52 protein-coding genes, 1 tRNA gene and 1 pseudogene are annotated in these 54,535 nt (G+C 67.0%); 33 read left to right on the forward strand and 21 right to left on the reverse strand.

What is annotated here, in order from left to right; translation table 11 throughout:
• The 10 genes from P0D62_RS16785 to P0D62_RS16830 form a co-directional block, all read left to right on the forward strand.
• The coding region (locus tag P0D62_RS16785) for an ABC transporter substrate-binding protein (protein ID WP_275703698.1) at positions 1–925 on the forward strand (925 nt) is incomplete at its 5' end.
• A gap of 101 nt (positions 926–1,026) precedes the next feature.
• Entirely contained in the window at positions 1,027–2,004 is a 978-nt protein-coding gene (locus P0D62_RS16790; protein WP_275703699.1) for an ABC transporter permease, read from the forward strand.
• A gap of 13 nt (positions 2,005–2,017) precedes the next feature.
• Positions 2,018–3,934 carry a dipeptide/oligopeptide/nickel ABC transporter permease/ATP-binding protein gene (locus tag P0D62_RS16795; RefSeq protein ID WP_275703700.1) on the forward strand — a complete coding sequence of 639 codons (1,917 nt, stop codon included), beginning with the start codon at positions 2,018–2,020 and terminating at the stop codon, positions 3,932–3,934.
• On the forward strand, positions 3,931–4,983 hold the full coding sequence (locus tag P0D62_RS16800; protein WP_275703701.1) for an ATP-binding cassette domain-containing protein: 1,053 nt from the start codon (positions 3,931–3,933) through the stop codon (positions 4,981–4,983). The genes P0D62_RS16795 and P0D62_RS16800 overlap by 4 nt, the downstream gene beginning before the upstream one ends.
• 122 nt (positions 4,984–5,105) lie before the next feature.
• Positions 5,106–7,505, forward strand: coding sequence for a glycoside hydrolase family 31 protein (locus P0D62_RS16805; protein ID WP_275703702.1), 2,400 nt, complete (start codon positions 5,106–5,108; stop codon positions 7,503–7,505).
• Positions 7,506–7,677: 172 nt separating this feature from the next.
• Positions 7,678–8,046, forward strand: a complete 369-nt coding sequence (locus P0D62_RS16810) for a GntR family transcriptional regulator (protein ID WP_275703703.1) — start codon at positions 7,678–7,680, stop codon at positions 8,044–8,046.
• Positions 8,043–8,759, forward strand: coding sequence for an ABC transporter ATP-binding protein (locus tag P0D62_RS16815; RefSeq protein WP_275703704.1), 717 nt, complete (start codon positions 8,043–8,045; stop codon positions 8,757–8,759). Before P0D62_RS16810 ends, P0D62_RS16815 begins: the two co-directional genes overlap by 4 nt.
• Entirely contained in the window at positions 8,744–9,622 is an 879-nt protein-coding gene (locus P0D62_RS16820) for a hypothetical protein (RefSeq protein ID WP_275703705.1), read from the forward strand. Before P0D62_RS16815 ends, P0D62_RS16820 begins: the two co-directional genes overlap by 16 nt.
• A 68-nt stretch (positions 9,623–9,690) precedes the next feature.
• On the forward strand, positions 9,691–10,527 hold the full coding sequence (locus P0D62_RS16825; protein ID WP_275703742.1) for a DUF3097 domain-containing protein: 837 nt from the start codon (positions 9,691–9,693) through the stop codon (positions 10,525–10,527).
• Between the two features lie 111 nt (positions 10,528–10,638).
• A complete protein-coding gene (locus tag P0D62_RS16830) occupies positions 10,639–11,433 on the forward strand; it encodes an inositol monophosphatase family protein (RefSeq protein WP_275703706.1) in 795 nt (264 codons plus the stop codon).
• A 1-nt stretch (position 11,434) separates the two neighbouring features.
• Here P0D62_RS16830 and P0D62_RS16835 read toward each other — a convergent pair whose 3' ends face one another.
• On the reverse strand, positions 11,435–12,247 hold the full coding sequence (locus P0D62_RS16835) for an MBL fold metallo-hydrolase (RefSeq protein ID WP_275703707.1): 813 nt from the start codon (positions 12,245–12,247) through the stop codon (positions 11,435–11,437).
• A gap of 210 nt (positions 12,248–12,457) precedes the next feature.
• Here P0D62_RS16835 and dapB point away from each other — a divergent pair, with 210 nt between their 5' ends.
• A complete protein-coding gene (gene dapB / locus P0D62_RS16840) occupies positions 12,458–13,204 on the forward strand; it encodes a 4-hydroxy-tetrahydrodipicolinate reductase (RefSeq protein WP_275703708.1) in 747 nt (248 codons plus the stop codon).
• A 13-nt stretch (positions 13,205–13,217) separates the two neighbouring features.
• Here dapB and P0D62_RS16845 read toward each other — a convergent pair whose 3' ends face one another.
• Complete coding sequence (locus P0D62_RS16845) at positions 13,218–13,742, reverse strand: GNAT family N-acetyltransferase (RefSeq protein WP_275703709.1); 525 nt, start codon at positions 13,740–13,742, stop codon at positions 13,218–13,220.
• A gap of 48 nt (positions 13,743–13,790) precedes the next feature.
• On the opposite strand from P0D62_RS16845, the gene P0D62_RS16850 reads away from it, so the two are divergent.
• Positions 13,791–15,467, forward strand: a complete 1,677-nt coding sequence (locus P0D62_RS16850; protein ID WP_275703710.1) for a ribonuclease J — start codon at positions 13,791–13,793, stop codon at positions 15,465–15,467.
• Positions 15,464–16,450 (forward strand): GNAT family N-acetyltransferase, encoded by a 987-nt coding sequence (locus P0D62_RS16855; RefSeq protein ID WP_275703711.1) that lies wholly within the window; start codon positions 15,464–15,466, stop codon positions 16,448–16,450. Before P0D62_RS16850 ends, P0D62_RS16855 begins: the two co-directional genes overlap by 4 nt.
• Before the next feature lie 145 nt (positions 16,451–16,595).
• On the opposite strand, the gene P0D62_RS16860 is transcribed toward P0D62_RS16855, so the two are convergent.
• Both P0D62_RS16860 and serC read right to left on the reverse strand, forming a co-directional pair.
• The gene (locus P0D62_RS16860; RefSeq protein ID WP_275703712.1) at positions 16,596–17,762 is read right to left on the reverse strand and encodes a phosphoglycerate dehydrogenase; all 1,167 of its coding nucleotides are present in this window, start codon (positions 17,760–17,762) and stop codon (positions 16,596–16,598) included.
• A gap of 5 nt (positions 17,763–17,767) precedes the next feature.
• Positions 17,768–18,850: a 3-phosphoserine/phosphohydroxythreonine transaminase gene (gene serC, locus P0D62_RS16865; RefSeq protein WP_275703713.1), complete on the reverse strand. Its 1,083-nt coding sequence runs from the start codon at positions 18,848–18,850 to the stop codon at positions 17,768–17,770.
• Positions 18,851–19,023: 173 nt separating this feature from the next.
• Here serC and rplU point away from each other — a divergent pair, with 173 nt between their 5' ends.
• From rplU to P0D62_RS16920, 11 genes are all read left to right on the forward strand, one after another.
• Entirely contained in the window at positions 19,024–19,332 is a 309-nt protein-coding gene (gene rplU, locus P0D62_RS16870; protein WP_275703714.1) for a 50S ribosomal protein L21, read from the forward strand.
• 12 nt (positions 19,333–19,344) lie between these two features.
• Complete coding sequence (gene rpmA / locus P0D62_RS16875; RefSeq protein ID WP_275703715.1) at positions 19,345–19,596, forward strand: 50S ribosomal protein L27; 252 nt, start codon at positions 19,345–19,347, stop codon at positions 19,594–19,596.
• Positions 19,597–19,675: 79 nt separating this feature from the next.
• Positions 19,676–21,136, forward strand: a complete 1,461-nt coding sequence (obgE, locus tag P0D62_RS16880; protein ID WP_406708271.1) for a GTPase ObgE — start codon at positions 19,676–19,678, stop codon at positions 21,134–21,136.
• The gene (proB, locus tag P0D62_RS16885) at positions 21,126–22,226 is read left to right on the forward strand and encodes a glutamate 5-kinase (RefSeq protein WP_275703716.1); all 1,101 of its coding nucleotides are present in this window, start codon (positions 21,126–21,128) and stop codon (positions 22,224–22,226) included. Before obgE ends, proB begins: the two co-directional genes overlap by 11 nt.
• Positions 22,227–22,296: 70 nt before the next feature.
• Positions 22,297–22,905, forward strand: a complete 609-nt coding sequence (locus tag P0D62_RS16890) for a SemiSWEET family sugar transporter (protein ID WP_275703717.1) — start codon at positions 22,297–22,299, stop codon at positions 22,903–22,905.
• 28 nt (positions 22,906–22,933) lie between these two features.
• Entirely contained in the window at positions 22,934–24,175 is a 1,242-nt protein-coding gene (locus P0D62_RS16895) for a glutamate-5-semialdehyde dehydrogenase (RefSeq protein WP_275703718.1), read from the forward strand.
• A gap of 36 nt (positions 24,176–24,211) precedes the next feature.
• The gene (locus P0D62_RS16900; protein ID WP_275703719.1) at positions 24,212–24,343 is read left to right on the forward strand and encodes a hypothetical protein; all 132 of its coding nucleotides are present in this window, start codon (positions 24,212–24,214) and stop codon (positions 24,341–24,343) included.
• Positions 24,340–24,990, forward strand: coding sequence for a nicotinate-nucleotide adenylyltransferase (gene nadD, locus P0D62_RS16905; RefSeq protein ID WP_275703720.1), 651 nt, complete (start codon positions 24,340–24,342; stop codon positions 24,988–24,990). The genes P0D62_RS16900 and nadD overlap by 4 nt, the downstream gene beginning before the upstream one ends.
• Before the next feature lie 2 nt (positions 24,991–24,992).
• Positions 24,993–25,370 (forward strand): ribosome silencing factor, encoded by a 378-nt coding sequence (gene rsfS / locus P0D62_RS16910; protein WP_406708272.1) that lies wholly within the window; start codon positions 24,993–24,995, stop codon positions 25,368–25,370.
• 32 nt (positions 25,371–25,402) lie between these two features.
• Positions 25,403–27,496, forward strand: coding sequence for an ABC1 kinase family protein (locus P0D62_RS16915; protein WP_275703721.1), 2,094 nt, complete (start codon positions 25,403–25,405; stop codon positions 27,494–27,496).
• Between the two features lie 326 nt (positions 27,497–27,822).
• Entirely contained in the window at positions 27,823–28,866 is a 1,044-nt protein-coding gene (locus P0D62_RS16920; RefSeq protein WP_275703722.1) for an NUDIX domain-containing protein, read from the forward strand.
• Between the two features lie 36 nt (positions 28,867–28,902).
• Here P0D62_RS16920 and P0D62_RS16925 read toward each other — a convergent pair whose 3' ends face one another.
• The 5 genes from P0D62_RS16925 to P0D62_RS16945 all read right to left on the reverse strand — a co-directional run bounded on the left by P0D62_RS16925 (position 28,903) and on the right by P0D62_RS16945 (position 32,766).
• Positions 28,903–29,325 (reverse strand): PIN domain-containing protein, encoded by a 423-nt coding sequence (locus P0D62_RS16925; protein WP_275703723.1) that lies wholly within the window; start codon positions 29,323–29,325, stop codon positions 28,903–28,905.
• Positions 29,322–29,582 carry an AbrB/MazE/SpoVT family DNA-binding domain-containing protein gene (locus tag P0D62_RS16930; protein ID WP_275703724.1) on the reverse strand — a complete coding sequence of 87 codons (261 nt, stop codon included), beginning with the start codon at positions 29,580–29,582 and terminating at the stop codon, positions 29,322–29,324. Before P0D62_RS16930 ends, P0D62_RS16925 begins: the two co-directional genes overlap by 4 nt.
• Positions 29,583–29,722: 140 nt before the next feature.
• The gene (hemQ, locus tag P0D62_RS16935) at positions 29,723–30,439 is read right to left on the reverse strand and encodes a hydrogen peroxide-dependent heme synthase (RefSeq protein ID WP_275703725.1); all 717 of its coding nucleotides are present in this window, start codon (positions 30,437–30,439) and stop codon (positions 29,723–29,725) included.
• An 18-nt stretch (positions 30,440–30,457) separates the two neighbouring features.
• The gene (locus tag P0D62_RS16940; RefSeq protein WP_275703726.1) at positions 30,458–31,492 is read right to left on the reverse strand and encodes a ferrochelatase; all 1,035 of its coding nucleotides are present in this window, start codon (positions 31,490–31,492) and stop codon (positions 30,458–30,460) included.
• Positions 31,489–32,766 carry a glutamyl-tRNA reductase gene (locus tag P0D62_RS16945; RefSeq protein ID WP_275703727.1) on the reverse strand — a complete coding sequence of 426 codons (1,278 nt, stop codon included), beginning with the start codon at positions 32,764–32,766 and terminating at the stop codon, positions 31,489–31,491. Before P0D62_RS16945 ends, P0D62_RS16940 begins: the two co-directional genes overlap by 4 nt.
• A 49-nt stretch (positions 32,767–32,815) precedes the next feature.
• Between P0D62_RS16945 and hemE the strand changes: the two genes are divergently transcribed.
• The 8 genes from hemE (at position 32,816) to P0D62_RS16990 (ending at position 41,123) form a co-directional block, all read left to right on the forward strand.
• On the forward strand, positions 32,816–33,838 hold the full coding sequence (hemE, locus tag P0D62_RS16950; RefSeq protein ID WP_275703728.1) for a uroporphyrinogen decarboxylase: 1,023 nt from the start codon (positions 32,816–32,818) through the stop codon (positions 33,836–33,838).
• Entirely contained in the window at positions 33,835–35,118 is a 1,284-nt protein-coding gene (locus P0D62_RS16955) for a protoporphyrinogen/coproporphyrinogen oxidase (RefSeq protein WP_275703729.1), read from the forward strand. Before hemE ends, P0D62_RS16955 begins: the two co-directional genes overlap by 4 nt.
• Positions 35,115–36,743 carry a hydroxymethylbilane synthase gene (gene hemC, locus P0D62_RS19270; RefSeq protein ID WP_455153260.1) on the forward strand — a complete coding sequence of 543 codons (1,629 nt, stop codon included), beginning with the start codon at positions 35,115–35,117 and terminating at the stop codon, positions 36,741–36,743. The genes P0D62_RS16955 and hemC (P0D62_RS19270) overlap by 4 nt, the downstream gene beginning before the upstream one ends.
• Positions 36,740–37,702, forward strand: a complete 963-nt coding sequence (gene hemB / locus P0D62_RS16970) for a porphobilinogen synthase (protein WP_275703730.1) — start codon at positions 36,740–36,742, stop codon at positions 37,700–37,702. The genes hemC (P0D62_RS19270) and hemB overlap by 4 nt, the downstream gene beginning before the upstream one ends.
• Positions 37,699–38,997 carry a glutamate-1-semialdehyde 2,1-aminomutase gene (gene hemL, locus P0D62_RS16975; RefSeq protein WP_275703731.1) on the forward strand — a complete coding sequence of 433 codons (1,299 nt, stop codon included), beginning with the start codon at positions 37,699–37,701 and terminating at the stop codon, positions 38,995–38,997. Before hemB ends, hemL begins: the two co-directional genes overlap by 4 nt.
• A gap of 16 nt (positions 38,998–39,013) precedes the next feature.
• Positions 39,014–40,693: a hydroxymethylbilane synthase gene (hemC, locus tag P0D62_RS16980; protein ID WP_275703732.1), complete on the forward strand. Its 1,680-nt coding sequence runs from the start codon at positions 39,014–39,016 to the stop codon at positions 40,691–40,693.
• A gap of 131 nt (positions 40,694–40,824) precedes the next feature.
• A tRNA-Ala gene (locus P0D62_RS16985) sits at positions 40,825–40,897 on the forward strand.
• A gap of 22 nt (positions 40,898–40,919) precedes the next feature.
• Positions 40,920–41,123, forward strand: a complete 204-nt coding sequence (locus tag P0D62_RS16990; protein WP_275703733.1) for a hypothetical protein — start codon at positions 40,920–40,922, stop codon at positions 41,121–41,123.
• A 375-nt stretch (positions 41,124–41,498) separates the two neighbouring features.
• On the opposite strand, the pseudogene P0D62_RS19210 reads toward P0D62_RS16990, so the two are convergent.
• The 11 genes and pseudogenes from P0D62_RS19210 to P0D62_RS17045 form a co-directional block, all read right to left on the reverse strand.
• Positions 41,499–42,581: pseudogene (locus P0D62_RS19210) on the reverse strand (recombinase family protein); the annotation flags it as partial.
• A gap of 144 nt (positions 42,582–42,725) precedes the next feature.
• Complete coding sequence (locus P0D62_RS17000; protein ID WP_275703735.1) at positions 42,726–42,923, reverse strand: hypothetical protein; 198 nt, start codon at positions 42,921–42,923, stop codon at positions 42,726–42,728.
• 2 nt (positions 42,924–42,925) lie between these two features.
• Positions 42,926–43,546 carry a hypothetical protein gene (locus tag P0D62_RS17005; RefSeq protein WP_275703736.1) on the reverse strand — a complete coding sequence of 207 codons (621 nt, stop codon included), beginning with the start codon at positions 43,544–43,546 and terminating at the stop codon, positions 42,926–42,928.
• A gap of 17 nt (positions 43,547–43,563) precedes the next feature.
• Positions 43,564–44,013: a single-stranded DNA-binding protein gene (locus P0D62_RS17010; RefSeq protein ID WP_193128425.1), complete on the reverse strand. Its 450-nt coding sequence runs from the start codon at positions 44,011–44,013 to the stop codon at positions 43,564–43,566.
• Between the two features lie 84 nt (positions 44,014–44,097).
• Positions 44,098–45,879, reverse strand: coding sequence for a type IV secretory system conjugative DNA transfer family protein (locus P0D62_RS17015; protein ID WP_275703737.1), 1,782 nt, complete (start codon positions 45,877–45,879; stop codon positions 44,098–44,100).
• Positions 45,876–46,424, reverse strand: coding sequence for a hypothetical protein (locus P0D62_RS17020; protein WP_275703738.1), 549 nt, complete (start codon positions 46,422–46,424; stop codon positions 45,876–45,878). The genes P0D62_RS17015 and P0D62_RS17020 overlap by 4 nt, the downstream gene beginning before the upstream one ends.
• Positions 46,424–47,908 (reverse strand): ATP-binding protein, encoded by a 1,485-nt coding sequence (locus P0D62_RS17025; RefSeq protein WP_275703739.1) that lies wholly within the window; start codon positions 47,906–47,908, stop codon positions 46,424–46,426. The genes P0D62_RS17020 and P0D62_RS17025 overlap by 1 nt, the downstream gene beginning before the upstream one ends.
• A complete protein-coding gene (locus P0D62_RS17030) occupies positions 47,905–48,693 on the reverse strand; it encodes a hypothetical protein (RefSeq protein ID WP_048684653.1) in 789 nt (262 codons plus the stop codon). Before P0D62_RS17030 ends, P0D62_RS17025 begins: the two co-directional genes overlap by 4 nt.
• An 868-nt stretch (positions 48,694–49,561) precedes the next feature.
• Positions 49,562–51,049, reverse strand: coding sequence for an SCO6880 family protein (locus P0D62_RS17035; protein WP_275703740.1), 1,488 nt, complete (start codon positions 51,047–51,049; stop codon positions 49,562–49,564).
• Positions 51,046–52,566, reverse strand: a complete 1,521-nt coding sequence (locus P0D62_RS17040) for a conjugal transfer protein TrbL (RefSeq protein ID WP_275703741.1) — start codon at positions 52,564–52,566, stop codon at positions 51,046–51,048. Before P0D62_RS17040 ends, P0D62_RS17035 begins: the two co-directional genes overlap by 4 nt.
• A 45-nt stretch (positions 52,567–52,611) precedes the next feature.
• Entirely contained in the window at positions 52,612–52,923 is a 312-nt protein-coding gene (locus P0D62_RS17045) for a DUF6112 family protein (protein ID WP_034375318.1), read from the reverse strand.
• 161 nt (positions 52,924–53,084) lie between these two features.
• Here P0D62_RS17045 and P0D62_RS17050 point away from each other — a divergent pair, with 161 nt between their 5' ends.
• Positions 53,085–54,110, forward strand: a complete 1,026-nt coding sequence (locus P0D62_RS17050) for a hypothetical protein (protein ID WP_048684709.1) — start codon at positions 53,085–53,087, stop codon at positions 54,108–54,110.
• An 18-nt stretch (positions 54,111–54,128) separates the two neighbouring features.
• Here P0D62_RS17050 and P0D62_RS17055 read toward each other — a convergent pair whose 3' ends face one another.
• Positions 54,129–54,395, reverse strand: coding sequence for a DUF6112 family protein (locus tag P0D62_RS17055; RefSeq protein ID WP_048684663.1), 267 nt, complete (start codon positions 54,393–54,395; stop codon positions 54,129–54,131).
• Between the last annotated feature and the right edge of the window lie 140 nt (positions 54,396–54,535).

A 54,535-nucleotide genomic window follows, 5' to 3' on the forward strand; every position in this document is an offset into this window, starting at 1 on the left:
TGATCAGCCTCCACCGACTCACTGGCGCCACCAACATCGCCAAAGCCCTCAGATACACCGCCAGAGATCCCGACCGGGCCCTCAAACTACTCCTGACAACCTAAAACACGACTTTGACGGCACCCTGCGGGCGCCCTACGACGATCCAGAGGTTCGCAAGGCTCTGAGCATGTCGATCGACCGCGATGCGATCACCGAGATCGCCATGAACAACTACACCCACCCTGCGGACTGCACCGGCCTGAGCGACGCTTACAACTCGTGGCGCGACGAGGCCTTGGTGGCTAGTTGCGTGTGGACCAAGCGTGACATCGAAGCGGCAAAGGCCAAGTTCGACGAACTGGGCTTCAAGGCAGGGGTCGATGGCACGCGCACTCTGCCCGATGGGTCTCCGTGGAACGTCGAGATTTCGGTGATGTCGTCTTCCTCTGACTGGGTGTCCGCCACCAACATCATCGTCCAGAACCTCGCTGAAGTGGGCGTGAAAGCCACCGTCAACTCCATCGATGCTGGAGCCATCATCGCGGCGTTTGAGAATGGCGATTTCGACACGGGCATCGTGTGGAGCAGTGGGGGTCCGACTCCTTACCAGTTCTACCGGGGCGCGATGAGCGAGGAAACGGTTTCGGGGACGAAGTATGAGAACTATCACCTCTTCGGCTCGCCGGAAGCCACCGAACTGCTGAGCCAGTTCGCCGCCAGCTCGGATGAGGCTCAGCAGAAGGAGATCGTGAACAAGCTGCAGGCGTTGTTCAACGAGCTGGCTCCTGTGGTGCCGCTGTATCCCGGGCCTGAGTGGGGCTCCTACTCGACCGAACGCTTCACGGGGTGGCCGTCTGCTGACAACCCCTACGCGACCCTCAGCTACCGGGCTGGCACCACGGTGCTGGTTCTGACCTCGCTCGAGCCGGTAGCGGCGGAGTGACCTCGGTCTCTCGTCTCGTGTGAGCATGCCGCGGCCCGTCTTGGCACTCTCCGGTCGGGCCGCGGCCGCACCGCCACACCCTCCAATGAAGGAGTCTTTTCATGCAGTACATCCTGCGACGTGTGTTCTTCTATCTGATCGCTTTCTGGGTGTCGATCACCCTCAACTTCCTTCTCCCACGGCTGATGCCCGGAGACCCTATCTCGCGCATGTTCGCCCGAACCGGGGGCGAGATGACCGAGGAGCAGCTGGTGCAGCTTCGAGGCTTGCTCGGTTTGTCCGACGATCCGATGTGGCGCCAGTACATCGACTACATCGCATCGATCTTCAAGGGTGAGATGGGGGTATCCATCTCGCGCTTCCCGACCCCTGTCACCGATGTGATCGCCAGCCAGCTCGTCTGGACCCTCCTGCTGGGCGGTATCGCATTGATCATCGCCTTCGTCGTCGGCAACCTTCTCGGTATCGTCGCCACCTTCCGCCGGGGCGGCGCGCTCGACAACTTCCTGCCCCCGCTGCTCATCTTCATCGGATCGTTCCCCTACTTCTGGTTGGCGATGGGTGCTCTGTTCGTGTTCGGCGTCACCCTGGGCTGGTTCCCGCTGACTCATGCCTTCACGCCAGGCATCAACATCGGCTGGAACGCGACCTTCATCGCGGACGTCGCTTTGCACCTGGTGCTGCCTGCCTTCACCATCGTCGTCGTGTCTGTGGGCGGCTGGATGCTGGGCATGCGCAACACGATGATCATGACCCTCTCCGAGGACTACATCACCATGGCGCAGGCGAAGGGCCTCTCCACCCGACGGGTGATGTTCCGCTACGCCGCCCGCAACTCGATGCTGCCAGCGATCACCGGCCTGGGAATGTCTCTGGGTTTCGTCGTCGGCGGCGCGCTGCTGACGGAGACCGTCTTCGCCTATCCCGGCATCGGGTTCCAGCTCATGGCAGCGGTACAAGGCCTCGATTACCCGCTGATGCAAGGCATCTTCCTGACCATCACGGCCGCGGTGCTGGTGATGAACTTCCTCGTCGACCTTGCCTATGTCCGTCTCGACCCGCGCGTTCGCACGAGCTGAAAGGGAGCCGATCATGTCAACTTCCAGTGCACCCGCACTCTCTCCGACTCTGCCTGACAACAGGCAGCCGAAACCCAAGAAGCAGGGGACCGGAACCTGGGTCAGCGTGCTGCGCAATCCCAAGTCCGTCGTCGCCACGGTGATCATCCTGTCGTTTGTGCTGTTGGCGCTTCTCGCGCCGGTCCTGGCTCCCGGTGATCCGTCGATCATCCAGGCCGGCGGGGCGCAGCCGCCGTCTGCCGAGCATTTGCTCGGCACGACGCCGAAAGGACAGGACGTCTTTGCGCTCACCATCTGGGGCGCTCGTTCCTCGCTCTTCGTCGGGTTCGTCGTCGGCATCGCCTCAACGATCATCGGTGTGGCCGTCGGCCTGGGCGCTGCGTACTTCGGGCGTGGCGTCGACGATGTGCTGTCGCTGCTGACCAACGTGTTCATCCTCCTCCCGGGCCTTCCCTTGCTGGTCATCCTCGCGGCCTTCCTGCCTCCGGGCGTCGGAACCGTGATCGTGGTCCTGATCATCACCGGTTGGGCCGGCGCGGCGCGCGGACTGCGGTCGCAAGCGCTCTCGATCCGCGGCAAGGACTTCGTGGCCGCGGCCCAAGTCACTGGCGAACGTGCCCCGCGCATCATCGTTCAGGAGATCCTTCCCAACATGGCCTCGATGGTGATGGGCACGCTGCTCGGCGGAATCATCGGTGCCATCGGCGGGCAGGCCGGACTGGAGTTCCTCGGGCTCGGTGATCCCACCAACATCAGTTGGGGCACCAACCTCTACTGGGCCAACACCGACGGCACGCTCACCCTCGGCTACTGGTGGGCCTTCATCCCGTCCGGCCTGTGTATCGCGCTGGTCGCGTTCGCCTTCGCGTTGTACAACTACGCGCTCGACGAGGTCACCAACCCACGCCTGCGCAAGCCGAAGAACCGCAAGGTCCGCTCCGCCGGGGCTACCGCCATCGCGCCCGCCGTCAGGAAAGCCGCCACGGAGCGTCGAGCAGCCGGTAAGGAACAGCCTGCGGGCGGCGACACCCCGGTTCTCGAGGTCACCGATCTCAGTGTCGTCTACCAAGGCGACAAGCGCACGGTCACCGCCGTCGATCGAGTGAGCTTCTCCATCGCTCCTGGGGAGATCTTCGGGCTTGCCGGCGAGTCCGGCTGTGGCAAGTCGACCATCGCCAACGCGATCATGCGACTGCTGAAGGATCCTGCGGTCATCTCGACGGGCAGCATCAAGTTCTGCGGCAAAGAGGTGTTCGCTTTGTCGGACCAGGAGCTGAGCGAGTTCCGCTGGCGGGACGTGGCGATGGTGTTCCAGTCGGCCATGAACTCTCTCAATCCCGTGATGACGATCGGCGATCAGATCGCTGACATCTTCATCAGACATGAGGGGCTCTCCCAAAGGGACGCGCTCAAAAGGGCGGCCACGGTGCTGGACATGGTCCAGATCGACCATGGCAGGCTCAAGGCGTACCCGCACCAGTTGTCAGGCGGTATGCGGCAGCGAGTCGTGATCGCGATGGCTGCCGCATTGCGTCCGAAGCTGCTCATCATGGACGAGCCGACCACGGCGCTCGACGTCGTGGTGCAGCAGGAGATCCTGGCGCAGATCGGGGATCTTCAGGAGGAGTTCGGTTTCTCGATCCTGTTCATCACCCACGACATGTCGCTGATGATCGAACTATCCGACCGGATCGGTGTCATGTATTCGGGGCGGCTGGTCGAGCTGGCTCCTGCGAAGGAGCTCAAGGACAAGCCCCTCCACGAGTACACCCACGCCTTGATGAACGCTTTCCCGCCCATCACCGGTCCGCGCGAAGACCTGGCGGGACTCGGCGACGGAGTGAAGTTCACCGACATCGGTGACCTCGTCGAAGCCGAACCCGGGCACTTCGTAGCCCCAGCCACAAGACTGGAAGGAGCGGTCGTATGACCGACAACGCCACCACTCACGACGCCGGTACTCAGAAGCCGGGACAAGACCAGCCGATCCTCGAGCTGCGCGACCTCGTCAAGGACTTCAAGGTGGGAACCTTCCTGAGCCGGGACACGGTTCGGGCGCTCGCCGGAGTGAACGTCGAACTGCGCAAGGGAGAGATCCTGGCGGTTGTGGGGGAGTCCGGCAGCGGCAAGTCCACCATCGCCAGATGCATCGCCCGCCTCGAGCAGCCCACCTCGGGAGAGATCCTTCTGAACGGCACCGACATCCTCAAAGCCGAGCCGAAAGCCGCGTCACGCTCCTATCGGTCTCAGGTGCAGATGGTGTTCCAGGATCCGTTCGGATCGCTGAACCCAGTTCACTCGATCCAGTACTTCCTCGCGCGCCCCTTGGAGATCTTCGGCAACGTGCCCCGAGGGAAGCTCCGGGAGCGATGCGCGGAACTGCTCGCCCAGGTAGAACTCCCAGAGGACTTCCTCGACGCCTACCCTCACGAGCTGTCCGGAGGTCAACGGCAGCGGATCGCCATCGCAAGAGCGCTCGCGGTGGATCCTTCCGTGATCCTCGCCGACGAACCGACATCGATGCTGGATGTCTCCGTGCGCATCGGCATCCTGAACCTGATGCGGCGCCTGCGAGACGAAAAGGGCATCTCGATGCTGTACATCACTCATGACCTTGCCTCCGCTCGCTACGTGGCGGACCGCACGATGGTGATGTTCGCCGGCGAGCTGGTGGAAGCCGGCGATTCGATGGAACTGATGGCCGAACCTGCTCATCCCTACACCCAACTGCTGCTCTCCGCGGTGCCGGACCCCGAGCGGACTGGCACCTACGATCCTGTCGAACGCGCCAGACTGCGCAGGCTTGTCCTCGCGTCGCCGAGTTGCCCCTACAACGAGGGGTGCAGCAGCACCACACCCACTCGCCACCAGGTGGGCGCGAACCACTGGGTGCGGTGTCATCTGAATCGCCCGCAGGCGGCCATCGCAGAGAGACTTCTCGGTAGTCTCAATGCTGCCGACGAGGCCAAGGCAGGCTAGGCGAGGTTGCGAGGTGCGTGCTGGGGTCGTCCCTCCATCCGGACGATCCCAGCACGTGTTGTCGGGGCCTGCGCGATGACCTCTATTCTTTAAATTCGACCAAAGGAGTAACAGTGATTTCCATGTCGGATGGGCGCCCGGCGCTCGCGCACCCCGATGCCATCGTCGCCGGTGACACCTACCGGTTCACGGTGCTGAGTCCGCGGCTGATCCGCATGGAATGGCACGAGCGCGGTGAGTTCGTCGATCAGCGGACGCAGCTGGTCGTCTCGCGCGACTTCGACCTGCCGGAGTTCACCGTCGTTCAGCTGCCGGATGGTGCGCTGGAGATTCTCACGGAGTACCTTCAGGTGCGCTACGACGGCAAGGAGTTCTCCGAGGCGGGCCTCACCGTCACCCTGCTGAAGGGCGCGACCGATCCGCACTACTCGTCATGGCGCTACGGCTTCCGCTACCCGCAGCAGCCTCCTTTCCGGGGCAATCTGCTGGGCACCGCGCGCACCTTGGACGAGGTGGACGGCGCCACCGAGCTGGAGTTCGGCATCCTCGCCACCTATGGCTTCGCGGCCCTCGACGACTCCACCAGCGCTCTGCTCTCGGAGGATGGCTGGATCGCGCCCAGGCCCGACGCTGGGCCGCGGGGCCGCAAGGACATCTACCTCTTCGCCCACGGCCGCGACTTCCACGCCGCGCTCGCCGACTTCCATCGCCTCACTGGCCCCAACCCACTGGTGCCCCGCTACACGCTCGGCAACTGGTGGAGTCGCTACTGGCCCTACTCAGAGGACGAGTATCTCGCGCTGATGGATCGCTTCGAGAAGGAGCGGATCCCGTTGTCGGTGTCGGTGATCGACATGGACTGGCACCTGGTGAACATCGATCCCGAGATCGGCACCGGCTGGACGGGCTATACCTGGAACTCGGAACTTTTCCCAGACCCCAAGCGCTTCCTCGACGAGCTGCACCAGCGGGGCTTGGCCGTCACCTTGAACGTGCATCCCGCCGACGGCGTCCGCCGGCACGAGGAGGCCTACCCCCAGATGGCCGAGGCCGTGGGCATCGACCCGGCCAGCGGGCTTCCGGTGGCCTTCGACGTGACGTCGCGCGAGTTCGTCGACGCCTACTTGCGTTACCTGCATCATCCGCTGGAGGAGCAGGGGGTCGACTTCTGGTGGCTCGACTGGCAGTCGGGCGGCGCCACCAACGTGCCCGGGCTGGACCCGCTGTGGATGCTCAACCACATCCATTTCCACGACTCCGGCCGCGACGGCAAGCGCCCGCTCACGTTCTCGCGCTACGCGGGCGTCGGCTCGCACCGCTACCCGGTGGGCTTCTCGGGCGACACGATCATCACCTGGGACTCGCTGGACTTCCAGCCCTATTTCACCAACACCGCCGCCAACGTCGGATACACCTGGTGGTCGCACGACATTGGCGGTCACATGTTCGGCGCCCGCGATGTCGAGCTCACCGTGCGCTGGTTCCAGTACGGCGTGTTCTCGCCGATCAACCGCCTGCACTCGTCCAACAGCAACTTCACGACGAAGGAGCCGTGGGCCTTCGGGGCACAGGCCTTCGACATCATGGCGCGCTTCATGCGACTGCGCCACCGGCTGATTCCTTCGCTGTACACGGCGGCGTGGCGCGCGCACACCGACGCGGTCGCCGTCGTGCGGCCGATGTATCACGACGCCCCGACGGTGGGCGAGGCGTACAGAGTGCCGAACCAGTCCATGTTCGGCGAGCACCTTCTCGTCGCACCCATCACCGCGCCGGAGCACGACGAGGCCAAGCTGGGCGTCGTTAACGCGTGGCTTCCGGAGGGCGGGTGGTTCGACATCTTCACGGGCCAGCACTACCGGGGTGGCAGCCAGTTGGCGCTGCATCGCGGACTCGAGCAGCTGCCCGTGCTCGCTCGCGCCGGCGCCGTGCTGCCGCTGGCGGATGCCATGGAGCCGGTCACGGATGCGCCGGCCGCATTGATGCTGCGAGTGTTCCCCGGCGACGGGATCTCGCACCTGATCGAGGACCACGGCGAGGGCGTTCCCTCGGCGGAAGACCGCAACGTCACCCGCTTCGTGCAGAACCTTTGGCGTTGGGACGACGGCCGAGCCGAGCTGCGCCTGGTGATCGAGCCGACAACGGGCCCCGATCCTCGACGTGAGCGGGATCTGGTGATCGAGGTGGTCGGTGCGGTCGCCGTCGACGGCTTCGACGGCGCGCAGGTGGTCTCCGACGAGACGCTGTCCCCGGCGCTGCGCATCGACCTGGGGCGCGTCGATCTCTCCGCAGGCGTGGATCTGCGCCTGCGCGGCTTGGTCGCAGCCGAGGCAGATGTGGTGAAGGAAGCCTTCGACCTCCTGGATGCTGCCGAGATCGCCTTCGTCACGAAGGAGAAGGCCTGGGCCGCGGTCAGGCGGCTCGATGGTCTCGCCCTCGCCCAAGAGCTGGCGACCATCGACCTTCCGGAGGTCTTGCGAGGCGCGATCCTGGAGCGCGCCTCGGCCACCAAGCCCTGGTAGTCGCGACAACGACGACAAACGCACACTCGACGCCCCCAGAGGCCGATCTCTGGCCTCTGGGGGCGTCGAGTGTGCGTTTGTCATCATATCGAACTGTATTACTGCCTTGACACAGTACTGTGACCCGCGTACTGTATTACTTATCTAATACAGCGAGACAAGGGGGTGTGGGGTGAAATTCGACACCGAGCGGCCGATCTGGCTGCAACTGGTCGCCGAGTTCGAACGCAGGATCCTCGTCGGTCAGTGGTCGCCGGGGGACAAGATCCCGGGCGTTCGCGACCTGGCGGTGGAACTCGGGGTGAACCCGAACACCGTGCAACGCGCGTTCGCCGAACTCGAGCGACGGGAACTGGCACGCACCGAGCGCACCGCCGGCCGTTTCGTCACGGACAAGATCGAACGCGTCGAGCAGCTGCGCGCCACCGGAGCCACCGGTGCCGCCGACGACTACGTGCGCGAGGCGAAGCGATACGGCATGAGCAAGCAGGCAGCGATCGATCTGATCGCGGACCGCTGGGCGAATAAGGAAGGGACATGATGGATACCACGACGGTCCTCGAGGTCAAGGGCCTGACCAAGTACTACGGCAAACTCAAGGCGCTCGACTCACTGACCATGGCGCTGCCGAGCGGCCGCGTGATCGGACTGCTGGGCGAGAACGGCTGCGGCAAGACCACGCTGTTCAAGGTGCTCGCGGGCGTCACGTCCAACTATGAGGGCGAGGTGCGGATCGCCGGCCGTCCGGTGGGACCGGAGTCGAAGGCGGTGGTCTCCTTCCTTCCCGACGTGAGCTTCCTCACCGACTCCTGGCGGATCAGCTACTGCGGCCGGATGTATGCCGACTTCTTCGCCGACTTCCAGGCGGCCAAGTTCGACGAGCTCATCAGCTTCTTCCAGCTCGACCCCAACGCGAAGCTGAACGAACTGAGCAAGGGCATGCGGGAGAAGGTGCAGGTGGCGCTGGCCATGTCGCGCAACGCCCAGGTGTTCCTGCTCGACGAGCCGATCTCCGGCGTCGATCCGGCCGCCCGCGACGTGATCCTGCAGGCCATCGTCCGCGACCTGCATCCGGAGTCGCTGGTGCTGATCTCCACCCACCTCATTCACGATCTGGAGCCGATCCTCGACGGCGCCGTCTTCATGCGGCACGGTCGCGTCCTGCTCGCAGGGGATGTCGACGACCTGCGCGCCCAGCATGGCAAGAGCGTCGACGAACTATTCAGGGAGGTTTACCGATGGTCACCACGTTGATCAAGCACGACTTCATACGGACTCGGGCGCTGCTGTTCACCGCAACCGGCATCGCGCTCATCATGGGAGCGGTGCTGGCGCTCAGTACGCACCTGCTGATCACCCTCGGCGGCGGGGCCAGTTCGGGTAGCAGCGCGAACGCCGGCCCGGGTCTTGCGACGGTCACCTGGGTCTTCGGCCTAGTGCTCACCTTCGGGTTTCTCCCGCTCGTGCAGCTCTGGTTGGGCGTCGATCTGTACCGCTCATCGTTCTCCCGACGTGGCTACTTCGTGCAGACCTTGCCCATGACGGGATCGGCGGTCCTGAGCGCCAAGTATCTGTGGGCGCTGATCGTCACGGCGTTCGCACTGGTGGTCGCACTGCTCCTCGGAGCGATGACGATGCTCGGTACCACGGCGATCTACGGCTGGACCTTCGCCAACATATGGGAGATCGTCTTGGATCTGATCGGCACGGCCAACTTCTCCGCCGGCGCGTGGCTGATCCTGATCGTGTTCGCTGTGACCTACCTGCTGCAGGGCGTGATTCAGTACTACTTCTGCGTCACCTTCGGCAGCGAGGCCTGGATCAACAAGCTGGGCGCGGCCGGACCGATCCTGGTGTGGGTGGGGCTGTACGTCGTCATGCAGCTGCTCGGCCTGCTCTCGCTGGTCATTCCCGGCGCACTGATCATCGGCGACGGGCAGACGGAGTTCGCGTGGGTCAGCTTCTTCGGCCAGGCCTTCGCGGACCATCCCACCCCGAACTCGGCGGAAGGGATTCCTGTGCTGCCGGTGGCGATCATCGGCGTGATGCTGTTGGCCTTCGTGGTGATGATCTGGCGCAGCTATGTTTCCGCGGGGCGAAAGGTCGACCTTCGCTGACCAGGTAACTCCTCTGGAGAAGGGCCCGGGTGTCTCACCCAGGCCCTTCTTCTGTGCCGGTAGGGTTCCTGACCGTGGATCGATACTCGCGCGACGTGCTGGCACCCGGGTGGCAGCGTTCACACCTGAAGCAGACCAAGGATGTGCCCGTCGAACTGGACATGGTGGTCGAGTGCGGCGACTTCTGCGGCGCCGTCGTCGGCTGGGAGAACGGCGTGATCCTGCTGGAAGACCGCAAGGGCAAGCGGCGGGGCTTCCCGTTCGGTCCCGGCTTCCTGCTCGACGGCGCCCCCGTCGCCCTGAAGCCTCCGCTGCGCGGCGGTGCGACGCGGCCGACCTACACGGCCTCCGGTTCCCGCGCCTCCGCGTCGCCCGAGCCCGCGAAGGTGGCGCTGCCCAGCCGGATCTACGTCGAGGGCCGGCACGACGCGGAGCTGGTGGAGCGCGTCTGGGGCGCGGATCTGCGGCACGTGGGCGTCGTCGTCGAGTACCTGGGCGGTATCGATGACCTGCCGGCCATCGTCGCCGAGTTCGCACCCCAGCCCGGCCGCCGGCTCGGCGTGCTGGTGGATCATCTGGTGCCGGGGAGCAAGGAGTCGCGGATCGCGAAGCAGGTCTACCAGGCCGGCTATCGCGACACCGTGCTGATCGCCGGTCACGAGTTCATCGACGTGTGGCAGGCCGTCAAGCCCGAGCGGATCGGGCGCAAGGCGTGGCCGCAGGTGCCGATGGACGTCGACTTCAAGAAGGGCACCCTCGCGGCGCTGGGCCTCCCGCACGAGACCCAGACCGAGGTTGCCCGCGGTTGGCAGGCCATCTTGAAGCGAGTGCGCAACTACCGGGATCTGGACGCAGGCTTCAACCGCACCATCGAGACCCTGATCGACTTCGTCACCCAAGACTGACCCACCCGCTCTCCTCGAGGCTCGGCCGCGGGCGGCCTTGCACCTCGAAGAACGTCATCTGTGCTCGCACCTCGAGAGCGTGGGTGAGCATCGCGCCACGCCGGTGTCGGCATGAGTAGGGTGGAGCCTGTGGAGAGCGAGCAGATTCTCGAATTGCTGAAGGAGACCGCCTCAGAGGTCATCACGCCACGGTTCCGGGCGTTGGCCGAGGGGGACATCGACGAGAAGTCGCCCGGCGACTACGTCACCGTCGCAGACCGCGAGGCCGAGGCCTATCTCACCAGGCTGCTCCAGCAGGTCTATCCGTCGGCCGTGGTGGTGGGGGAGGAGACGGCCTTCGTCGAGCCCGACACGCTGCGCCGCGTCCCGAACGCCGAGCATGCGTTCGTGATCGACCCCATCGACGGCACCGGCAACTTCGTGCGCGGCAAGGACGAGCACGGCGTCATCCTCGCCGAGCTCCGCGGGGGAGTGACGACGCGCGGCTGGATCTGGCAGCCTCAGACCGGTCGCGGCTACGTCGCCGAGCGCGGCGCGGGCGTGCGGATGAACGGCGAAGAGATCGTGCGCAAGCGCACCAATAGGCTGCCGCTGGGGGCCTCGTCGAAGAAGAGGCTTCTTGGCTTCACCGCCGACGGTCGGCTGAGCCCCGTGGTGCCCAGTTACTACGCCGCCTGTTTCGACTATCCCGCACTCCTGGCCGGCGACATCGACTTCATGTACTACCAGTCCTGCTGGCCCTGGGATCACCTGGCCGGCGGCCTGATGGTGACGGAGCACGGCGGGATGTGCCGCACTCTGGACGGAGTGGCCTACAGCATCCTGTCGCCCAACCAGGGCCTGCTCGTCGCCGGCGACCCGATCAGCTGGATGACCGCCCAGCTCACCTGGCCCGTCAAGGACTGAGTCAGAGCCCCGCGGGGCCGTTGAACCCGCCGCCGAAGATGGGCAGCTGGGTGCGGGGCTTGATGCCCTTGGCCGCGAGCGCGTCGTAGACCAGCGGCAGGGCGGTTTCCAGGGTCTCGCGGGAGAAGGGCCATTCGGTTTTGTCGTAGGCATCGGCCACGGCGACGCCCTGCTGCACGAACATCTCCGCGGTGGAGTAGATCATCGAGATCTCGGCGCGCTGCCGGAAGGCGAAGTCACGGTCGACCGGCTCGCCGTGGCCGGGTACGAAGACGGTGTCCTGGTTACTCACGCCCAAGGCGCCATCGAGCACGGTGGGCCAGTTCTGCACCGAGGAGGTCTCGTCGAACTGCGGATCGCCCGACGACTCCAGCAGATCACCGGCGAAGATCACGTTCTCGCCGTCGACGATGACCGTCACGTCGCTCTTCGTGTGGGCCTCGCCCAGGTGCAGTAGCTCAAGGCGCACGCCGCCCAGGTCGATGGCTTCGGCCAGGTAGAAGGTGCGCGTGGGCGCCGGGCCGGGCAGGTCCAGCAGCGACGCGTGCCCGTACGACTCGACGCCCCGCATGCCGGTCAGGCCCGCCCAATGGTCGTCGTGATGATGGGTGATCACGACGTGCACCACCGGCACGCCGGCCTGCTGCCAGGCCGAGGCCAGCAGGGAGGCGCCCTGGTCAGCGTCGTTGCCCGCATCGATCAGTGCCGCGCTCTCGTCGCCGACGACCAGGCCGACGTTCACCCCATGCGGATCGACGGCTGTGACGAAGACGCGGGGAGAGAGCTGACGCCAGACGTGCGCAGAATCGGACATGACGGGCAGCCTACCTGACGGCTGAATCCCGGAAACTCGGCTGGACCGAGCACAAATCTGCGCCTACGCCCCGGCCTCGCTATATACGGGAGGCCTTCGCGCATACGCAGATTTGTGCACGAGAGCGCGGCGTGAGAGAGCGCGGCAGGGGCCGGTGCACAGCGAGTACGGTGTGGCATGTAGAGCTTCAGCGAGAACAAGGATGGAAGTATGAGCGCGATCCCAGTGGGTGTTTTCGGTGTCGGCGGCAAGATGGGCGCGGAGGTCAAGCGCGCAGTCGAGCGGGCGGACGGCCTTGTCTTCGCGGGCGGAGTCGATCTCGGCGACGACCTGTCTCTGCTCGACGACGCGCAGGTGGTGGTCGATTTCACCCACCCCGACGCGGTGATGGGCAACCTGGAGTGGGCGATCACCCATGGCAAGAATGCGGTGGTCGGCACCACCGGTTTCACCGCCGAGCGTCTGGATCGGATCCGCGAACTCGTCGACGCCAACCCCGGCGTGGGCGTGCTGATCGCGTCGAACTTCTCCATCGGCGCGGTGCTGATGATGCAGTTCGCCGCCAAGGCCGCGCCGTTCTACCCGTCGGTGGAGATCGTCGAGCTGCACCATCCGGGCAAGGCCGACGCGCCGTCGGGCACGGCCACAACCACCGCGCAGAAGGTCGCGGCGGCGCGCGAGGCGGCTCAGATGGGTCCGGTTCCCGACGCCACGGTGCACGACCCGGACGGTGCCCGCGGTGCCGTCGTCGAGGGCATCCACGTGCACGGCGTTCGGCTCCAGGGCCTTGTCGCGCACCAGGAGGTGCTGCTGGGTGCTGAGGGCGAGACGCTGACCATCCGGCACGACTCCTTCGACCGGATCTCCTTCATGCCGGGCGTCATCGCCGGCGTGCGTCACGTCGTCTCCAACCCCGGTCTGACGCTGGGCATCGAGTCGGTGCTAGGCCTGGAGTGATCCCCAGAACCTCTTAGATGGCCGTATGGAGGCGCACCAGCTTCAGGGTTGGTGCGCCTTCGGCCATCGCGATCTCCTGATGTGCCCCGTCGGCGGCGAACCCGCAGCCGGTCAGGAACGCGCGCAGGGCGTCGTTGGCCGTCGGCACCCAGATCCGGGCCACCTCGAAGCCGTCGGCGCGCAGTGTGTCCACGGCGGCGTTGATCAGGCGTGAACCGTGTCCTTTTCCGCGCTGAGCTGAATCGATGACGAACTCCGCGATCTCGGCGTCGGTGGGTTCGGCGTCGGGATCTCCGCTGGGGCCGGTGACCGCGAAACCCGCCACCTGCTCGGAGGAGCCGATCGCGACGAGCACCCGGCAGTGCGCCAGCGGCGGCTTGACGATCGCCTCATGCCAGCTCTGCACCGCCTCGTCGGAGCGGATGCTGGACGCGCCCTCCGCGAGAAGCGGATGCTCGCCCCAGGCCCGACGCTGGATGCGGGCGATGTCAACCGCCTCTGCGGGCATGGCGAGGCGCACGGTATCGCTGACAGACATGGCAACAGCGTAGAGCGTCCGCGGCCGGGCTCCACTAACCTAAATGCCATGACTGAGTTGAAGACGCCCCGAAAACTGCCCCAAGGAACCCTGCGGGTGATTCCCCTGGGCGGTCTCGGCGACGTCGGACGCAACATGACGGCCTTCGAGATCGACGGTCAGATCGCCCTGGTCGACTGCGGCGTGCTGTTCCCCGAGGAGGAGCATCCGGGCGTCGACCTGATCCTTCCCGCCCTGGAATACCTGCGCGACCGACTCGACGATGTCGTCGCCCTCGTCTTGACACACGGTCACGAGGACCACATCGGCGCGGTGCCGTACCTGCTGAAGATGCGCAACGACATCCCGATCTACGGGTCGAAGCTGACGCTGGCCTTCGTCGCCGGAAAGCTGCGCGAGCACCGCATCCGCGAGTTCCAACTGCTCGACGTGGCCGAGGGCGATCGGATCGAGGTGGGCAACTACCAGTTCGAGTTCCTTGCCGTGAACCACTCGATCCCCGACGCGCTTGCCGTGGCGATCCGCACCAAGGCCGGCACCGTGCTGCACACCGGCGACTTCAAGATGGACCAGCTGCCGCTCGACGGGCGGATCACCGACCTGCGCGGCTTCGCCCGCCTGGGCGAGGAGGGCGTGGACCTCTTCCTCGTCGACTCCACCAACGCCGAGACCCCCGGTTTCACCGCCCACGAGCGCGATATCGAGCCCGCCATGACCCGGGTCTTCGAGAACTCCAAGGGCAAGTTGATCGTCGCCTCCTTCGCCTCGCACGTGCACCGCGTGCAGCAGGTGATGAACCTGGCGGCCCGCTACGACCGCAAGGTGGTCTACGTCGGGCGCTCCATGGTGCGCAACATGGGCACCGCCCGCGACCTCGGCTACCTCAAGGTGCCCGCCGGCACCCTCATCGAGCTGAAGGACATCGACAAGTACCCGGCCGACAAGGTCGTCATCATGTCGACGGGCTCCCAGGGCGAGCCCATGGCGGCGCTGTCCCGGATCGCCAATCAGGAACACCCCGTGATCGAGGTGGGCGAGGGCGACACCGTGCTGCTGGCCAGCTCCCTGATCCCGGGCAACGAGAACTCGGTGTACCGAGTGATCAACGGCCTGGCCAAGCTGGGCGCCACCGTCGTGCACAAGGGCAATGCCATGGTGCACGTCTCCGGCCACGCGTCGGCCGGCGAGCTGCTCTACTGCTACAACATCCTGAAGCCCCGCAACGTGCTCCCCGTGCACGGCGAGATCCGCCACCTGATCGCCAACGCGAAGCTGGCCCAGGCCACCGGCATCCCCGCGGAGAACACCCTGGTCGCCGAAGACGGCGCGGTGATCGACCTGGCCAAGGGCAAGGCCCGCATCGTCGGCCAGATTCACGCGCCCTACATCTTCGTCGACGGCAAGACGGTGGGCGACATCACCGAGTCGATCAGCGACCGCAAGATCCTCGGCGAGGAGGGCTTCATCTCCATCGTCACCGTGGTTGACGTGGACCAGCGCGCCATCCTGAGCGGCCCCGACATCACCGCCCGCGGCTTCGCCGAGGAGGACTCGGTGTTCGCGTCGGTGCGAGAGGAGATCGGCGACGCGATCGTGGCCGCCATGCGCGAGGGCGTCGATGACAGCCGCAAGCTGCAGCAGGTGACGCGCCGGGTGATCGGGTCGTGGGTGTCTAGGCGGCTGCGTCGTCGTCCCATGATCGTGCCGGTGGTCGTCACCACGTGACTGAGCCCACCGAGGGCCGGCCGATTCCGGCGCCTGGTGCCGACGCGGCTCCGACGATTCCTGCTCCGGCCGCTGATGTGGCTAGGCCGATTCCGGCTCCCGCCGCCGACGCGGCCAGAGTCAGCCTGCGACGGCGCAAGCCCTCGGGGGCGTTGGCGGACGTCGTGGGGCATCTCGTCGCCGCCAACGACGAGTGGCTGGTGGTGCTGCCGGAGGATCGCGGGCCCGCGTGGGTTCCGCGCGCGGAGGTGCAGGCGATTCGCCGGGTGCCTGAACGCATACCGTTGCTGGTTTCGCCGGCCGACGCCGTGCAGCGCGTCCTCGACCTGACCTGGCCCGGGCTCCGACGCGCCCGGCTCGGTGGCTGGGTGCTGCGGACGGGACGCGGCAAGACGCAGCGGGCCAACTCGGTGCTGGCCGTCGGCGACCCCGGAGTGCCCTTTGCTGAGGCCTGCGCGCTCGCCCACGAATGGGCAGGGGAGCGGCTGCCGATCCAGGCGGCCCTGGGAAGCCGCGTCGCCGACGAAGCGCTCGCTGCGGGTTGGGAGGTGGCCTCGCCCACGGTGGCCATGGTCGCGGATGCTCGTGGTCTGCTCGGACAGCCGGAGAGCACGCCGCCGATCGCGGATGCCCCGGACACGGACTGGCTGCGGATCTTCCGAGCGGGCGACGACGACGACGAGCGGATCGCCGAGATGTGCGCCGCCCCCGCGCGCTATCTGCGGATCGGCGAGCACGCCGTCGGCCGGGTGGCCGTGGCGCGGAGTTGGGGTGTGCTGTCCTGCATCGAGGTCGCTCCGGATGCACGCCGACAAGGCCAGGGGCGAGCCGTCACCAGGGCGCTCGCGGTTGAGGCCGTTCGCTTGGGCGCCCGGTACCTGGCGCTCCAGGTCGAGCAGGACAACACGGCGGCGCGGAGCCTCTACGTATCCGAGGGATACGCCGAACACCACACGTACGCGTACTTACGGCCTCCGGCGTAGGTTGGTTCTTCGGCCGCCGGCCGGGTCTTTTCGAGGCTCGGCCGCGGGCGGCCTCGCACCTCAAAGAGCGTCATCTCACGGTCTTTGAGGTGCGACGAGCTCTGCGAGGAGCCTCGAAAAGACCCAGCGTGAGAACGAGCAGGGACTAGATCAGGCGGGCGTTCAGGACACCGTCGATGGCGGTGATGCGGTCGAGCAGGTCGGCCGGCACCTCGCCTTCGACATCCACCAGGGTGTAGGCCAGCTCGCCGCGTGACTTGTTCAGCATGTCGGCGATGTTCAGCCCGGCGTCGGCCAGCAGGCCGGAGATCTGGCCCACCATGTTCGGCACGTTGGAGTTGGCGATCGCGATCCGGGCGCCGCCGTTGCGCGGCAGCACGGCCTCGGGGAAGTTCACCGAGTTGGTGATGACGCCGTCCTCCAGGTAGGCGCGCAGCTCTTCTGCGGCCATCCGGGCGGAGTTCTCCTCGGCCTCGTGGGTGGAGGCGCCCAGGTGGGGCAGCGTCACCGCATGCGGCCGGGTGTTGAGCTCCGGCACCGGGAAGTCGCAGACGTAGCCGCGCAGCTCGTTGGTGTCCAGAGCCTCCACGACGGCGTCAAGGTCGACGATGGGGGCGCGGGCGAAGTTCACCAGCACGGCCGACTTCTTCATCTTCGCGAACTGCTCGCGCCCGATCAGGCCGCGCGTCGCGGGGATCAACGGCACGTGCAGGGTGAGGATGTCGGCTCGCTTGAGCAGCTGGTCGAGGTCGGTGACGTGCTCGACACTGCTGGAGAGCTTCCAGGCGTGCTTGACGGTGATGCCAGGGTCGTAACCCATCACGCGCATGCCGAGGCTGATGGCGGCGTTGGCGACCTCGACGCCGATCGCGCCCAGGCCGATCACGCCCAGCGTGCGACCCGGCAGCTCGAAGCCGGCGTACTTCTTCTTGTTGGCCTCCACCTCTTTGTCCATGAACTCGGCGTCGCCGCGGAGTCGATGGGCGAAGGCAGCGGCGTCGACGATGTTGCGCGCCGCAAGGAAGATCGCGGCGATCACCAGTTCCTTCACCGCGTTGGCGTTGGAGCCAGGGGTGTTGAACACGGGAATGCCGCGGGCCGAGTACTCGGGCACCGGGATGTTGTTGGTGCCCGCGCCCGCCCGGGCGACGGCCTTCACCGAGGCGGGGATCTCGACGCCGTGCAGGCTGGCGGAGCGCAGGATCAGCGCGTCGGGATCCTCGAGATGCGAACCCACCTCATAGGTCTCTTTGGGCAGCAGCTTGAGGCCCGCATTGCTGATCGCGTTCAGCGTACGAATCTTGAACACCATGTCGTTCACCCGTTCCTGCGTTCGAAGTCGGCCATGAAGTCGATCAGGGCCTGGACGCCCTCGATCGGCATCGCGTTGTAGATGCTGGCGCGCATGCCGCCGACGGAGCGGTGCCCGGCCAGTGTGGTCAGTCCAGCGGCGGCGGCCTCAGCGACGAAGGTCTTCTCCAACTCGGGCTTGGCCACCAGGAACGGCACGTTCATCCAGGAACGCGCGTTCGGCGCCACCGGGTTGGAGTAGAACGGCGACGCGTCGATCGCGGCGTACAGCGCGTCGGCCTTGGCCTGGTTGCGCTCGGCCATCGCGGTCAGCCCGCCGGTGTTCTTCACCCAGTCGAGGATCAAGCCGAGCAGGTAGAGGCTGAAGGTGGGCGGGGTGTTCAGCATGGAGTCGGTGGCGGCCATCTCGGCGTACTGCAGCACCGACGGGGTGCTGGGGCGCGCGCGGTCGAGCAGGTCGTCGCGCACGATCACCACGCAGAGGCCCGACGGGCCCATGTTCTTCTGCGCACCCGCGTAGATCAGGCCGAACTTCGACACGTCGATGGGGCGCGAGAGGATGGTCGACGAGAAGTCGGCGACCAGCGGCACGTCGCCGCTGTCCGGCACGTAGCCGAACTCGACGCCGCCGATGGTCTCGTTGGGGGTGTAGTGCAGGTAGGTCGCGGCGGGATCGACCTGGTAGCTGCCGGCGTCGGGCACCGTCGTGTAGTTCGACGCGGCCTCGTCGGCCAGCACGTCGACGGTGAGACCCTGGCGCTGCGCGCCCTTGATCGCCTTGCCCGACCACTGGCCGGTCTTCAGGAAGGCCACCGTGTCGCCGGCGGCCGTGAGGTTCATGGGGATGGCGTCGAACTGCGCGCTGGCCCCGCCCTGCAGGAACAGCACCTTGTAGTTGTCGGGGATGCCCAGCACGTCGCGCAGCGTGGCCTCGGCGTGATCGGCGCAAGCGACGAAGTTCTTGCCGCGGTGGGAGACCTCCATCACGGAGCTACCCGTCGACTCCCAGTCGAGCAGTTCGGACTGGGCCCGCTCGAGAACGGCGGCGGGGAGCATCGCGGGACCGGCGGAGAAGTTGTAGACACGCATGGGCGGTATTCTGCCACCGTGTCGGGGATGGGGCGAAGCGGGCGTCGGCGCGTCCGGTTTGACCGGGTAGAAACCCCCGCGTAAAGTAGTCCATCGGTGCTTTGTCCCCTGGAGTGTTTTCCGGGCACGGACGCATCAGTTCAGTTTTGAAGAATTTAGAAGGTAGGTCAGGCGTGTACGCGATCGTGCGCAACGGCGGACGCCAGCACAAGGTGGCTGTGGGTGACATCCTGGACATCGATCTGGTGTCCGAAGAGGTCGGCGGTACCGTCAACCTGCAGCCCCTGATGCTCGTCGACGGTGAGACCATCACCACCGACGCCAAGGGCTTGGACAAGGTCTCCGTCTCCGCCGAGGTGCTCGGCGAGGTCAAGGGTCCCAAGATCAAGATCCTCAAGTACAAGAACAAGACCGGCTACAAGAAGCGCCAGGGTCACCGTCAGCGGTACACCCAGGTGAAGATCACCGGCATCGAGAGCTGAAGGGGCTGAACAATGGCACATAAGAAGGGCGCGTCCTCGACGCGTAACGGTCGTGACTCCAACGCTCAGCGCCTCGGCGTGAAGCGCTACGGCGGCCAGCAGGTCGGCGCGGGCGAGATCATCGTGCGCCAGCGCGGCACCCACTTCCACCCGGGCGACGGCGTCGGCCGTGGCGGCGACGACACCCTGTTCGCGCTGGTTCCCGGTGCGGTGCAGTTCGGTGTGAAGCGCGGACGCCGCGTCGTCAACATCGTGCAGGCCTGATCCTCGCACCACTTTCCTTCAAAGAGCGGCCCGCTACGGGCCGCTTTTTGCTTATCTTCCAGCCGATAGGGTTTCATCCATGGCCATTCCCTCGTTCGTAGACCGCGTGCAGCTGACGGTCCAAGCCGGCAACGGCGGGCACGGCTGCGCCTCCGTCAAGCGCGAGAAGTTCAAGCCGCTGGGTGGACCCGACGGCGGTAATGGCGGCGACGGCGGGTCGATCATCCTGCGCGTCGACGACAACCTGACCACTCTGATCGACTACCACCGGCACTCGGTGCGCAAGGCCACCAACGGACAGCCGGGCAAGGGCGATCATCAGCATGGGGCCAAGGGCGAAGACCTCATCCTCGCCGTTCCGCCGGGCACCGTCGTGACCCTGCAGAGCAACGGGCGTGTGCTGGCCGATCTCACCCACCCTGGCGAGGAGTTCATCGTCGCCCAGGGTGGCAAGGGCGGCCTCGGCAATGCCGCGCTGGCCTCGTCGACGCGCAAGGCACCGGGCTTTGCGCTGCTGGGTGAGGAGGGCGAGAGTCACGACATCCAGCTGGAGCTCAAGGTGGTGGCCGACATCGGACTGGTGGGCTTCCCGTCGGCCGGCAAGTCGTCTTTGGTCGCGGCCATCTCGCGCGCGCGGCCGAAGATCGCCGACTACCCGTTCACGACGCTGGTGCCCAACCTGGGCGTGGTGCTGGCCGGCGACGCGATCTACACCGTCGCGGACGTGCCTGGCCTGATCGAGGGCGCGTCGCTGGGCAAGGGCCTGGGCTTCGACTTCCTTCGGCACATAGAGCGTTGCCAGGCCATCGTCCACGTCATCGATCTGGCCACCTACGAACCTGGCCGCGACCCCCTCACCGACCTCGAGGTGATCGAGGGCGAGCTGAGCGCGCATGGCGGCCTGGAGGACCGGGTGCGCCTGGTGGCTCTCAACAAGGTGGACGTGCCGGAGGCCAAGGACATGGCCGAGATCGTGCGACCAGATCTGGAGGCCAAGGGCTACCGGGTCTTCGAGATCTCCACCAAGACCGGCGAAGGCCTGGGGCCGCTGAAGTTCGCCATGGCCGAGATCGTGAAGGCTCGACGCGGCGCCGAGCCGGCTCCCGAGCCACGGCCCGTCATCCGCCCGGCTCCGGTCGGCCGCACCAAGGCGGCCCAGGCCGAGTTCACCATCGTCCAGCAGAGCGACGGCGAAGGGGGTCCGCTGTGGCGGGTGCGCGGCACCAAGCCCGAGCGCTGGATCCGCCAGACCGACTTCAACAACGCCGAGGCCGTCGGCTTCCTCGCCGACCGGCTCAACCGGCTGGGCGTCGAGGACAAGCTGCTCCAGATGGGCGCGCGCGCGGGCGACGCCGTCGCCATCGGCGGCGAGGACGCCGTGGTGTTCGACTTCGAGCCCCAGCTCGAGACCGGAGCCGAGATCCTGAGCCGACGCGGCGAAGACCAGCGCTTCGACACGGTCCGTCCGGCCGTCGAGCGGCGCCGTCAGCTCGACGCCGAATATCACGCCGCCAAGGAGGCCGCTGCGGATGAGAACTGAGATCGTCGATGCCGAGCGCATCGTGGTCAAGGTTGGGTCTTCGTCGCTGACCGACCCCCGGGGACACCTCGATCCCGAACGCGTCGAGCAGCTCGCCGACCTGCTGTCTGGCCTTCGGCATAACGGCAAGAAGGTCGTGCTGGTCACCTCCGGGGCGATCGCCGCCGGTCTGGGGCCGCTCAAGCTCAAGCGCCGCCCGCGCGACCTCGAGACGCAGCAGGCCGCGGCAGCCGTCGGACAAGGGCAGTTGCTGCGCGCCTACTCCGACGCCTTCGCCCGCCACGACCAGATCGTCGCGCAGCTGCTGCTGACCATCGACGACGTGCTGCGGCCCAAGACCTATCGCAATGCGCTGAACACCATCTCGCGGCTGTTCCGCCTGGGCGTGGTGCCGATCGTCAACGAGAACGACACGGTGGCCACCCACGAGATCCGGTTCGGCGACAACGACCGGCTCGCCGCCCTGATCGCGCATCTGATCCGGGCCGACGCGCTGTTGCTGTTCAGCGACGTCGACGGGCTCTACACCGCGCATCCCGACGAGCCGGGATCCGAGCTGATCGCCCACGTCGACGACGTCTCAGCCTTGGCCGTCGACACCTCCCGCGTGGGATCGAAGGTGGGTACCGGCGGCATGCGCACCAAGCTGCAGGCCGCCGACATCGCCACCCAGGCCGGTATCGGCGTCGTGTTGACCCACGCCGACCTGCTCGGCCCGGCGCTGGCCGGGGAGGAGGTGGGCACCTACTTCGCGCCCACCCGCAAACGCCGCCCGAGGAGACTGCTGTGGCTAGCGTTCGCTGCCGAGCCGCGGGGGAGCGTGAGCGTCGACGACGGTGCCAGGGCGGCGCTGGAGGCCGGCGGCGCCTCGCTGCTCGTCCCGGGCATCAAGGCCGTCGACGGAACCTTCGCCGAGGGCGAGCCCATCGAGATCCTCGGGCTCGACGGCGGCGTGATCGGCCGGGGATTCACGGCGTACTCGAGCGCGACGCTGGCCGCCGAGATCGCTCGATCCCGGGCGGCATCTGGCCGCGATCGGCAGCGTGCGGTGGTGCACCGCGACCGGATGATTCTCATCGCCAACCACTGAGCCTGGGCACCTGGTCACCCCGTTCTGCGCGGGTTTTGATGGTGTCTGAGCGAGGTTCTAGGCTGCTGTGGTGATCGCACTTCTCGGCTGGGTCGCGGCCGCTCTCGGCATCGGTTCCTCCCGTCCCCAGGCGTTTCGGATCTATCGGGTGCGCAGCAGCGCCGGGGTGTCGCTCTGGCTCTGGCAGCTGACGGCAGCGGCGACGGTGTCCTGGGCGGTGCACGGCTATATGGTAGATTCTCCGCAGATGCAGCTGCCCAACGTGTTCCTCGCGCTGATGTCGATGGTGACCGTCATCCTCGTGGTGCGGGACCGGCGCCTCTCGCTCGTTGGCACCGTGCTCCTCACCGCCGTCGTCGCCTTGGCGCTGATCGGCGTCGACGTGACGCTCGGTGCCGCCGTCTTCGGTTCCGTGGTGGCGATTCCCCAGCTGGTGGGTCAGGCGTCGCAGCTGCACAGCATGGTCAAGGCGGACGACCTCCGCGGCGTGTCGCCGGGCTATCTCGCGGTGGCCCTGGTGTGCCAGTCGCTGTGGTTCGGGTTCGGCGTGCTGACGGTGGAGTGGGCCCTGATCGTGTGCGCCGGCCTGATGGTGGTCGCCTGCACCGCGAACCTCGGATACTGGGCGTATCGGACGCGGCGGCTGATCGTCGAACGGCGCCTCGGGGCCACGGCATAACACGGCATAACTGGGTAGGGTGAGCGGCATGGATTTTCAGACCCAGGCAGCACGCGCCCGCCAGGCCAGCACCGAGCTGGTGTCGTTGAACCGAGGGGCCAAAGACCGAGCCCTGCACGCGATGGCGGATCATCTCGCCGAGGCCGAGGCTGAGTTGCTGGCGGCCAACCAGGTCGACGTCGACACCGCTCGTTCCGGTGGTACCCCGGAGTCGATCCTGGATCGCTTGAGGCTGGATTCGTCACGAGTGGCCGGAATGGTTCAGGGCCTGCGCGATCTCGCCGCCCTGCCCGACCCCGTCGGCGACGTGCTGCGGGGCTGGAAGCTGCCCAACGGCGTCTCCGTGCGTCAGGTGCGGGTGCCGTTCGGCGTGGTCGGCATCATCTACGAGGCGCGCCCCAACGTGACGGCCGACGCGGCCGGCATCGCGCTGAAGTCCGGAAACGCGTCGCTGCTACGTGGCTCCAGCAGCGCCATCAACTCCAATCGCGTCACGGTGAAGGCGTTGCGGGCCGGGCTGGAGTCGGTGGGCGTCAACCCGGATGCCGTGAACCTGGTGGAGGGCGGCCGCGAGGTGACCTCCGAGATGATGACCGCTCGCGGTCTGGTCGACGTGCTCATCCCGCGCGGCGGCGCCGGTCTGATCCAGGCCGTCGTCGACGGCTCGACGGTGCCGGTGATCGAGACGGGCACCGGAAACTGCCACCTGTTCGTCGACGCCGATGCCGACATCGAGCAGGCGCTCGACATCATGATCAACGCCAAGACCCAGCGGCCCAGCGTCTGCAACGCGCTGGAGACGCTGCTCGTGCATCGCGACATCGCCCCCGTGTTCCTCCCCAAGGCGCTGACGGTGCTGCAGGAAGCCGGCGTCACTGTGCACGGCGACCAGTCCATCCAGGGCTACTCGGAGACGATCGTCCCCGCCCGCGAGGGGGAGTACGACGCCGAATACCTGTCCCTCGATCTGGCTGCGAAGGTCGTCGAGGATCTGGACGAGGCCATCGCCCACATCCGCCAGCACACCACCGGCCACTCCGAGACGATCGTCACCGGCAACAAGCGTTCCTCCGAGCGGTTCGTCACCGAGGTGGATGCGGCGGCGGTGCTGGTCAACGCCTCCAGCCGCTTCGTCGACGGGGGAGAGTTCGGCTTCGGAGCCGAGATCGGCATCTCGACTCAGAAGCTGCACGCCCGCGGGCCGATGGGCTTGGCGGAGATGACCTCGTCGAAGTACGTGGTCGAAGGCGACGGGCAGGTGCGTCAGTAGCGCCTGAGCGCACCGAGCTTTGGTAGTATCCCGCGCATGCTGGTAACTCTGCTTGAGGCCTCCGAGGGCCTGAACCCCATGTACATGGGCGTCATCGCCTTGGCGCTGCTGTTGATCCCGCTGATCTGGGTGATCGGCATGGGCTCGGGGCGGCCGCACTCCAAGTGACGTCCACAGCACTCGCTGCGGCCCGCAGGGGGCTGGAGCGGCCCTATCGCCTCGGCGTGATGGGCGGCACGTTCGACCCCATCCACCACGGCCACCTCGTGGCGGCCTCCGAGGTGGCCGCGAAGTTCCGTCTCGATGAGGTGGTGTTCGTGCCGACGGGTGTTCCGTGGCAGAAGTCGCATCGGAGCGTCTCGTCTGCGGAAGACCGTTACCTGATGACGGTGATCGCGACGGCCTCGAATCCTCGGTTCTCGGTCTCGCGAGTCGACATCGAGCGGGCCGGTAACACCTACACCGTCGACACCCTCAAGGATCTGCGAGCCGAGCGCGGCGACGACGTCGAACTGTTCTTCATCACCGGCGCCGACGCGGTGCGCCAGATCCTGACCTGGCACGGTGCCGATCAGCTGTTCGACCTGGCCACCTTCGTCGGTGTGACCCGCCCCGGCGTGCCGATGACCAGCGCCGATCTGGCCCATCTGCCGAAGGATCGTGTGGAGCTGCTCGAGGTGCCGGCCCTGGCCATCTCGTCCACCGACTGCCGCGCCCGGGTGCAGGCACATCAACCCATCTGGTATCTGGTGCCCGACGGCATCGTGCAATACATCGCCAAGCGGGGGCTCTACCCTGCGGAAGAAGGTAAATGACAGTGGCAACCACTGACGAAGTGATGCGCGACGTCGAGGTGGCCGCTCAGGCCGCCTCCGACAAGAAGGGCCAGCAGATCGTCGCCTTCGACGTCTCCGAGCAGCTCGCCATCACCGACGTGTTCCTCATCGCGAGCGCCGGCAACGAGCGCCAGGTGGGAGCTATCGTCGACGGGGTCGAAGAGGCCCTGCTGAAGATCAAGCGCAAGCCCGTTCGTCGCGAAGGCGATCGAGAGAACCGTTGGGTGCTGCTCGACTACCTCGACTTCGTGGTGCACGTCCAGCACGACGAGGAGCGCAGCCTCTACAACCTGGAACGGCTCTGGAAGGACTGCCCCCAGTTGCCTCTTTCGATCGAGGATCCCGAGCCGGAGGCTTAGCCTAAGCTCAACAGCCTCAGCCGGGAGGGCATATGGAGTTCGTCGGATTCGTCATCAATGTCCTGATCCTGGCGTGGGTTTCGCGGCGCCTGCTCGGCGTGCCGGTCGGGTGGATCCGGTTGGCGATCATCAGCGCGATGATCATCCCGCTCACGTCCTACGCGATGGACGAGCTGATTTACCTCATCGACCCCAACATCGACTCGTCGTTGCCCGGGGTGCTGTTGCTCATCGTGGTGCTGATGGGCAGCATCGTCGCCGTCGAGTTGATCATCCTGACGGTGCTGGAGGCGCTCGTTCCGACGAGGAGCATGCCCAGCCCGCTGAGTGTCATCCGCGGGATACCGGCGGCCTGGCGCCGAACGCGACGCTACGCCGCGATCTGGCGGATCCTGTTGAAGCGCGGCCTGACGATGTACCTCAGCCCCGCGCCGCCGTCCGACCGGGAGACCACGCGGGTGGCGCGGTCGCTGCGCTACGCGCTCAGCGACGCCGGGGTGACCTTCGTGAAGTTCGGACAGATGCTGGCCACCCGGGCCGACCTGCTGCCGGCGCCGTTCATCCGCGAGTTGTCGATGCTGCACAGCTCTGTGGATCCCGAGCCGTGGAGCGCGGTGGGCTCCGTCGTCGAGGATGCCTTCGACGCGCCCGTGCGCGAGGTGTTCTCCGAGTTGTCTGAGCAACCGATGGCGGCTGCCTCGGTGGCGCAGATTCATGCGGCTCGGCTGGCTGATGGACGCGAGGTGGTCGTCAAGGTGCAGCGGCCCAAGGCGCGAGCCCAGGTGACGGCGGATCTCGACATCCTGCGCCGGCTGGCCGAGCGTCTGGAGGCCAGGACGTCCTGGGGCAAGGATCTCGGGGCGACCGCCTTGGCTGAGGGGTTCGCCGCGTCGCTGCATGAGGAACTCGACTACACCGTCGAGATGCGCAACATGCTCGCGGTGGGTAAGCCTGGCCCCGCGGAATCTCGCCTACTACGCGACCCCACCTGGGCCCACTCGCTTCGCCCTGAACGCTCAGCAGACGACCCGGTATGCCCTCGCGCCCAGGACTCGCCATTGAACCCATCTGGTGCCGCTCGCTACGGCGACCTTCCACGGGGCCAGGCTATAAGCAGCGACCTGATCGTTCCGACGCCGATCCAGGAACTCTGCTCCGAGCGGGTTCTTGTCATGACGCGGATCCAGGGCAAGCCCTTGTCATCTGCGTCCGACGAGCTTGCGACCCTCACCGCCGAACAGCGGGCGGGCCTCGCGAGCTGCCTGGCCAATGGCGTGATGCGGCAGATCTTCGTGACCGGGATCTTCCACGCCGATCTGCATCCCGGCAACGTGATCTACACCACCGACGGTGACCTGGCTCTGCTCGACTTCGGCTCGGTGGGCCGGCTCGACCGGTCGACGCGCACGTCGCTGGTCCTGCTGCTCTACGCCGTCGACCGGCAGGACGCGATCGCCGCCACCGATGCGTTGCTGAACGTGATGGAACGCCCGGCCGAGCTCGACGACCGCGCCCTCGAACGAGAGATCGGGGGCTTGCTGCTGCAATACGGCGGAGGGCTGCCGGCGGCTGGGGCAGCGTCGATGTTCGCTGAAATGGTCGAGCTGATCGTCGGCCACGGCTTCCGGGTGCCCCCGCAGCTGGCAGCTGTGTTCCGCACCCTCGCCACGCTCGACGGGACGCTCCGGCTGCTCGATCCGAACGTCGACATGGTCGCGCTGGCGCGAGCCCAGGGGAGCGAGCTGGCCCAGCACATGTTCGGCCGTGATGCGGTGAAGACCCAGATCGAGCATCAACTCGTCACAGTGCTGCCCCTCCTGTCACGGCTTCCGCGTCGGCTGGCGCGGATCACCGAGCAGCTCGAAGAGGGCAGCTTCTCCATGAACGTGAGCCCCCTGCGTCAGCCCGCCGATCGGCGCTATGTCTCCGGCGTCGGCGATCAGTTCACGCTCGCCGTGCTTGGCTGCGCACTCGGATTCGGCGGCCTGTTCCTGCTCACGAGGGAGGGCGGCCCGCAGTTCATGACCAACGTGCCGCTGTGGCCCTTCATCGGTGTGACCCTGCTGTTCCTCGCCTTTACCTTGGGCGCCCGGGTGCTCGCCAATATCTTCTTCCGCCACGAATAGCTGCGTGGCCACGCTCTGGGGTACGGAGACGCTTGGCGACGAATCAGCCCCGAAGCCGCAGCCTCGAGGAGAGCGTGTCGGCGTCTGGGGACTCGTGGTCGGGACCGGTGGTGGGCTCGTCGTGTCACGGCTGTTTCCTTCGGCTACGTATATGGCGTGATCTGTGCAATAGGTACAGATCGCGCCATATACGTAGCCGAAGGAAACCACACAAGGTAGGGGCTCTTTTCGAGCTCTCCAGGGCATCCATGCCGGGACGGAGGCCCTGGAGAGCTCGAAAGGTCGCGTTCCTGCGCGGGGACTCCTCCTCGGGCAGACTTAGCTCGATGGAATCAGCAGAAATGGCGCCGCTGGCGCTCGTGGTGATCGCCGGACCGCAGGCGTCAGGTAAGAGCACGCTGGCGACGGCCCTCAGCGCCGAACTGCGTCGGCAGGGCGAACGCGTGGCGCTGGTGGAGCTGGATCAGATCGCGGCGATGGCCCTTCCCACCCTTCCCGGCTGGGACACCGCGCACCAGATCTTCGAGTCGGTGACCGGGCTATGGGCGCGGTCCGAGTTGACCTGCGTCATCGCCGAGGGGTCGGGCGACGCAGAGGAAGTATCGCGGTTGCTGCGACAGGCCCCTCCGGGATCGGTGACGGTCACTGTCGTCACGACCGCCTCGTTCGAGGTCGCGTTCTCCCGTGCCCAAGCAGACCCGACGCGAGGTATCTCACGTCAGCACGATTTCCTCAGCCGCGTCTACGGCGCGTGGGCTGACGAGTTGGGCAGGTTCGATGCGGACGTGGTGATCGACACCGACATCCTCGCGATCGATCAGGCCGTCGAGCGCGTCCAATCCGCAATAGCGAGCGCTCGCAAAGCCCAGTCGGCGGGTAGCCCGCTCGCCATCGACGTCTGGGGGCAGCGTCTGACGGAACTGCATCCTGTCGATGAGCCGACAGAATCCGTGATCGACGGGGTCGTCTGTCCGTTGTCGCTCGTCGTGGTGTCGTCCCAAGGCAAGACGCTGTTCGGCCTGAATGCCTGGCGTCATGAATGGGAGTTGCCGGGCGGGATGATCGAGGCCGGCGAGACGCCACGCGCGGCAGCAAGTCGCGAGCTGCGTGAGGAGACCGGAGTAGCACTCAGCGCGGACGACCTCACCTGGATCGGCCTGGCGACCTTCGCACTCGTGAACCCGGAGCGGACGGAGCATGCGGCGATCTACGCGGTGGAACTGGTGGAGCTACCCGCGACATCGGCGTCGGATGAGTTAGTGAACCTGGGCTGGTTCGATCTTGACGAGACGACAGATGAGGTTCTCGCACCACTTGATCTCAAGATCGCTCAGCTGACAGCCATGGGGAGTGACCGTGAGGATCTCTAGTCGGGAGCGCGAGTGGTGCTGCGCTTGGCTCGATCCTCAGGTCAGCAGGTTCCAACCGAGGTATCGGGCGGCCTTGCGGTCGAAGGTGACGACTTCATCGATGCTGAACTGCTCGTAGGTGCCGTGGATGAGGGCGTCTGCGAAATCGGCTCCGGCCTCCGCAAGCTCCAGTGCTCGTACTGCGCCTTCTCCATCATCGAACTCCAGCACCTCGATCTCCACAAGCAGCCGGATTGCTGCGAGGCAGGCGGCTTTCGGGAGCCCCTTCCCTCGTGAAAGGGTCCAGTAGACCTCTGCCAAGGTCACCGATGTGATGAATCCCAGTCGTTGCGGGGATAGGTCTCGAAACACCCGACGAGCGATCTCCGCTTGTTCAGCGTCGTCGTCGAGCATGACCCGCAGGATGACATTGGTGTCGAGGCCGATCAATCCGTCACGAGAAGGAAGGACCGGCGTCACGAGAACCCACCCATGCCGCTCGCGGCAGCACCTTCCGCGATGCTCTCGTTCATGTCCTCGATGGTCATCGTGGGTGCGTCGGGGTCGTGGAAGATCCCGAAGAGGTCTTCGACGCTTCGGTTCCGGGGAACGATCGCCGCCCGACGTCCGCCGAGTGGTACGAAGGCGATCTTGTCTCCGGTTTTGAGCCCCAGGAGTTCTCGGATCTCCTTGGGTACCGTGACCTGCCCTTTCGAGGTCATCGTGGTGGTGGACATGAGCAGCTCCTCCTCTTGCCGCTCCAGCTTACCTTCGGGTAGGACGTCGGAAAAAGAGGGAAAAGTAAGGGAAGCGCTAACCGCTTGCTAAACCACCGAAGTCGGTGGTTTAGCAAGCGGTTAAGCCGAACCCCGGAGGGTCAGGAGAAGGTGGGCTGGCGCGAGATCCATTCGGACAGCTCGACGCGGGGGCCGGTGAAGAACGGGGTCTCCTCGCGGACGTGGAGGCGAGCCTCGACGCCGCGCTGGTGGCGCATCGCGTCGGTGAGACGGTGCAGCTCGTCGGCTTCGAAGGCCAGGATCCACTCGTAGTCGCCGAGGGCGAAGGAGGACAGCGTCGAGGCGATCACATCGGGGTATTCGCGGCCGGCCATGCCATGCTCGTAGAGCATCTTGGAGCGGTGGTCGTTGTCCAGGTAATACCAGTCGTAGCTGCGTACGAACGGGTAGACGGTCAGCCAGGGGCGCGGCGCGAAGCCGGCGAAGCAGCTGGGCACGTGGGTGCGGTTGAACTCGGCGGGACGATGCACGCCCATCACCGACCACACGGGATCCAGCGTGATACCCAGCTCGGTCTTGCGGAAGGCGTGGTAGCCGGCCTGCAGGGTGGCGGGGTCGTTGGCCAGGGTCCAGACCATCAGGTCGGCGTCGGCGCGGAAACCGCCGACGTCGTACCAGCCGCGTACCGTGACACCGGCATCGACGACGCGCTGTTCGATCGACGTGGCGTCCAGGGTGGCGTCGAGCAGCGTCGGGGTGGCGAACACCGAGTACATCGCGTACAGCGGCTGCGCGTTGATAGCCTCCAGATCGACGTCCTGCTGGTCGCGTTCGTCGCGACCGGGATGCTTGACCATGTCTCAGTCCTTCTTCGGTTAGTGGGAGGGGCGGGGCAGGCAGTGTCCTGTCGCGGTGCAGCTGAACTCTGGGTGATCGAGCTCCCCGCGTGCGACGGCGGCCATCTCCAGCAGCTTGTCGGCCAGCATGGCGATGAATCCGGGGTCGGTGCCCACGGTCGCGGCGCGCAGATAGGGCAGGCCGTGTTCGGCGGCGGTCTCCTTGGCCTGGGTGTCCAGGTCGTAGGCAACCTCCATGTGGTCGGAGATGAAGCCGATCGGCACCGCGACGACGCCAAGACCCGCGGGCAGCTCTTCCATCCGGTCGTTCACGTCGGGCTCGAGCCACGGGATGTGCGGCGCGCCGGACCGAGAACAGTAGGTGAGTTCCCAATCGAGGTGCTCGCCCAGCTCAGCCTCGGCCAGGTCGACGACGCGGCCGGCGATGCGCATCGTCATCGCGTCGTAGCGCAGCTCCGGATCGCCCGGACCCGAGCAGGCATTCATGGCGGTGGGGATCGAGTGGGTGACGAAAAGCACCTTCACGGGCGCCGAGCCGATCTGCTCGCGCAGCTTCCGCACGCCGTCGACGGTGACCCGCGTCTGCGCGGCGACGAAGGCCTCCGTCTCGGCGAAGGGGCCGAGCTTGTCGAAGCGGATCGCGCCGCCGGCCTCTTCCTCAGCCTTGGCCAGATCCTCGTCGTACTGACGGCAACTGGAGTAGGAGCGATACGCGGAGGTGGGCAGCGCCAGCACGCGGGTGTGCCCGTCGTCGATGAGCTGCTGGACGGTCTCGGTGAAGAACGGATGCCAGTTGCGGTTGCCGATCACGATTGGCGCCTCGACGCCTCGGCGTGCGAGTTCGTCGCGGACGGCGGCCATCAAGGCGGCGTTCAACTCGTTGATGGGGGAGCGCCCGCCGAAGAGCATGTAGTGCTGTGAGACCTCCATCAGCCGCTCGTCGGGGATGCCCCGGCCGGCGGTGGCATTGCGCATGAACGGCAGCACGTCGGCAGGCTGATCGGGGCCGCCGTAGGACGCGAACATCACGGCGGTGTAGGGAGCGAGGCTCACACGGCCTCCTCATGGACCTGCGGATGGATCGCGAGGTCGCTGACGCGAAGCCCGGTGACGGGGCATTCGCACTTCTCGAGCGGCTTGCGCGGATGCGGCACCGCGATGCCGTACAACTCCGCCATCGCCTCGAGGTAGGCCTCGGTGCGACCCTCCTCGGCGGCGAGCCGCGCGCGCGACGACGGGACGTGCAGGAGCCGGGTGGCGAGGCGGCGGAGCGCGCGGGTGGCGTCGTCGTGGGTGAGGTCGCGGCTGGGAAGGCGCTGGACCTCGTCCTCCACCAAGGCCATCACCGTCTCGCGCAGGCTCACGACCGCAGGATCGACGACGCGGGAGCGCAGCTTGGTGAGCGCCTCCGCCACGCCCGCCTCGACGAGGAGCTCGGCGCTGGCGGTATCGGCGGCCCATTCGGGCTGCACGGCGTCCTGCACGGCGGAAAGATCGACGAGCGTCACGCCGGGGAGTTCGGCCACCGCGGGGTCGACGTCGCGGATAAGAGAGAGATCCAGCAGACGCAGGTCGCGTCCGAGCGCAGCGACGGCTTGGCGAGTCACCGCGAAGCCTCCGTGGCCGCGGCAGGTGACGACGAGGGTGGCACCGGCGAGGGCGCCGTGGAAGCACTCGGCGTGGCTCAGCTCATGGGTCTCGGCGAACTCGGCTCCGCGGCCGCTCGACGAGTGCACGGTGATGTGCCGTACGCCTCGGGCTCGGAGTGCCGCGATCACCGCGCCGGCATAGGATCCGGTTCCGACGAGCAGAACGCGTTCGCTTTCCCAGTCGTCGATATGCAGCCGGTCGAGCCCGACGCTCACCACGGAACGGCCGGCGGCTTCGAGTCCGGTGTGATTGGCGACCTTGCGCGACGTGCGCAGGGCTTCTTCGATGACGATGGTGAGCAGGAGCGACGTGTGACCTCCGGCCTTGGCGTCCTGCAGCGCGCGCTTCAACTGACCTGCGATCTCGCGTTCGCCGATGACCATCGAGTCGAGGCCCGACGCGACCCGGAACAGATGGACCAGTGCCTTCTCACCGAGGAACGTCTGCCACATCGGCGGCACGTCGAAATGCTGGTTGACAAGGGATCGCAGCTCGTTGTGGGGTCGATCGCTGTCGAACATCACCTCGACGCGGTTGCAGGTGCGCAGCACGACGGCGCCGCGCACTTGGGGGGCGGAACTGAGCCACGCCTGCGCGTCCACGAGGGCAATGCTGGCTCGTTCGACCTCCGGCAGCCCATGCCGGTCGTGCTGGATGGAAAAAACCGAGAAAGTCACAGTGGGGCCTATTCAACCACCATCCCGGGAATAGGGCAGAATCTATGGGGTGAATGTCGCACCTGTTCCTCCGTTGTTGTCTGCACTGAGTGGCGAGCGGAGTGATCGGCTGCCGGTGTGGTTCATGCGGCAGGCCGGGCGCTCGCTCCCGGAGTACCGCCAGGCCAGGGGAGAGACGGGCATTCTCGACGCGTGCCTGATCCCCGAGATGGCCGCCGAGATCACGCTCCAGCCGGTGCGCAGGCACGGCGTCGATGCCGCCATCTTCTTCTCCGACATCATGACGCCGCTGAAGTTGGCCGGCGTCGACCTCGACATCGTCTCCGGCATCGGACCGGTCATCGCCAACCCCGTGCGCAGCGCTGCGGACGTGGCGGCGCTCACCGAACATCGGATCGTCGACCTGTCGCCCATCACCGAAGCCGTGAGGCTGACCGTCGCCGAGTTAGGGGATGCGACGCCGCTGATCGGGTTCGCAGGGGCCCCCTTCACGCTCGCCGCCTACCTCGTCGAGGGACGCGGCTCGCGCGACCATCTGGCGGCCCGCACGCTGATGCACTCTGATCCGCCCGCGTGGGACAAGCTGCTGGCGTGGTGTGCGTCGATCTCCGCCGAGTTCTTGACGGCGCAGGTCGACGCCGGCGCCCGAGCGGTGCAGCTCTTCGACTCCTGGGCCGGATCGCTGTCGCGCACCGACTACGTCGATCACGTGGCGCCCTACTCGGCTGTGGCGCTGGCCGCCGTCGAGGGTCGGGTTCCTCGGCTGCACTTCGGGGTCGGCACCGGTCATCTGCTGGCCGACATGGCACGGTGCGGGGTGGAGGCGCTGGGCGTCGACTATCGCACCCCGCTCGACGAGGCCGCACGGCTCGTTCCCGGTAAGCCGCTGCAGGGCAACATCGATCCGGCGATGCTCGCCGCGGGATGGACCCCCCTGGAGGCACACGTGCGCGACGTGGTGCGACGAGGCCGCGCCGCCCCGGCGCACATCGTCAATCTCGGCCATGGGGTGCCCCCGACCACCGATCCGGGGGTGCTCACCGATCTCGTGGCCCTCGTCCACGAGCTGTGAACGCGGTCGTCATCGGCGGAGGTCTGGCCGGCCTCGTCGCTGCGCGTGAGCTGCTGCGACAGGGGTATCGCGTGACGCTGTGCGAGGCCTCACCGCACCTCGGTGGGATGATCGCTCGCTCCAACGTCGGAGGCATCACGGTCGACTCCGGCGCCGAGGCCTTCGCCACCCGCATCCCGGCGGCGCGCGAGCTGTGCGCGGAGCTGGGGCTCGAGACCGCTGCCCCTGCCGGCAGCCCTCACATCTGGTGGCCGGAGGGCATCGTCTCGATGGCCGAAGGGGTGCTCGGTATCCCCGCGGGACTGGACGACCCCGCGCTCAAAGGCCTGACCAGCGACGAGCTCGCCGAGGCGCGTCGAGACCTGGAGATGGATCCTCGGGTCGGTGCGGACGCGGTCAGCGTCGCCGACCTTGTGGAGGCTCGGATGGGCCGGGCCGCCGTCGACAAGCTCGTGGGCCCCGTCGCCCGGGGCGTCTACGCGTCCGACCCGTCCTCCATGGCGCTCGCGCAGTTCGCGCCCGGACTCAAGGAGGCGGTCCTCTCGCAAGGGAGCCTGCTGGGCGCCGTGGCGAGGCTGCGACGCCCCGGGACGGCTGCGGTGGAGCAGCCTGTTGGCGGCATGTTCCGGTTGATCGACGCCCTCGAGGCCGACGTGCGTGCCCGAGGCGGCCACATCCGCACCATCACTCCGATCTCGACGATTCGTCACCTGGGCGTGGAGTTCGTCGTCACCGCCGGAGACGTGGAGCTGCGCGTCGACCGCGTCGTGATCGCCACCGAGGCGGTGCCCGCGGTGTCGTTGCTCGGGCAGCTCGGCGTCCACGTGAACCCGCCGTCGGTGCATCTGGCTCGGCAGACCCTGCTGGCCGTGCGCCACCCGGCAGTCAGCGATGGACGCGTCGGATCCGGTCTCCTCATGGGGCAGTCGTCGCCGCACATCGCGGCCAAGGCGATGACGCATTACTCCACAAAATGGCCTTGGGCCACGGCGGACGGCGTCCAGGTGCTGCGGGTGTCCTATCCCACCGAGGTCATACCGACGCGCGACCAGGCGTTGCGGGACGTGTCGACCTTCCTCGGTCAGCGGATCCCGATGTCGAGCGTGCACGGCTTCGCGGCCAAGGATTGGCCGGCCATGCCGGCCCGGATCGCCCCCACCCAGCGCGCCCGGATCGGCGAGCAACTGGCTGGGCTTTCGGGTGTTCACGTCTTCGGGGCGTGGCTCGACGGCAACGGCATCTCCCCGATCGTGGCTGCGGTCAGGCAGGCCCTGGCATGAGGTTGGGTACGCGGGGGTCGGCGCTGGCCGTGACGCAGTCGGAGTTGGTGGCCGACGCGCTGCGGGCTCGGGGCCACGTCGTCGAGTTGGTCCGGGTCAAGACCGAGGGCGACGTCGAGCGCGGCTCGTTGACCGCTCTCGGCAGCCTCGGCGTCTTCGCCGCTGCGTTGCGCACCCGGCTTCTCGCCGGCGATGTCGACTTCGCGGTGCACTCGTTGAAGGATCTGCCCGTCGCAGGGGTGCCGGGGCTGGTGATCGCCGCGCTTCCTGCGCGCGCCGATCACCGGGACGCGCTGTGTGCCCGCGACGGCCTGACGCTGCGCGAGCTGCCTGCCGGTGCGCGGGTGGGAACGGGGTCGCCGAGGCGGGTGTCCCAGCTGCGGGCGATGCGGCCCGACCTCGCCTACGTCGACGTGCGCGGCAACCTCGGCACGCGGCTGGCGCGCGTCTCCTCCGGAGATCTGGACGCCGTCGTATTGGCCGCGGCCGGACTGGAACGCCTCGGCCTGGCCGACTGGATCACGGATCACCTGGACATCCTGCCGGCGCCTGGCCAAGGCGCGCTGGCGGTGGAATGCCGGGCTGACGACCCCGCGATGATCGAGATCCTGGCCGCGTTGGACGATCCGCAGACCCGGCTGGCGGTGGAGGCGGAGCGGGCGACCCTCGCCGGCCTCGGCGGAGGCTGTGCCGCACCGATCGCCGCGCTCGCCGCCGCCGGACGGCTCGAGGCAGCGGTCTTCGCGACTGACGGAACGGCTGAAGTGCGCGCCGTCGTCGAGCTCGCACCGGGCGCGGGTGATGCGGTGGTGGCGGAACTGCTGGCTGCGGGTGCGGGTGAGGTGACGGAGCTGACGGCCTCGCGCCCGTCCCGCCTGAGGGAACTGCACGACGACAGCTCGTTGTGGGGCGGTACCGCCGTGCTGGCTGGGGTGCGCGTACTTCTTCCCCGGCCGGAAGGCCGCCTGGCCGACGCGCTACGCGGCGCGGGTGCCGAGGTGGTGGCAGTTCCGCTGCAGCGCCGGGTGCCGCTGGAGGCGTCGCTGGATCTCGACGCCGAGTGGGTGGCCGTCACCTCTGCCGCCACCGTCGAGGAACTGGAGCGACGAGGCGAGCGGATCCCCGATGGCGTGCGGATCGCCGCTGTGGGCCAGGCGACGGCCGAGGCTTTGCGGGCCGCTGGCTATGTCGTCGACCTGATTCCGGAAGGACGATCCAGCGCCGCCGATCTGGTTGCGGCATTTCCCGGGGGATCCGGACGCGTGGTGATCCCGGGGTCGGCGCTGTCGTCGCCCGTGTTGGCCGACGGCCTGCGCGCGAAGGGGTACCGGGTTGATACGGTGCCCATCTACACGGTGGAGCCGATCGAGGCCGCTCCCGAGGCGGTCGCCGCGGACTGGGCCGATGGCCATTTCGACGTGGTGGCGGTGACATCCGGCTCGATCGGCCGCGCCGTGGCAGAGTTGCTGGGTTGGCGTGATGACGTCCGCGTGGTCGCCTTCGGTGCGCCGAGTGCGGAGGCACTGCGTCGGCAGGGCGTGCCGGTGGCCCAGGTGGCCGGCAGCCAAGATGGAGAAGGGCTGGTCGCCGCGGTGGCGGAGGCCATGAGAGGAGAACAGGGATGATCCGACCGAGACGTCTGCGCACGACCCCGGCCATGCGCCGCCTGGTGCGGGAGACCGAGGTTCGACCGAGTCAGCTCGTTCTTCCCGTCTTCGTCGGCGAGGACAGCGTGCCGATCGGCTCGATGCCCGGCGTGCGTCGACACGATCTCGACGGCATCCGGCGCGTCGCCGCGTCCGTGGCAGAGGCGGGTCTGGGCGGGATCATGCTGTTCGGCGTGCCCGAGGACGACGAGAAGGACGACGAGGGCTCAGTCGGTTGGGACGTCGACGGCATCCTGCAGCGCGGACTGCGTGCCGTGCGTGCCGAGGTGGGCGATGCGACCGTCGTGATGGCGGACACCTGCCTGGACGAGTTCACCAGCCACGGTCATTGCGGCGTGCTGGACGCCGCCGGCCGCGTCGACAACGACGCCACGCTCGAGCGCTATGCGGCGATGGCCGTGGCCCAGGCCGCAGCCGGCGCCCACGTCGTCTCGCCCTCCGGCATGATGGACGGCCAGGTTCGGGCCATTCGGGATGCTCTCGACGCCGCGGGCCACCAGGAGACGGCGATCCTCGCCTACTCGGCGAAGTACGCCTCGGCCTTCTACGGCCCCTTCCGGGAGGCCGTCGCCTCGTCGCTGCAGGGAGACCGGCGCAGCTATCAGCAGGATCCGGCCAACCGCCGCGAGGGGCTCCGCGAAGCCGAGCTGGACCTCGCTGAGGGCGCCGACATGGTGATGGTCAAGCCCGCCGGCTACTACCTCGACGTGCTCGCTGACGTGGCCGCGTCGTCGCCGGTTCCGGTGGCGGCCTATCAGGTCTCGGGCGAGTACTCGATGATCGAGGCTGCCGCGGCCAACGGTTGGCTGGATCGCCGCCGGGCGATTGAGGAGTCGGTCACCGGCATCGTGCGCGCGGGCGCCGACATCGTGCTGACCTATTGGGCATTGGAGCTAGCGGGGTGGATCACCAAGTGACGACCAACCACGAACTGATCACCCGCGCCCGGACGGTGATTCCCGGCGGAGTCTCGTCTCCGGTGCGGGCCTACGGCTCCGTCGGCGGGGATCCGGTCTTCGTCCGCTCCGCGAAGGGCGCCCGGGTGATGGGTTCCGACGGGCGTGAGTACGTCGATCTGGTGGGGTCGTGGGGGCCGGCGTTGCTGGGTCATGCGCACCCTGAGGTGATCGCCGCTGTCCAGTCCGCTGCTGAGCGGGGGCTGAGCTTCGGCGCGCCCACCGAGGCCGAGGTGGAGCTGGCCGAGCTGATCCGAGGTCGGGTGCCGGCCGCAGAGCTGGTGCGCTTCGTCTCGACGGGCACCGAGGCCACCATGACCGCCATCCGGCTGGCGCGAGGCGCCACCGGCCGCGACAAGATCGTCAAGTTCGCCGGCTGCTATCACGGTCATTCCGACGCGCTGCTCGCCGCTGCTGGGTCCGGGGTCGCCACCCAGGGGCTGCCCGGTTCGGCCGGCGTGACGGCCGCCGCCGCGGGCGACACCATCGTCGTCGAGTACAACGATCTCGACGCGGTCCGGCAGGTCTTCGCCGACGTGGGCGACCAGATCGCCTGCGTGATCACCGAGTCTGTCCCCTGCAACATGGGCGTCGTGCCGCCGGCACCTGGCTTCAACGCCGCGCTTCGCGGGATCACGGAGAGTCACGGAGCGCTGCTCATCCTCGACGAGGTGCTGGCCGGATTCCGCGTCGGCCCTGCCGGGTGGTGGGGGCTGGAAGGCGGCTACACCCCCGATCTCTTCACCTTCGGCAAGGTGGTCGGCGGCGGGATGCCGCTGGCGGCCTTGGGTGGGCGTCGCGAGGTGATGGAGCTGCTGGCTCCCGTCGGTCCGGTGTACCAGGCGGGAACGCTCTCCGGGAACCCGTTGGCCACGGCGGCCGGTATCGCCACCCTGACGCTGGCCGACGACGCCGTCTACGCGGCGGTCGACGTCCGTTCTCGCGAACTCCGGTCCGCGATCGGCGAGGCGCTGACCGCAGCGGGCGTGCCGCATGTGATCCAGGCGGCCGGCAGCCTCTTCTCGGTGTTCTTCCGTGACGAGGAGGTGCGCGACTACGAGCAGGCCAAGCAGCAGGACACCGAAGCCTTCGCGCGTTTCTTCCACGGTATGCGCGAGGCCGGGGTGCTGCTCCCGCCGTCCGCGTTCGAGGCCTGGTTCGTCTCCGCCGCGCACGACGATCGGGCGATGGAACAGATTGTCGAGGCCCTGCCCCTTGCGGCGCACCGGGCGGCTGCCATGATTGGGTTGACTTGAGTGAAAGGACAACGGTGTGAAACTCACGGTAGGTAGTAGGGCGTCCACGCTGGCGATGGCGCGGGCCAACCAGGTGGCCGCGCAGCTGAGAGGGGCGGGCCACGAGGTAGAGATCGTGGCGATCTCTCGCGATGTGGGCGATTCCAGCCATATGCCGGAACGGATTCAGGAACAGCGTGAGTACGCCTCCGAACTGCGCGACGCGTTGCGCGCGGGGACGGTCGACGTCGTCGTCCACTCCGTCAAGGACATTCCGCTCGGCGAGAAGACCACGCCGGATCTGCGCGTCGCGGCATTCCCGAAGCGCGACGACTGGCGCGACGTGCTCGTGGCCCGCGACGGCCTCACGCTGTCAGCGCTGCCGCGCAGGTCTCGTGTCGGCGTGACCTCGCTGCGGCGGCTGGCCCAGCTGCGTGGCATCCGCGATGACCTGATCTATCTCGACGTCGCGGGAACGCTGAACGAGCGGCTCGCCCGCGTGCAGCCGGGTGACCTCGACGCGTTGGTGGTGTCGTCGTCGAGCCTCGGGCGCCTCGGCTTCCAGGGCCGTATCAGCGAGTATCTCGACATCCTTCCCGCGGCGGGTCAAGGCGCGATCGCCCTGGAGTGCCGGGCTGACGACCGCGCCGTGGTGGAGGCCCTGGCCGCCATCGACCACGAGGAGACGGGCATCGCCGTCACCGCCGAGCGCGGGCTCCTCGGGCGCCTGGGTAGCACCTACGCGGCGCCCATCGGGACGTTGGTGCGCCGTCAGGGCGTGCTGTCGCTCAAGGCCGGCGTGTTCGCGGTGGACGGCGGCAAGAAGATCGTCTTCGAGTTGGGTATGCCCACCTCGCTCCTGCACGCGGAGCGGGTGGGCACGAACATCGCAGAGATGATGCTCGACCGCGGAGCCGGCCAGTTCCTGACCGACGAGGCCATCGCGGCGGCGGTGCGGGACCACCGGCACGACGAGGAGTCCGAGTCGATCGACATCGCTCCCGACGACGCTCCGCGCCTGCTGCTGCCGCGCCAGGAGGGCCGGATGTCGCGGGCTCTTCGCGAGCATGGTCTGCTGGTCGATACCTGCAACCTGCAGCGCCCGGTGCTCATCTCCGCGGACAACACCATGGACGCGGCGGATCTGATCGTTGTCCCGTCGGCCGTGACCGTGTGGGCGATGCGCGAGCGCGGCTGGGATCTTCCCGAGCGCGCGAAGGTCGCCGCCATGGGCGAGACCACCACTCAGGTGCTCCGCGACGCCGGACAGCACGTCGACTACGTCCCAGGCGGTACGGCGAGCTCGGATCGCCTCGTGGAGATGCTGCCTGCGTCGAGCGGCGAGAAGGTCGTCATTCCCTGCCCGGACAACCTGAGCACCAAGCTGGAGGACGGCCTGCGAGCGAAGGGCTACGAGGTGGAGCGCCTGCCCATCTACACCACCAGCGATCTCGACGAGATCGATCCGTGGCTGATCAAGGGATGGCGCGATAGCCGGTGGGACGCGGTGCTGCTCAGCTCGCCGTCGATGGCCGGTTCGTTCCTGAGGCTTCTCGGAGCGAAGGACGGCGTGCAGCTGTACTGCTGGGACGACGAGACGGCCGACGTGCTTCGTGAGGCGAACGTCGAGGTGGCCGGTGTCGCCGAGTCGAAGGACGACCGCGGAGTGGCCACCATCGCCAATTCGATCAAGGCGAGCCGGGCGTCGTCCGGGTAGCCGAAACAGGGCTTTCGTGGGGCCGGGTCAGCGAGCTGACACGGCCCCACGTCGTCTTACAGGCCCTAGTCAGAGCCGATTTCACATCTTCGTGAGGATGCGCTAAAGTTCTACAGGTCGGAAACGACAGCGGGGCTATGGCGCAGTTGGTAGCGCGCTTCCATGGCATGGAAGAGGCCAGGGGTTCGAATCCCCTTAGCTCCACGTAAGATGAGAAAATCGAAACTTGCCCCGCCTGACGGCGGGGCAGTTTTGTTTCTGCGGTGACGTGGGCCGGGGCATCGATGTTGGTGTGGGCGAGGACGCTGGCGGTGGTCTCGTCGGGGGTGTAGGTGGCGTTCTCTTCGTCGTCGATGGTGATGCGGGTGAACAGGGCGCGGTTGAGGATGCGTCGTTCGGCGGGTTCGCACTTGTTGTAGAGGTCGTCTAGGTCGACCAGGAGATCGGTGAGCTGGTCTACGCCTGCTCGGGCCTCGGCGTAGGTGTCGGTGAGGTTGTCGAGCCGGGTGGTGATCTGGTCGAGGCTGGCGCGGATGCGGTCTTGTTCGCTTTTGAGGAGGTCGAGTGGGATCGCGTCGGCGTAGTGGGCTTGGACGAGTTTGAGGCGTTCGCCTTCGAGCTTGTCGCGCTGGGCGGTCAGGAGCTTGCGTTCGTCCTCGCTGGATCCTTCGAGCTGGTCGAACACGTCGTTGAGGACCTTCCGGATGTGCTCAGCCTGGGCGTGGCTGAGGGAGTTGCGCTGGTAGGTGCGTTCGATCTCCGCTTCGGCGCGTTCGGCGAGGATCGCGGAGCGGGTGCAGTTGGTGGTTTTGCGGCGTCGTCCGGAGCAGGTGAAGTACTCGTAGCGGTCCCCGGTCTTGGCGCGGGGGCGTTCGATCATGAGCTTGGCTCCGCAGGCGCAGTACAGGGTGCCTTTGAGGTAGTGGTCGTACTTCTGGGGTCGTTCGCCGCGGGCGTTGTTGGCGTCGAGGTTGGTTTGGACGCGCAGCCAGGTCTCTGCGTCGACGAGGGGCTGGTGGGTGCCGTCGTAGGTGACGCCGCGGAAGGTGACGGTGCCCTGGTAGTAGGGGTTGGTCAGGATCTTGTGCAGCCCGGTGGTGGTGACCGGTTTGGCCGGCTGCGAGGGGGTGGGCCGGGTGGTCAGGCCGCGGGCTGTGAGTTCCTTGGCCAGGCGCGACAGGGACCAGTCCCCGGTGGCGTAGGCGGTGAAGGCGAAACGGACGAGGTCGGCGCGTTCGGGGTCGATCTCGATTTCGCGGGACTCGCGTCCTCGGGCGTCGGTGGTGCGGACGTTGAGGTAGCCCAAGGGGGCTTTGGTGGGGGTGCCGCCGATCGCGGCTTTCTGGGTCATGCCTTTGAGGACTTCCTGGGCCAGGTTCAGCGAGTAGAACTCGGCCATGGAGGCCAGGATGCCGTGCATGAGCATCCCCGAGGGGGTCTCGTCGATGTTCTCGGTGACCGAGACCAGGCTGATGTTCGCATCCCGCAGCGCGGCGTGGATCTTGGCGTCATCGAGCCGGTTGCGTGCGAGGCGATCGACCTTGTTGATGATGCAGTACCGCACCGGGTGCGTGGTGGCGTAGTCGAGCATTTCTTGGAGCGCGCGTCGTTGGGCGGTCTTGGCTGACTCGCCTGGCTCGATGAACTCCTTGATGATGACCGCACCGAGCTGTTCGGCCTTGCGCTGCGCGGCTTCGCGCTGGGCCGGGATCGACAGGCCTTCTTCCAGCCCGTTGCGGGTGGCCTGATCCTTGGTCGAGACCCGCAGGTAGCTGATCGCCGCCACCTTCCCGTCACCCGTAGGCGCTGTGGCGTCTGGGCTTGGTGTGGTGCGGGCGAGCCGTCGAAGGCCTGAGATGTCGAGGCCGGAGAGCTGATCGAGTGTCATGGTGACCGCCTTTCACAAGCCCCCACATGTCTGGGGGCGGGTGGGGCGCCGGAGGCGGTCACGTCAGAGTCGAAAAGAACACCCCGCGAACGGGGCTTAGCAAGGGTAGGTGCCAACAGCGCCGAAACTTGATGTGGAACCAGTTTAGCGATCGGCTACGAGCAGGCGACGAAGATGGGCACCGGACTGCCCCACGGGCTGGTCGCCAGCGGTGCGCAGCGCGATCCGGATCAACACTTCCGCGACCTTCGCGACATCGATCTCCTCACGCGGCTCGTACTGCACGCTCAGGGGCCGATCCGCCTCGACTCGGGCGGTGGTGCGGTGATACCGGCGCACCATCCTCATCCACCCTCAGGACCCGGAACCTCGTCGCGAACCTCACCGGTCGCCGGGTCGATCCGGTCATCCAGGCTGGCGTAGAAGGCGTCTTCGGCAGCTTGTCGTTCGTTGACTTGGTCGAGGACGTATTGGACGAAGTCGGCGTCTCGGTCGGTGATGATGGATTCGTCGTGGGTGGGTTGGGGTTCTTCGCCGGGCCAGGTGGTTTGGCGGGTGGGGCGGTCGCGGTCGAGGCGGGTGCCGGAGGCGGTGACCCAGTCGCGCAGGCGGTGGCGGGCGTCGGCGAAGTCGCGGTGCCATCCCAGGGGTGCGGAGCCGTTTTGTTCGGGGTCGTAGGCGCATAGCCAGTGCAGGTGCAGCGCGGACAGTTCCCAGACCAGTTCGGGGTGGCGGTGCCAGTAGGGCGGGATGACCGCGGCGGGTAGGCCGTAGGTGTGGCGGAGCCAGTCGACCCACCGGTTCAGTTCCAGCAGCTCGGCTTCCAGATCCTGCGCGGACAGGAGGTTCCAGTTGATCGGGTGCGGTGGTTCTGGCAGCGCGCTGGTGTCAGGGGTGTGGGGGTGGTCGTCGAGGATGCCGGGGTCCTCATACTGGTCGTCGGGCTCGGGGCCGTGTGTGTTCATGTTCGGTCACCCCCGGGTCACATGCTGAGGCTGTCGGCAGCGGGCGTGGCCTGGTGGTGCTGGGGTGGTTCGAAGGCCTGCCCAGCCGCCTGGCGTTCGAGTGCTTGGCGGGGTGTGCGGTCGACGTCGTAGCGGGTGCGGGCGGTGTCGTGGCCGATCTTCTTGGCGACGAATTCTTCGCCGGCGATGGTCTGTCCGTCGCGTTCGTAGGTGTAGTCGTGGGCGTAGCCTTCGGCGACGAACTGGTCGCCTTTGGTGAAGCGTTCGAAGGCGCGTTCGGCGGTGGCTCGGTAGAGGACGAGGTTGCCGAAGGAGGGCTCCAGTTTGGTGAAGGTGCCGTCTTCTTCGCGCTGGAAATTCTCCTGGCCGAAGCGGGCGTAGAAGCGGGCATCGCCGCGTTCGGTGTAGGTCAGCTGCGGGTCGGATGCGATGAACCCGGACAGGGATTCCTGGGTGCGGATGGCCATGACGCGGTACCTCTCAACTCGTGGACTGCAGCCCGCTGGTGGTGTGGGCTGCTGGTACCGGTCAGGTGCACCCCGCAACCCCGGTCATGCACGGGGGTTCTGCAGGAGCTGTTCCAGTTCGCGGCGGTCGTGTTTGAGGGTGGCGGCGTCGGGGCGGGTGGGCCAGGCGGTCAGGTCGGTGATGATCGGCGGCGCGGAGCGCAGCAGGGTGACGCCGGTGCCGAAGGGGAGGGTGCGGATGCGATCGGGTGGCAGGATCGGCACCCGCCGTACGGAGCGCTGGTTCGACCGGGTCCCGTGGTCACCGAGGGTGACGGAGTCGGTGTATTCGTCGCGTTCGCCGATGAGGGTGGTGAGGTCTTGGAGGTCGCGACTGTTGGAGGCGCCACCGAGGATGAGTTTGACGATGGCGGCGTCCCAGATCGCTCCGGCTTGGTGATCGGACCACTTGTCGCGCGCTTGGGCGAGCGATTGCAGGACGGGCAGGGTGGTGATCCCGGTGCCGCCACCTTCGGCCATCAACGTCGGCAGGGACGGCAGCGGCGCGAGGTTCCCAATCTCATCCAGGGCGAGCAGGAGGGGTGGGTCGAGGCGCGCGCCGGGTGAGCGGGCGGCGAGGCGGCGGGCGCTTTCGATGAGGTCTTCGATGAACGCCGCCACCAACGCGGCGGACGCCCCGGCACCGGCACCTGTGGCGAGCAGGTAGAGGGTCCCGGACTCGCGGAGGAAGGTTTCGGGGTCGAATGGGGTCTCGTTGTCGCGGGGTGTGACCGCGTCGAGGACGCGGGGGTCGGCGAGGGCGCCGAGGGCGAGGGCGACGCCTTGCCAGATGGAGTCGCGGGTCTTGGGGTCGGCGTCGATCATCGCCCCCAGCGAGTCGGCCCACCCGGCGGCAGCATCGGGGTGGTTGGTGAGGATCGCGACGGCTTCGGCTGCGGCGGCGGGGTCGAGGGTCCACCGGAACAAGTCCGCCGGCTTTCGAGAGTCCAACGCGGCGGCGTGGAGGAGGGATTGGAGGGCGGTGCGGGTTTTGCCTTCCCAGAACCCACCCGACTCCACACCACCAGCCGACAACCCGGTGGCAGAAGCCAGCCCGGTCGCGCGGATCATCGCCGTCAGCGGGTCCTCACAGCCGCGGACGGGTGACCAGCGCATCCCCGCCGGGAGTACTTCGGCCAGGTGCTGGGGATCGAACACCGCCACCGGGCCACGGCGCTGCCGGGCGCGCAGGGTGGCGGTGAGATTGTCGGGGCGCGTGCTGGTGGTGACCACGGGGCCGGGGGCGTCGAGGATGGCGGGGATGACGATGTGCAGTCCCTTACCGGAGCGGGGCGGGCCGATCAGCAGGATCGAGTCCTCCACACTCGCCCACACCCCCTGCCCCTTCGACGTCCCGAGCCGATACCCCACCTCACCCGGCTTCGGGTCCTTCAGCGACGGCCGCAACGTCGAGGCCTGTTTCAGCAGCACCTTCTCTGAGGCGACCTGGGCGACCTCGTGCCGCGTCGCCGTGCCCGCCAACCGATGCGGATCCACCACCTGAGCATGAGAGCGACGCCGCCAGGCGACCCATCCCCAGCCGCCGAGCGCGACCAGCCCGCCCAGAGCGACGATGGTGGTGACCCAATAGGCGACGGGGCTGAGACCAGGCGCCCCCAACGCGACTGCGGGGTTACCGGGGTTGAACAACACCCCGGCACCGGCGGCCCAGCTCACTGTGGGCTGGGGTGCTCCGGTGAGGAACGCGGCGACCGACCCGGCCGCGCGGAGGACGAGGGTGAGCAGGAGTAGGGCGATGAGGCCGATGAGGGCGGCGTTGGTCAGTTCCTCACCCATCGACCCACTCTGCCGCTGCGAGGTACTCATCGCGTCTCCTGCACGATGACGGTTCCGGAGGCCCGTCCGACCACCACCATCGGCATCACGGTTGTGTCGGGTGGGGTGATGGTGCCGTTCTCATCAGCCGCGACTTCCTCGGTGATCTGGGCGAGGAGCACCGTCTCACCGGGCAGGAACCCCACCAACCGCTCCGATTCCGCCGTCCGATTTGCTTCCTCAGGTTCAGGATCACCCGTGGCGGCTTCCTCGTCGGCAGGGGCTGGGGTGTCTGGCTCGGGTTTGGGGGCGCGGCGGGGTCGGTGGGCGTGGATGATGTCGGTGAAGTGGCTGCCGTCGGACTCATAGACATCCACTCGCACGGGAATATGGCGCTGCTCGGTGAGGTCATCGAGGATGGCTGCGAAGTCTCTCCGATCCCACACCTCACCCGCCGGCGGAAGATGCGGCTGTTGGTCGACGGTCACCGTCAGGGTGCCGGTGATGTCGACGGTGATGACCACGTGCCGCAACACCACCGGCACTGCCTCGCTCGTGTCGTTGCGGCGGTGCCTCAGGGCGGGAAGCTTGGGCATTACTTGACTCCTGCGGTGAGGCGGCTGCTGGTGTCGAACAGCTCCAGCTCGCCAGGGTGGAGCTGGTGCTGGATCACGAACGAGCGGTTCTTGATCCGCCACAGCCCCTGACCCACGCCAAGGTTTGGCAGCAGGGTCTGTTCGGTGCCGGTCAGTCCGAGGGCGGTGGCGGTGGGGCCGAGCTGGTCGGATTCCTGGCGGTAGACGATCCGCGTCTCCGCATTCGCCAACAGACTGTTGGCCAGCGAGCGCATGGCGGAGCCTTCGTCGCCGACGTTGTCGAGGTCGGAGAGTTTGTGGAAGATCAGCATGTTCGCGATCCCGTAATGCCGGGCCAGACGCCAATGCGCATCCATCCGCTTCAACAACGCTGGATGGGACATCAGTCGCCAGGCCTCGTCATAGATCACCCACCTCTGCCCACCGTTCGGGTCCAATAGCGCGGATTCCATCCACGCCGAGCTGCAGGTCATCAACACGCTGATGAGGGTGGAGTTCTCGGTCACCCGGGACAGGTCCAGGCTGATCATCGGCAGATCCGGGTCGAAGGCCACGGTGGATGGGCCGTCGAACAGGCCGGCGAGGTCACCGGCGACCAGGCGTCGCAGCGCGTGGCCGACCAGGCGCCCGTCCTCGGCAAGGCGTCCGTCGGGGTCGTGGCTGGGGGTGAGGATGTGGTCGACGACCATGGGCAGGATCGGCACCTCGTTCTCTGCGACGGTGGCGGTGAGGGCGAGGTCGATCGCGGTGTGCTCCAACGGCGTGAGCCCCCGCGCCAGCACCGTTTCGGCCAGTGCACCGATGAGGTCACGGCGCCGGGAGGCGACGGTGCTCTCCCACTCCTGGTCGGTGAGCCCGCCGGGGCGGTGGCCCTCATCCAGGGGATTCAGGCGGGTGTGGAGGCCGTGGCCGAGCACGATCGCCTTCCCACCCACCGCTTCGGCGACCGCGGTGTGTTCGCCCTTGGGGTCGCCGGGGACGTAGACGCGGCGCCCGAACGGCAACGACCGCGTATACAGCGACTTCGCCAACGATGACTTGCCCGATCCGACGATCCCCGCGAGCACCAGGTTCGGGGCGGTGATGATCCCGCGGGCGTAGAGGACCCACGGGTCGTAGACGAAACTGCCACCCGAATACAGGTCCTGACCGACGAACACCCCATCCGACCCCAGACCGCCTTCTGCCATGAACGGATACGCCCCAGCCAGCGTGGCCGAGGTGTCCTGATGCCGCGGCAACCGCAACCGGCCCGGCGACCGCAACGCCGCCGGCCCCGCCTCACCGGCCGACGGCAGAAACGTCGTCGACTTGCGCTCCTCCCGTTCCGCCAGCGCTTTCGCCTTCGCCGCCTCACGCTCGACCCTGACCTGCTCAGCCTGCAACCGGGCGGCAGCCTGACGACGAGCCTTACGGGCCTTCCGCCGTTCCGCGGCCGGGGACACCAACACCGCAGCGTGCAGCCGTTCCTTCTCGCCACTCACAGCGACCGCCCCACCGAAGACGACGCCCCATGGGCCGAAGTTGGTGCGAACCAATCCGTGCCCTCAGCTGCACGACGCGGAGACTCAGAGGTGACACCGCTGAAAGCGTCCCGTGCAGCGACGACCTCCTCCTCGTCGGGTGTGGGTGTGGTGTCGGGGTGTTCGCGGACCAGCCCGACATACCCCATCTGCGGGTTGTAGGTCAGCACATACCCGTCGGCCTCGAAGCTGCGATCCCACTGTCCGGCCGGGAGCTCGTGGTACACCTCACCGTTCATGAACGCCGCGCCAGTGGTTTCGTCGCCGAAGTCCCACTGCGCCAGATGCGCGATCCCCGCCTGCACCCCCTCCACATCAATCAGGTCCAGTACCTCATCGGCCTCACTGCCCTGGAGGAACACCACATTCACCCACCGCCGTGAAGGCTCGGGCTCGGGGTTGGTGTGGGTGTGCCAGGCGATCCGACCGGACGCTTCGTGCGCGCGCATCACCCGGTCAGCGACCTCATCCAGCCCGTCGGCGGCCTGATGCAACTCATCCGCCGCCGCCAACGCCACCGCCTCCGCCGGCGCGCGGTCATCGGTGAACGCGATATCGCGGTGATCAGCATGCGCACGAGAGAGCTGGTCCAGGACCTGCCGCAACAGCCGCACCGACCCCGACACTTCGCCCAACACTCGGTACGTGTCAGCCGGATCCTCAAAGGCCCGGGTGGCATGCGCCAACCCGCGCAACCCCTCATAGGCCTCAGCAGCATCAGCAACCGGATCAACAAACGTCGCCATCCCAACAGTCCTCTCTACGTAACGGCGGTACGCCTACGAGGGAGGTGTGCTTGCTGTGACTACCGAGGCAGGTTGAACGAGCAACTGATCCGTAGGACCAAGACCGTAATCTGGCTGTCATGACCGAACTGCTTGCAGCCCTGCTGGGTGCGATCGTTGGTGGGGCGCTGTCCGCTTGGGTGTCATCACGGCAGACCGCTCGTGTGCTGCGACATGAAACTGATTTGGCTTCTGAAGAACGCCGAGTAGCCAGCAAGATGCAGGAGGAGAGACGAATCTCAGAAGCTGCGGCTCATTTGATTGCTGCTTTAGCTGACTACTGGACCGTTACTTTGGACTCGCCAGACCAGATGCCCTGCTTCGTTCGAGTTCCAGCAACCGCTGACGTTCATCGAGATCGCCTCGGGCGCGTCGCGCAGCTAACCAATGCAGGAGCTAGGAATGCCCACGCACTCCCAGAAGAGGTCGGACAACGCTGGAAGGACCTGGTATGGCTGGTTCGCTTCGCACACTCCAACCAGCCTGACAGATCGGAAGAGGAACGCCGTCGCGACTATGCCGACTTGCGCACTTACTCGGAGTACGTCCGGCGCTCGCTCCACGCGCTCTCTGGAGACGGCTCCATGCCAGAGGCATTCGAGCCTCCTGACCCTCGTCGAGAGGGGACTCGCCCATGGGGTGTGAAGCCTCCGTCCACGGCCAGAGAACCTGACCTGACGACTTGGAATCTATCGACGCAACTAGTTGGGAGAGTCACGTTCACCAGCGGGGAACAGCGTTGGTATGGGCCACGTGGATTTGAAGATCTCGGAGCGTCTGTGACCGCCTCTACTTTGGAGGACACGGACGCTTCAAACGCCTAAGCTTCCTAGACTTGGCGGCAGAGGGGTAGGGCTGCGGCGGTGAATGCTTTGGCTTGTTGTCCGGCGAGGAGTCGGGTTTCGCAGTTGGCTTGAATGGCGGCTTGTTCGAGGGCGGCGACGTGGGCGTCGAGGTCTTCGATCGTGGTGGCGGTGATGGTGATCAGGCCGGTGTAGCGCAGGATGCCGTGGCCGGCGGTGAGGTCGGCTTCTTGCTGGAGAACATCGTGGTACTCAGCCGTCTGGGAGGCGTCCTCGATCTGTCCGATTTTGGCGCGTTGGGCTTGGTCGGAGATGTGCTCGACTTTCTTCTTGCGGATGTCGCGGGCGGCTTGGTCGGAGCGCATGGGGGTGCAGATCAGGGAGAACGACCGTTGGATTCCGCTGGAGAGCAGGATGGGTGAGAGGAAGCCTGGGTAGACCATGGAGCGGGGCCATTCGCTGATCCACAGCACGGCGTGGTGGGCGGAGTCGGTGCGGATACGACTCCAGGTTTCGTTGACTGCGACCGGTCCGGCGGTGGCGAGGTCGTGGCCGATCTGGCCGTGGCGTTCCAGGGTGGCGGCGATGGCGGGGTCGTAGGCCGAGCGCAGGATGACAGCGATCTGGCCGGGGGTGAGCCACCCGGATGGGGTGAGGTCGGCTGAGCGGAGCGCGGCGGTGAGGGTGTTCATCTCTTGGCGCAGGACGGCGGCGGCGCCGCGGATACCGCCGCCGGCGGTGCGGATCTGCCGCGCCGCGTTTCTCATGTCGAGGGATAGGGAGAGGGTGGTGGCGTGGCGTTCGCCGGCGGGGCCGGCGCGGTCGATGAGTTCGGCGTAGGTGGTGGCAGCCCAGCTCGTGTCCTCGGGCTGGCCGTGGGTGGTCCACCATTCGGCCAGTCCGGTGCCGGAGTCGGGCAGGGTGCGTTCCAGAATCTGCAGGGTCGCGATCCTGCCGGAGCGGCAGACGGTGGCCAGGACGCGGCCCCAGGCGGTGACGCGTCGTTCTTGTTCGGCGGGGTCGAGGAGCACGAACGCGGGGTGGGTGATCTCGCACACTACCGTGAGCGTGTTCTGGTGGGGGTCGTGGATCATGCCCGCCCCCGTGGTCGGATCCTCGTACTCGCGCAGCCGGGCTTGGTCGCCGGGCAGGGCGAGGGTTCCGGCGGGGCGTGGGGTGACGATGCGACGCCGGTAGAGGAGTTGGCCGATGGTGGTGCGGTAGACCCACCAGCCGGCCACGGGCACCCACTCGATGACCGGGCGTCCAGCGACAGGGACCCAGGTGAGGAGGACGGCGGTGGCCCAGATGGGGGCGGTGTAGGCCAGCCACATCCCGCCCCCGGCATACAGGGCGGTGATGATGGTGGCGATCGCGATCCCGACAGTGACCAGCTGAGCCGCGGACAGGCCAAGCAGGATGCCGCGCCGGGTGAGCCGGGAGAACTTCACCGGCACCAACTCCGAACCGGTCGCCTCCAGGTCGTGGCTGTTGTTCTTGTTGCGGCGGCTCATGACTGCGGCTCCTTCCCAGCACTCGACGGCGGTGGCGGATTGTCGGCGGGCGGCGGGTTCGGCACCGGCGCGGACGGTGCCACCTGCTCACCCGCACCCGGTGAAGACGACCCCGGTGGCTGTGAGCTTGGGGTGCTGGGCGGGGTGGGCTCCCCGCTGGCAGGTGGTGTGCCCTGCTGTGGCGGCGTCTCACCGGGTACAGGCGCCGGCGGAGTATTCCCGCCATTGCCTCCGCCTTCGTTGTTGGCGGGGGTGTGGTCGGCGGCGTCGGCAGCGGTCTCGGCCTGCTGACCCACCTCGGCGCCGGCTTTCGGGCCCGCGGTGGCAGCGTCCTTGGCCACCTGCACCCCGACCACCGCAGCCGCAGCAGGACCCGCAGCGGCAGCAGACCCACCCGATGCCGCACCCGACCCGGAAGCCCCGGATCCAGCTGCTCCGCCAGTTCCAGCACCAGCTTCGGCACTGCCCTGGGAGGCCGAGGGGTTCGGGGTACTCGGTTTCGCCGGCTGCTTCCCACCACCACCGTTGCTGTCACCGCTGCTGCTGTTGTTGCCGTCGAGGACCTGCTGGGGGTTACCTGGCTGACGGTCGGGGAGGGGGATGGGGCGGTTGAGGGAGTTCTTGGCGTCTTGTTCGGCGCCGATCGCGTGGTACATGTCGAAGCCGACGAAGCTGATGAACCGGTAGGTCAGGTACGGGGCGAACGCGGCCATCGCCATCAGCACCACCCCGGCCAGCGGGTCACTGATCGAGGACAAGTCCCCATTGATCGGGGCGGCGACCTGGGTGATCGCGACCAGGAACATCACGACCAGCACGAGCTTGGAACAGATCAGCGCGACCACGAACATCGCCCACTTGCTGATCCACCCCCTCGTGGCGTCCCACGACGAGCCCGACAGGGCCAGGGGTGCGAACACGATCGCGACCAGCAGCAGCGCCTTGCGCACCAGCAGTGAGAGCCACACGATCGCCGCGGAGGTGATCGCGAGCCCGGCGAGGAAGATCGTGATGATCGCCCCCACCCCGGGGGCGGCGATGTTGATCGCGGTCAGTCCGCCGGCAAGGATCGTGATCTTCTCGCCCATCGATTCGGTGGTCTCCCCGGCGGCTTGGACGATCCCGACACACAGCTGGTCGACCACCTCCAACAGCAGCCCGGTCAGGGTGATCACCACAAACGACCCCAACACGCTCTTGGCGAGGCCGAGGGCGGCTCGGGTCAGGGCGGTGGGGTCACGCCTGATGAGGCCGGTGATGAGTTGGAGGCAGAAGAACAGCAGCATCACGAACACCGCGATGCCGAACAGCAGGTTGTACACCGACAGGTATCCGTCACTGGTGATGTCGACCAGGGTGGTGGCGTCGAAGACGTTCCACACGGCCTCGAACAACCAGCCCGCGGCCGAGCCCATGGCTTGGGCGAGCCAGTCGAACGGGGCCGACACCAGCGAGGCGGCGGCCTCACCAGCGGTTTCGCAGACACCTGAGATGACGGGCAGATCACAGATCCCCACCGCAATCACTCCTCACACACGCGGGTTGGAACGGTTGGGTAGGGGTTAGACGGACTGGCCGACGTTCCAGAAGAAGTTGATCAGCGTGACCGCGGCACCGCAGATGATCGCCGCCCCGCACGAGACCAGGACACCGACCTTGCCGCGGCCGGCCAGGTGCGGGTTGGACGAGTTCGCGCCGAAGCCCCACACGATCGCTGAGATGATCAGCGCCAGCACCGACAGGATCAGACCGATCGTCATCACCGCACCCACGATGTTGCGCAGCTGCGCGATCCCCGGCAGCCCATCATCGTTCGGCGTGATGTCCACCTCCATCGGCAGCATCATCGGCAGCGTGGGCAGGACAGAAGTCATCAGATCAAGCACAGCAAGCTCCTCACAGACAGAAGGACGAAAGGGACCCGCCCCCGGGACGTGACCGGGAGGGCAGGCAACCAGGGGAGGTCTGCCTGTCAGGTGTGCAGCCTGCTCCTGTTGTGATCGCCGGCCCTCGGTGCTGCTGCGATACTTCGAGGGTGAAGTTCAAGCGCAGGAATCTGGTCGCGTTGGCTGACTTGGTGGTCGGTAACGTGGGACGTGACGATGCCGAGACCGAGGATGAGGCCAAGTACTTTCCCTACCGGTCGAGTTCCCGGATTACGGAGTTCTTTCAGGACCTTGATACCGAGTATCGACACGACGGCTCGACGCGCAGAGAGTGGGTTGCGGACGTTCTCGACGAGATTTTGGCTCAACCGCACGAAGGTCCGAGCCATCCTCCGGAGCTGTTCTGCCGCTTGATCGATCAGCTCATGAGTCCCGCTGATCGCCTCAACGAAGGACCTGACCGGCCCCGCGCTCTGGCTCTCCTCAACGCTGTTCTGGAGCGCGAGGGGTTTCACGCGTTCTACGCGGAGGACAACCACTGCTACCTCCGGCACATGGGTACCCAGTCAGTGACCGTGCTGGCCGCCAACCCGCATCGGCCGTTCAGCAAGGCAGAGCAGGAGCGTCGCAAACTCCTTGCTGCCTATCTGGACTCGTGTAGCGAGGACGACCTCATCGAGAAGATCCTGCTCCCGATGTTCAGACAACTCGGCTACCACCGCATCACTGCGGCAGGGCACAAGGACAAATCGTTGGAGTATGGCAAGGACGTGTGGATGCGTTACACGCTGCCTACGCAACACGTCTTGTACTTCGGCCTTCAGGCCAAGAAGGGCAAGCTTGATGCCTCGGGCGTCACCAAGGCTGGCAATGCGAATATGGCCGAGATCCATAACCAGGCCCTCATGATGCTCGCCCACGAGATCTTCGATCCCGAAGTCAACCGTCGAGTGCTGGTCGATCACGCGTTCATCGTGGCTGGCGGCGAAATCACCAAGTCAGCTCGAAACTGGCTGGGCAACGCCCTTGACGCATCCAAACGTAGCCAGATCATGTTCTTGGACCGTGACGACATCTTGAACCTGTACGTCGTCAGCACCCTCCCGTTGCCGGATGAAGCACAGCCGTCCTCGCCACCCAACCCTTGGCTGAAGACCGAAGAACCACCGTTCTGACAGCTGTCTTCGAGCTGCTCACAGCTGGTCGCCGAGGTTGATGAGCCAGTTGAGCCAGGTGATGCCGGCGCCGGCGAGGGTGGCTGTGCCGAGGGCGACGAGGAGTCCGGTGCGGGCTTTGGTGGCGGTGGTGTGGTTGCCGTTCGCTGTGGCGATGGCCCAGGCAATGCCGCTGATGAGCATGGTGAGGACGGCGGTGACGAGGACGAACGTCAAGAGGGCGCCGATCACCGTGTGGAGGGTGGTGTTGTCACCGAGGGCGCCGAAGTCGGGGTAGATGTTCACGAGTGTTCAGCTGCCAACCGGGGATCGCAAGTATTCGAAGCGTTCGAAATCCATGCTGGGGAGGTGCGCAGGGCGGGACCGCCGTCGTCGGGCTAGCGTTGAAGTGTGGAGGCATGGACTGACGAGCAGGGTGTGGTGGC

The organism is Tessaracoccus caeni, from assembly GCF_029211185.1.
Lineage (GTDB): Bacteria > Actinomycetota > Actinomycetes > Propionibacteriales > Propionibacteriaceae > Arachnia > Arachnia caeni.

What these genes read in the sequence shown, in the direction of transcription:
- P0D62_RS16790 (WP_275703699.1), top strand. Translation starts at nt 1,027, where the DNA reads ATGCAGTACATCCTGCGACGTGTGTTCTTCTATCTGATCGCTTTCTGG.
- P0D62_RS16795 (WP_275703700.1), top strand. Translation starts at nt 2,018, where the DNA reads ATGTCAACTTCCAGTGCACCCGCACTCTCTCCGACTCTGCCTGACAAC.
- P0D62_RS16800 (WP_275703701.1), top strand. Translation starts at nt 3,931, where the DNA reads ATGACCGACAACGCCACCACTCACGACGCCGGTACTCAGAAGCCGGGA.
- P0D62_RS16805 (WP_275703702.1), top strand. Translation starts at nt 5,106, where the DNA reads ATGTCGGATGGGCGCCCGGCGCTCGCGCACCCCGATGCCATCGTCGCC.
- P0D62_RS16815 (WP_275703704.1), top strand. Translation starts at nt 8,043, where the DNA reads ATGATGGATACCACGACGGTCCTCGAGGTCAAGGGCCTGACCAAGTAC.
- P0D62_RS16820 (WP_275703705.1), top strand. Translation starts at nt 8,744, where the DNA reads ATGGTCACCACGTTGATCAAGCACGACTTCATACGGACTCGGGCGCTG.
- P0D62_RS16830 (WP_275703706.1), top strand. Translation starts at nt 10,639, where the DNA reads ATGAGTAGGGTGGAGCCTGTGGAGAGCGAGCAGATTCTCGAATTGCTG.
- P0D62_RS16835 (WP_275703707.1), bottom strand. Translation starts at nt 12,247, where the DNA reads ATGTCCGATTCTGCGCACGTCTGGCGTCAGCTCTCTCCCCGCGTCTTC.
- dapB (WP_275703708.1), top strand. Translation starts at nt 12,458, where the DNA reads ATGAGCGCGATCCCAGTGGGTGTTTTCGGTGTCGGCGGCAAGATGGGC.
- P0D62_RS16845 (WP_275703709.1), bottom strand. Translation starts at nt 13,742, where the DNA reads ATGTCTGTCAGCGATACCGTGCGCCTCGCCATGCCCGCAGAGGCGGTT.
- P0D62_RS16850 (WP_275703710.1), top strand. Translation starts at nt 13,791, where the DNA reads ATGACTGAGTTGAAGACGCCCCGAAAACTGCCCCAAGGAACCCTGCGG.
- P0D62_RS16860 (WP_275703712.1), bottom strand. Translation starts at nt 17,762, where the DNA reads ATGGTGTTCAAGATTCGTACGCTGAACGCGATCAGCAATGCGGGCCTC.
- serC (WP_275703713.1), bottom strand. Translation starts at nt 18,850, where the DNA reads ATGCGTGTCTACAACTTCTCCGCCGGTCCCGCGATGCTCCCCGCCGCC.
- rpmA (WP_275703715.1), top strand. Translation starts at nt 19,345, where the DNA reads ATGGCACATAAGAAGGGCGCGTCCTCGACGCGTAACGGTCGTGACTCC.
- obgE (WP_406708271.1), top strand. Translation starts at nt 19,676, where the DNA reads ATGGCCATTCCCTCGTTCGTAGACCGCGTGCAGCTGACGGTCCAAGCC.
- proB (WP_275703716.1), top strand. Translation starts at nt 21,126, where the DNA reads ATGAGAACTGAGATCGTCGATGCCGAGCGCATCGTGGTCAAGGTTGGG.
- P0D62_RS16895 (WP_275703718.1), top strand. Translation starts at nt 22,934, where the DNA reads ATGGATTTTCAGACCCAGGCAGCACGCGCCCGCCAGGCCAGCACCGAG.
- P0D62_RS16900 (WP_275703719.1), top strand. Translation starts at nt 24,212, where the DNA reads ATGCTGGTAACTCTGCTTGAGGCCTCCGAGGGCCTGAACCCCATGTAC.
- P0D62_RS16915 (WP_275703721.1), top strand. Translation starts at nt 25,403, where the DNA reads ATGGAGTTCGTCGGATTCGTCATCAATGTCCTGATCCTGGCGTGGGTT.
- P0D62_RS16920 (WP_275703722.1), top strand. Translation starts at nt 27,823, where the DNA reads ATGGAATCAGCAGAAATGGCGCCGCTGGCGCTCGTGGTGATCGCCGGA.
- P0D62_RS16930 (WP_275703724.1), bottom strand. Translation starts at nt 29,582, where the DNA reads ATGTCCACCACCACGATGACCTCGAAAGGGCAGGTCACGGTACCCAAG.
- hemQ (WP_275703725.1), bottom strand. Translation starts at nt 30,439, where the DNA reads ATGGTCAAGCATCCCGGTCGCGACGAACGCGACCAGCAGGACGTCGAT.
- hemC (WP_455153260.1), top strand. Translation starts at nt 35,115, where the DNA reads ATGAGGTTGGGTACGCGGGGGTCGGCGCTGGCCGTGACGCAGTCGGAG.
- hemB (WP_275703730.1), top strand. Translation starts at nt 36,740, where the DNA reads ATGATCCGACCGAGACGTCTGCGCACGACCCCGGCCATGCGCCGCCTG.
- P0D62_RS17000 (WP_275703735.1), bottom strand. Translation starts at nt 42,923, where the DNA reads ATGGTGCGCCGGTATCACCGCACCACCGCCCGAGTCGAGGCGGATCGG.
- P0D62_RS17005 (WP_275703736.1), bottom strand. Translation starts at nt 43,546, where the DNA reads ATGAACACACACGGCCCCGAGCCCGACGACCAGTATGAGGACCCCGGC.
- P0D62_RS17010 (WP_193128425.1), bottom strand. Translation starts at nt 44,013, where the DNA reads ATGGCCATCCGCACCCAGGAATCCCTGTCCGGGTTCATCGCATCCGAC.
- P0D62_RS17015 (WP_275703737.1), bottom strand. Translation starts at nt 45,879, where the DNA reads ATGAGTACCTCGCAGCGGCAGAGTGGGTCGATGGGTGAGGAACTGACC.
- P0D62_RS17020 (WP_275703738.1), bottom strand. Translation starts at nt 46,424, where the DNA reads ATGCCCAAGCTTCCCGCCCTGAGGCACCGCCGCAACGACACGAGCGAG.
- P0D62_RS17030 (WP_048684653.1), bottom strand. Translation starts at nt 48,693, where the DNA reads ATGGCGACGTTTGTTGATCCGGTTGCTGATGCTGCTGAGGCCTATGAG.
- P0D62_RS17035 (WP_275703740.1), bottom strand. Translation starts at nt 51,049, where the DNA reads ATGAGCCGCCGCAACAAGAACAACAGCCACGACCTGGAGGCGACCGGT.
- P0D62_RS17045 (WP_034375318.1), bottom strand. Translation starts at nt 52,923, where the DNA reads ATGACTTCTGTCCTGCCCACGCTGCCGATGATGCTGCCGATGGAGGTG.